Below are 51,470 nucleotides of genomic sequence, written 5' to 3'. Positions count from 1 at the left end.
TGCCATACCTCGTCGCTCAACAGCGTCCGGACCATCTTGCCTCGCTCGCGCAAAAGACAAGATGTAAACACATTTATTCAAATGTAAACAGACCCTAGGCACCCACTCCCTCCCCCGATACTCCAGGGGTCCTAGCGCGACGATCATTGGCGAGGGACACACACGCTGGGTCGGAGGCGGTACTTCAGAATCCGGCCTATCCTGCCGATATTCTGCCAAGCTCCCAACCGGCAATCGCGACCATGGCCAACATGAGCAGCGCAGAGACGTCACAGATCACCCTCCCGGCAGCTTTCCTGCGGCATGAGGAAACCCTGGCCCCGAACAAGCACGTCTTCGGCGACGGCGACGGCGCCGTCTACCGGACGCTGCTGGAATCGACCAAGGCCATCCCGTGGAAGATCGACTGGGCGACGATGGAGTTCGTCTATATCGGCCCGCAAATCGAAGCGCTGCTGGGCTGGGCGCCGTCGACCTGGAAAACGGTCAACGACTGGGCCGAGCGCATGCACCCCGACGACCGCGCCGCGGTGGTCGAATTTTGTGTGGCGCAGTCGCAGAGCGGCACCGACCATGAGGCCGACTACCGAGCGCTGACCCGTGACGGCAACTATGTCTGGTTGCGCGACGTGGTGCATGTGGTGCGCAACCACCGCGGTGAAGTCGATTCGCTGATCGGCTTCATGTTCGACATCAGTGAACGCAAGCGCACCGAGGAGGAACTCGCGCGCCTGCAGAAGGAGCTGGAAGATCTGTCATTCCGCGACAGCCTGACCGGCGTGGGCAATCGCCGCATGTTCGACCGCGTGCTGGAGCGCGAGTGGCTGGCGGGCCAGGCCTCGGGCAAGCCGCTGTCGCTGATAATGGCCGATATCGACTTCTTCAAGTCCTACAACGACTACTACGGCCACCTGCAGGGCGACGCATGCCTGAAGCACATCGCCAGCCTGCTGCAGGAAGGCGCCGGGCCGCAGGCATTCGTGGCCCGCTTTGGCGGCGAGGAGTTCGTCTTGGTGCTACCGGATACCGACGCTGATACCGCCGTGCATACTGCGGAGCGCTGCCGCGCGCTGATCGCCGCGCAGTCCATCGCGCACGTGCGTTCGCCGTACAACCAGTGCGTGACGGCGAGCTTTGGCGTTGGCACCATGGTGCCGACAGATCGTGAGGAGGTGTCGGCGTTTGTCAACCTGACCGACGCGCAGCTCTACCACGCCAAGGACAATGGCCGTAACCGCATCGCCGCGGTAGATCGGGCGGGCTTGCGGGGCGAGGCGTTCAAGGTGCATTCGCGCTGAGGGCGCGCTGTGGGGGGTGAGGGCGGTCTGTGAGGGCAGGCACTACCATGGTTCGAAGCGGACATGGTGCCGGTGCAGAGGCAACGGCTGACGTTGGCGCTGGCGGACTGACCCGACCAGCGCCAATGGCCACCCCTAGATCGCCGCTTCCTTGGTCCGTGCCCGCGAAATAACGAGAGGGCTAGAATTATGCTGGCATTGCATTCAGTGCTAGCAGGAGAGCTATCATGGCCGCGCTGGCCATTCGAAACATTGACCAGGAGCTGAAAGCACGGCTGCGCATCGAAGCCGCTCAGCACGGCTGCTCCATGGAGGAGGAGGTGCGCGAGATTCTGCGGCGCGCGCTCAGCAAGCGACCGGGCCCGGGCGGCCTGGGAAGCCGGCTACATCAGCGATTTGCCACGCTCGTTGATCCGGGATTGGATCTGCCCTTGCGCGTGGAGCGACCGCGGTCGGCGGATTTGCCTGAATGATCGTCCTGGACAACAAAAAACGCTGCGCGCCTGCATGAATCCCTTGGCGACACGCATCCATTGCTTGCATGTACCGCTCGGCGGATCTGCCTACGAGTTGCCGGCAGCGTATCACTCAATCGCCGGGTCGATAAGGGCCCCCGGAAGCCAAAGCAGTGGCGCGGCGTTTGCCGCGGACGCAAAGCATAGGTCCGCTAAGACATAGTCAACAAAATCATGCCGTCAACTAAGGCCCGGTGCAGCGTTTAACGCTGCGTCCAGGATTGTCTCTGGTAGCAGCGGCTGACTCGGGAAGCGGAACCTCTTCCGAAGCGCGCCGGCTGCGTAGTCGACGCCATAGCAATCGATGCCGAGTACGCGAACCCCGGCTGGCACAACGCGCGAGACCTCGCGGACAAGAGTGGTCTCAGTCTCTCCGGACAATTGGCCCACGGCATCGAGGTCAGCTTTATCCAGCCATCCCATCTGTCCGAGGCCTTCGATGAATCTGATTTTCCTCGTGCCCAATCGGAAGAACATGAAGTCCAGCGCCAACAGCTGCTCCGCCCCCGGTTCATAGCGCAGGTAACGAGCAAGAAACGCAGGACTTGGTTCGAACCGCTCGGCTTCGCCGACAACCGTCAGCCGGTGTGCCGTCTGAATGTCGGTGGCTTCGGGTTGCAGCACTGACAAGCTCACTCTCGAATCTGCAAGTAAATTCTTAGTGTGCTCGGCCAAGGCACTGAGACAGACCACTGGACGCTGGGTTTCGTCGGGGACATATGGCACCACCGTCGCGTACGGGTAACCAGGCAGGATAGCTGAGTGGGTAGCAAGCGTGCCGTAAGCGGCTTCGTGCAGGAGATGGATAGCGTGCTCGACAAACATTTTCACTCAGTTCGCTGGTCAACCAACCTAGGGTAGCGCATTCGTGTCCGTGCGTGCGTGCGTGCGTGCGTCGCAAGCGGCAGCGCATTGCCATGCCTCACAAAGTAGGCAAGCACGCGAAGCTGTGGAAGCGTGCAAACGGTGGTTGTACATCTGTGACCTGAATTCGCTTCACGAGGGCTGCCGGCATGCCGTCGCTTAGCCGAGCACACAGTTCGACAAGTTGCGCCGGCGAGCCTTGAAGGCCGCAATTCACCAACCCTCGTTGCGAAGCCAAGCGCGGATTGTCATGAAAGTTTCGTGCGCTGGGGACTTGGCAAATTCAAGGCGTCTTTCGCTTGGGGTCGGGCGTGCTCGCCATGCTTTGCAAACCAATCATGGCACCGGACTCATCAGTGACCCGCGCGAGTTCGCGATAAGCATTTGCCTGAACGCGTTCCGGCAGGGGGACGAACTTCGCCCGTCGGGCCAAGTCGTCTCCGTGCAAGTATCCCCATGTGACAAAGCGAAGCGCAGCTAGCGTTTGCTTTGCGGATTTACTGATTTCCGGCACGGCGATGAACGTGCCCATCGTAATGGGCCATGTGTCTCGGCCCGGGCGATTGACGAGGCTACCGGAAAAATCGCCCTTTCTATTCCAGTCGCTATTCAGCACGGCTTCGCGAAAGCTGCTGACCTGAGCGGTAACGAAACTCCCTGCAGCGTTGCGTAACTGAACGGGGCTTAGCCCGGCGTCGAGCACGTAGTTGTAGTCGATGTAAGCGATGGTTCCTGGGGTGCTTCGGACCACTCGGACAACCTCGCTGCTTCCTTTTGCAGGCAGAAAACCGGCCGGCCAGGAGAGGGAAGCCTTCGTGCCGAAGGTAGTCTTCCAATCGTCGCTGACATTGCTCAGATAATCCGTGAAGTGAAAGGTCGTCCCTGAACCGTCAGCGCGTACGACTGGTCGAATCCTTAGCTTTGGAAGCAAGATGCCAGGATTGAGCGCTTGAATTTCAGCTGCATCCCACGCGTCAAGTTTTCCAAGGAATATCTTGGCCAGCACATCGCCGGTAAGCCGCAATTGGCCTTGGGCAACAGAAGGAAGATTGACCACGGGGACGGCTGCGGTAACCGCGGTTGGCACCAGCACCAGATGGACACGCTTAGCTTCCGGCGCAGACAGTGGCACATCCGACGCCCCAAAATCGATGCCTCCCTCGCGTAGGCGCGTCATGCCCTCACTCGAGCCCACGGCTTCGTACGCGATATTTATGCCTGTGGACGCTTTGTAGGAGTCGGCCCAAATCTGGTAGACAGGGGCTGCGGCGGTTGAACCTGCCCCACGAACCTGCGCGTTCGCAAACGGGGATGTAAACGGTATCAGTGCGGCAAGAGCTAGTGCGGCTTTATAAGGCATGGGGCGGCAGGCGGCGATTTTCGCCCGATTGTACTTGTTTGCGTACGAAGCATGACCGCGATTCCCTTGACACGTAGAAAGCCTCACCGTCACCGATACACCAGCACAGGGGTCGTGCAGTGCGTCAATACCTTCTGTGTCTCGCTCCCCACCAGCAGGCCCGCAAGGCCGCGGCGCCCGTGGGAAGCCATGAAAATCACATCGCAGCCGTTACGGTTGGCGGCGTCGATGATCTCCTTGTATGGGGTTGGAGTCGTCGCCGTATCCGTACCGCAGGCAATTCCGGCCGCCTGTGCGGCCGTCAAGACCCGGTTCAGCCGTGCCCTGGCCTCGATCGCGGCGTGCTCCTCAAACGCCTTGCGGGTCTGGTGACCTGCGTCGGCGGATGTCAGGAAGGGATACTCATCCATGCAAGTAAACGCCGTGACCTTTGCCCCAACCGCCTTGGCAAACTCAATGGCAGCGGCAGCGGCCTTCCCGGAAAGCTCCGAACCGTCGGTGGGCAGCAGTATGTGCTTGAACATGGCCTGACTCCTATCGAAACAGCACTTTGCGATTCCTTCCAGATTAGGCATTTATCGCCGTTTTGGGAGTGGAAAATAGCATAGGACCGGTCCATTCGCCGGCCTGCCGATTCCCAACGTACGCGGCCGAGTGGAAGCGGGCTGCCCGTACGGCACAGCCAGTGCCCAGAGGCGGTGGCCGGGCCTGGGCCTGAGCGTCCCACTCGAAGCCATGCGCGCGTACGCGCTCGGCGGCCATGCCGAACACCTTCTGGATGACGAGGCGCAGTGCACCGCGCGACAGGGGCTTTCCGCGGTCAATGACAAAACGCCAAACAATGAAACGCTGACCGTAAATGGCCTCAGTTGGCGGGCGCCCACTTTGATCTGTTTATCGCCGCGTACCTTTCCAGCGTCTCTTTCCGCACAACGTGGTGCTGCACGATCGGAAGTGGATAGTTCTCCCCAAGCTTCACCCCCGCTGAAGCGAGCACATCCAACGGCGCCGTCCATGGCGCATGGATGTACTTGTCCGGCACCTGCGCCAGCACCGGCAAGTACTTGCGGATAAATCGCCCCTGCGGATCAAATTTCTCCGACTGCGTGACCGGATTGAAGATGCGGAAGTACGGCTGTGCATCGCAGCCCGTTGACGCAGCCCACTGCCACCCGCCGTTGTTGGCCGAGAAATCGAAATCATTGAGCAGGTCGGCGAAATATTGCTCGCCGCGTCGCCAGTCGACGCCGAGGTCCTTGACGAGAAAGCTCGCAGTCACCATCCGTAGCCGGTTATGCATGTAGCCGCTCTGGCGAATCTGCAGCATCGCGGCATCGACCAGCGGATAGCCGGTCTGCGCGTCACACCATGCCTGAAAGTACCTGTCGCCCGTGGCAGGATCGATCCAGCGCAGCGCATCATACTCGGGGCGGAAAGACTTGCCGTCGGCCAGACGGGGATGGTGGTGGAGGATCATGAAATAGAAGTCGCGCCAGATCAGTTCGGACAGCCAGACCGCCGCGCCGGCGCTCTTGCTGGCGCCGCGCCGCGCTGCGTCATGCGCGGCCCGCGCCAGCGTGCGGATCGAGATCGTGCCGAAGCGCAGGTGCACCGACAGGTAGCTCGGGCCGCGCAGCGAGGGGAAATCGCGCCGATGGCCATAGTCGCCGATGCGGCCGATGAACTCTTCGAACAGGGCATGAGCGCCATCACTGCCCGTGGGCATCGCAATCTCGGCAAGATTGCTGGTAGCGAAGCCGAGATCAGTCAGCATTGGCGGAGTCCTTTGATATTGGCGGGGCACCGGCGCCAGCGCGCCCAGGTACTTGTCGACTGGATACGGTTGCAGGTCGAATGGCTGCAACTCGTGTAACCACGCATTCTTGTATGGCGTGAAGACGCTGAACGGCTGGCCCAGGCCGGTCAGGAGCTCGTCAGCCTCGAAGATGACCTGGTCCTTGAATGTGAACAGCACCCGGGAGTCGGAAGCCAGCGCCTGACGTACGGCAGTATCGCGCCGCTTGGCCGCTGGTTCGTAGTCATGGTTCGTGAAGACGGCTTCGACATCGAGTTCGGCCGCCAGCCTGGGAATGGCGTCGCGCGCGGTATCGTCAAGCACGATCAGGCCGCCGCCCGCATCGGTCAGCGCCCTGCGCAACGGCTCCAACGACCTCAGGATGAACTCCACACGTCGGTGGGCCTTGAGCCCGCGCGCAATCAGAGGATCAAGGATTTCGCGATCGAACACGAACACGCACCACACCTGGCAGCAGTGCTTGAGGGCATAGTGCAGCGCTGCGTGGTCGTCGGCGCGCAGGTCGCGCCGGAACCAGACTAGGCCACGCGCGAACTCGCGGTCGATCCGGTAGGGCAGGCGTGTGGTGCCGGCGGACGTTTCAGAAGCAGGAGAACGTAATCTCGGCATCGCCTTAATTTGGTCCCGTGGAGCGTTGTGCAACGGCCTCATTTGCGGGCTATCGCCTGCACCGCATTTTTGCACCTTTTGACCCGGTGCGCGGCAAGCCCCGTCCTTCAGGGTCCTTCAGGGCGGGGAAGGATAGCGCGGACGCCGTAGGCGTCCTTGACAAGCTTCAATGGCTGATACGAGTTTCGCCGGGTCGTGTCGTTTCGTGTTCAACCAGGCGCTGGCGCTGCAGAATGAACGCGACGAGCAAGGCGACAGATCAGTTTTGCGGAAGCAGAAAGCCACGGCAAGAAGCGGGTAACGTGCCGCCATCGCTTGCTGACGGATATGGAAAGAAGCAGGCCCGTTTCTCCCTTATTGTGAAAAGCCAAAGCTAAAGCCATTGGCCGCGTCAAACGAAGACCTCATTGATCAGCGATTCCTCAGCTCCGCGCGTGTCGTGTTCCGAATCACAAGGTCATCTGACATTGCAATCTCCTTTGCTGCGTTGGGGCTGCCGTCGCCGCAGCAGTCGCAGTCATGGTCATCAACCGCATGCCGCCACGACGTCGCGCATGTCCGCGCTGTCCAGCCCCTCGGTAAACGCGCTGCGGATCTGGTCCAGCAGTTGCCTGGCCGGCTCGGGCCTGCCCTGGTGTTGCCAGAGCCGCGCAAGGCTCAGTGAGGCCCGCAACTCCAGCGACCTGGCATTCTGCTTGTGGGCTACCGCGATCGCCTTGTGAAAACACGCTTGCGCGTCATCTTCAGACAGAAGGCCATCAGAACGGCAGCCTTGAAGGATCACCTCGCCCTTGGTCCGATGCCACTCAGCTTCGCAAAAATGCTCACCCGTCCTTTGCACCGCATCTCCCGCCTCGGCCAACGCGGCCAGGGCTGAATCGACCTGGCCCATGCGTCCGTAGATCTGCGCCAACAGTTCCTGGAAGTGCGAATGCCCCAGCGCCGCGCCCGTGGCGTGGTACGCCGCCAGCCCCTGGCGCATCTGCGCGATGCCTTCCTCATGCTGCCCTTGCTCGGCCAGCGCCCAACCGCGCAGGACGGTCGACCAGGCAAGCCACACGGGGAAGCCCTGCTCGCTTGAGAGCGCGATGGCCGCGTCGGCGCACTCCTGCGTGAACCCTGGGTCGCAGCGGAACTGGTGCAGCTCGGCCGCCAGGCATAAGGCATGCGCGAGACTGAAGGGATGGGACAGCTGCCGGGCCAGCGTGAGCGAATTCTGTGCTCGCTTGCAGGCCTGGTCCGGATAGCCGAGATTCCACAGGACCAATGCCGAAAAGGATAGCGCCCGTGACTCTGGATCGACGCCATGCATATTCACGTGGACGTGATCCGGTTCGGCGTCGTAGAGGGCGAGCGCATCTCGCAGGTGGCCATCGGAGGCCCTGAACTTTCCGCAGTAATACAAGGTCGTGGCGAGCGAGACATGGGCCTCGCCCAATAGCTCCGGGTCCTGCGTCTTCTTGGCCTGGGCAAGCAGTCGCTTGCCCAGCCTGTAAGCCTTGCGATGCTCGGCGCGCAGGGAGAAATACGTGCGCAAGCCGACTAGCGTGGGAAAGAGCTGTGGGGTCTCCCCGACTTCGCCGCACAGCGCCAGGGCACGGCTGTAACTGGCTTCGACCTCGGACGAGGCAAAGCCCCTGGCGGCGATGAGCGCCGGCCCGATGGCAAGGCGCAGCGTGAGTTCATGGCGTGCGCGTTCGGGCGAATCGGGCTGGCGCTGGAGCAATTCCAGCGCGGCATTCAGGTGGCGGATCGCTTCATAGTACGCGGAGCGCTGTACCGCCTGCTGGCCGGTGCACTGCAGGTACTCGATGGCCTTCGGTTCATTGCCGCTCAGGCTGTAGTGCCGGGCCAGCTCGCTGTAGTGATCCTTCAGCTGATGCTGGAACAGGGCTTCGATCGCCTGCGCCGTGCGTTGGTGCAGCGCGGTGCGCTCTTCGGTCAGCAGCGAGTTGCCGGCGACTTCCTGGGTCAGCGCATGCTTGAACATGTATTCCGTATCCGGGAATGCGGGCCGCTCGTAGATGAATTCGCCGGCCTCCAGCCTGGCCAGCAGCGGCTGCAAGTGCTCCTCCGGCTGGGAGATCACGCGCTGGATCAGGCTCAGGGAAAATTCCTTGCCAATCACGGCAAGGCTCTGCAGCAAGTCTTTCTCGGCGCGGGGCAGCCGGTCGATGCGGGCGGCCAGCACGCCTTGGACCGTGGTGGGAATATGCAGCGCGATAGGGGTCTGCTCGATGCGGTAGTGGCCAGGTTCGCCGAGCAGGGCCTTCTCCTCGGACAAGGTCTGCACCACTTCCTCTATGAAGAAAGGATTCCCCTCGGTCTTGTCCAGGATGAGCCGCTTGAGCGGCATCAGCGCGGGATCGTCGCCAAGCAGCGCGGCGAGCAGTTCCTGGGCCTCGGCCTGGCCCAACGGATCGAGCCGGAGCTCGGTGTAGGCGTCCTGCTGGTGCCGGCCATGCAGGTACTCGGGCCGATAGTTGAGCAGCAGCAGGATCCTGGCACCTGGCAGGTGGCTGGCGAGGACATCTAGGAACGCCTCGGTCTCGCTGTCCAGCCATTGCAGGTCCTCGAAGATCAACTCGAGCGGCTGGTTGTGGCTCTCGCGAACCAGAAGGCGCGTGATCGCGTCGAACGTGCGCTGGCGCCGGATGCGAGGATCCATGTTCGGCAATGCCGAACCCGGCTCGCTGATGCCCAGCAGGAAGAGCAGATAAGGCAGCAACTCTTCCAGCGTGCGGTCCAGCATCAGCATCCTGCCAGCGACCTTCTCCCGGCACCTGCGCTCATTATCGAGCGGCTCGATCTGGAAATAATTCTTCACCAGGTCGATCAGCGGCAGGTACGCGAACGACTTGCCGTGCGACACCGAGAAGGTCTCCAGCACCATGCAGCCTCGCTGCGACAACATCTTGAACTCATGGAACAGCCGTGACTTGCCGACCCCGGCCTCGCCGACCACGCCCACGATCTGCCCGTGTCCCGCCTTGGCCCGCTCCAGCGCGTCACGCAATTGCGCCAGTTCGCCCTCGCGGCCTACAAACCGCGCCAGGCCGCGGTGTTGCGCCACCTGCAGGCGCGTGCGCAACACGCCCAGGCGCAGCACCTCATACACGGCAAGTGGCTCCCGAATGCCCTTCACCTGGGTCGCGCCCAGGGCCTTGAAGTCGAAATACCCCTCCGTCAGCTTGCAGGTCGCCTCGCTGACCAGAATGGAAGACGGCGTGGCGATGCTTTCCATCCGCGAGGCGATGTTGATCGTGTGTCCTACCGGATCGTAGTCGGTATGCAGGTCGTCCCGGCGGATGGACCGCACCACCACCTCACCGGTGTGGATGCCCACCCGGATCTGGAGCGGTATGCCTTGCTCCAGGCGGATGCGGTCGCTGTGGCGGCGCATCGCTTCCTGCATCCGCAGCGCCGCATACAGCGCGCGCTGCGGGTGATCTTCATGCGCGATGGGCGCACCGAACAGGGCCAGTATGCCGTCGCCCAGTGACTTGGCGACATAGCCTTCGTAGTGATGCACGGCCTCCATCATCAGGGCGATCACGGGATCGATCAGGCGGCGCGCTTCTTCCGGGTCCAGGTCGTGGATCAGCGCCGTGGAGCCTGCCATGTCGGCGAACAGCGCCGTAATGGTCTTGCGCTCGCCGCCGGTCCCGCCCCTGGCTTCCATCGCCGCCTGCTGCGCCAGGATGCGTTCGACCAGGTGGCGTGGGGTGTAGTCGATGGGAGCGGGCGCCGCCGTTGGCAGATTTCCATCGGAAGGGTCGACAGCCGGTAAGATCAGCGATGCGCCGCATGCGATACAAAATCTGTCGGCGGAACCCGATTCATGGCCACAATGCGGGCAGCGGCGTCCCAGTCGTGCTCCGCAATCCTTGCAGAACCTTGCGTCAGTGGGGTTCTCGGAACCGCAATTTGTGCAATGCATATAGACCTCGTCACGTCAGGTCTCTGTCTCTGGATGATTAGACGCTTTCTCCACTTTGGTATCAATGGAGACTGCTCCGCGCGCGCGGGGCCGTAGCACCCCTCCCACCAGGCCTTTTGGATTCGCACAGATCACTGAGGTCAGATCCGTCAGTGAACCATTGAGCGTGACGGTTGCGGCATCGCCCCGAGCAAAGGCCTTCACCGATGGGCAACGGCCTTACTGGAATCAGTTCAGCCTCCCAACCAGCCTATGGCGAGATAGGTGAGCACATGCGCGTACTGGTCGAGGCCAATTGCCCACCAGAATTGCCGGCTAGCATCCGACTCGGCTGCCACAGGAAGTCGGAGGTAGCAGTTGCCCGGTCGTCCACTCGGGCTGCAATAAAATGCAATTAATCGCCATGACCACAAGCCAACACCCTGTGGCGTTAGCAATGGCGCGGCAGCCAGTGGACTGCTCGCCGGTGCACGCCCGTCCTGCCTGCGGGCGACCATCACCAAACCTGATATAGTTTCACGAAAATGAATTTACATGGCGAGCAGCAGCCGAGCGGCTGTTCCCGCCATCCTTTCCCCATGCCGCGACCCCTACCTGATCCGACGCCTCCTTCGCGCGCGACGATTCGCACCATTCCCCAACTCGGCGACCGCATTCGCGCTACCCGGGCCGATGACGGGCTGCCGATTGACCAGGCGGCAAGGCATTGCGGGGTCTCCATCGGCATGTTGTCCAAGCTGGAGAATGGCAAGGGCGTCAATCTCGAGCACGCCCTGCGGGTGCTGGACGGACTGGGCTTGACCATGTTGGTCGTTCCCAAGGCGCATGCGCCCTGGCTCGAGCAGGCAGCGGCCCATGCGGTTGAGGTTGGCAAGGACGCGGTGTGGGAACCGCATGCCTAGTCGTAGCGCAGAATAAATTTGTCACGCTGGCAGGCTGCGACAGAGTTATCACTGTGGCACATGCGACATCAGAGCTTGGAAAGCTGCGCCGCAGGCCAGGTGGGCGTTCTGCCGAGGCGGGAGGCGACCATTCCATCTACACTTCACTGGCCCCCGCCAGCTGCAAATGCCTCACGCAGCGTCCGGCGCCCCCACCATCGCCATCAGCGGCACCATGCATGGGCTGGCCGCTGCCAGCGCGCGCTGTTCGTCGAGGATGTCCTGCAGGATGGCATGCGTCGTATCCGGGTTGGCCAGCACCACGCGGAAAACGGCAATCGGGCGGCCACCCCACTGTGTCGACATCAACTGCGTGCGCGATACGAACGAGCGGCCGGCATCGCGCTGCATTTCCTGAATGCTGATGGTCAGCGCATCCAGCGCGTCCAGGATCTTCTCGCGCCTGTCGGCCGAAGCCGTTGCCAGCGCGGCACGCACGGTCTCGGGCACATGGCGATAGGTCAGGATGCAAAGCTGCGGGTGGCTGTCGAGCTCGAAATCCGGCTGCTGCGCAATCAGGGACGCAAAGTAGCGGGCGTTATCGATGCTACGTTCGATCAACTGCGCCAATCCCTTGCGACCGAGCAGATGAAGGTTCGCATAGAGCATGACTGCCGCCGCGCCGCGCGATCCTTCGAGCGTATGGCGTCCCAGGTCCACTGAGCCCTTGCGCACGATGTAGTTCGCATGCTGGATGATTTCCTGTGTCCACGCCGGACTTCGGAACAGCACCATGCCGGCCCCCATCGGCACGTAGAACTGCTTGTGCGCATCGATGACGACGGAATCGGCACGCTCGATGCCCGCGAAGCGCCAGCGCTCGCGCTCCGACAGCAGTGTTGCGCCGCCCCATGCGGCATCCACGTGGAAATGGCAGCCGGCCTCCTGAGCAACATCCGCAATCGCGTCGAGCGGATCGACCGCGCCCGTCTCCGTCGTCCCCGCTATGCCGACGATCGCCATCGGCCGGATGTTGCGCTGCTGCAGGTCACGCAGGGTGTCGCGCAGCAGGTCGATGCGCATGCGACCGTCTGCATCGACCCCGACCGGCACGAGATTGTCGCGCCCGATGCCAAGGACATCGGCTGCCTTTCGCAACGAGTAGTGCCCGCGCTCCGAGACGACGATCGCAAGCCCGTCATGGCCGTAATGACGCAGCGCAGCCACCAGTCCGGCGCGATGGATGCCGGCGAAGCCATCACGCGCGCCCAGCAACTTGTTGCGGCTCGCCCATAGCGCGGTGAGGTTGGCGACCGTGCCGCCAGAACAGATCGCGCCGAGCGCGTGGTCGGCATCGTGCAGCCATCTCGCATAGAACGCGCTGTCCTCCCCAAACACCAGCTTGTGCAGCATGCCGATGACCTGGCGCTCGAGCCCTGTCAGCGCGCCTGACGTCTCGAGCTTCACGACGTTCTGGTTCAGCGCTGCTACCACCTTGGCCAGCGAGGGCATGAACGACGGCAGCGACGACGTCATGTGTCCGACGAAAGTAGGCGATGCCACGGGCATCACGTGCCGAAACACGTCGTTGAGCAAATGATCGGCATGCGCTTGCGGCGATGTCGGAGTCTCGGGCACTTCAACCGACGCGAATACAGCCTCGCGTGTGGCGCACGCGCCAACCGGATCAAAACGCTCGCCCGCAAAGAAATCCGCCGGATGCTCGGCGATCCATCGCTCGAGCGCTTCGAAGGCACCCCGATCCGCGTCGAACCAGCGCAAGGGGCAGTCGTCGCCCCCGTCCGTGCTTTGTGAGGTCTCTTCGCGAGAGATGTCCGGCTTCATTTGCATTACCCAGTTCAATCCCGTAGCGCCATGGTGCGCTGGGCATTATGCCGGATCGGACGGATGCGGATGGCCGAGGGCCCCGACCGGCACGTTTGACGACGTCGCTGCTGCCCGTTGACGACCATCAATCGCCTTCTCTAGTGGGCGCCCTGCGGAGCGCTCAGCACCAGCACCAAATAACAGAGGGTCTCTGGAAATGATCGCACGCCTGAAGGGGGTGAGTATCCATTGATGGATACGGGGCGCGTCTCGCTGTCACTTCAATTGCTCCAGCAGCGGGACAGTGGCGCCAAGCGCGCGCTCGAGCAACTGACGTCGCGCGCATAAAAGCCACGTTCTTTATTACTTCTGGGAATATGTGCTATTGCAAGGTTCTCCCGGCACGTCCCCCGTGTCGGGTGCCTGAAAGTCCTGGTTCCTGAAAAGTAAAATCCCCACACTCTGGGGAAGTGTGGGGTTCGGGAGCGCTGAACTAGGTTTGGGGGAAGTGTCCCCCGACCGGGATTTGCAGCCTTTAGAGGGAGGCGCGGTCGGACGCAATGTAGTACCTGGCGCCGTCCGTATAAGTGTCGAATTTGCCGCTTTTTGCGCCGTCAGTATAAACATCGTACTTCCCCGACCGCGCGCCGTCAGTGTAAGTATCGAATTTGCCACTCTTGGCAAACACCGGAGCAGCCGCCAGGGTGGCAGCGAGTGCAGCGACAGCGACTAGGGCACGGCGATTGGTATGCATGGCTCAACCTCTTTCTTCAGACTGGTGGGATGCCATGCTTTTGGTCCGGCTTGTTGCACTGCGGCATCCGATGGCCGAATACTAGGGATTTCCAGCATAGCGGTAAACCCTTATGCCCACAATGATCGGTTTCAATACCCACAATAATCTGACCAGAACCGGAAATATTCTGGCAAAAGCCGGTGGACTACGTCAGGAATCGCCTGGGAATCGATGCGCATTCTGAGTTGTAGGCCCCAGTACCTTTGCTCGTGCAGTGCAGCAACTGGCGTTGTTGTAGATCGATCAACGGATTGGCGGGCTCGTGCCGTTGCGTGTCCTCTCTAGTTGTCCATTGAGCCGATGAAGCGGGCGCTGTGCCGGTAGGCGGAGGTGGTCGCGACCGAAATCAAAGCTACCCACGCCAGGCATGCAACTCACTTCCTCACTCACAGGAAGGTTTCAGCGACATCGATCGATGAGTGTCGCCCGAGTGCTTCAAAATTCGCTATCAGCCACGTATCGGCTCGCTCGCGCCCAAGCGCGAAGATTTCCCGCAGGAAGTCCCAGTCGGCGTTGAATTTGCTCGACGCCCCCAGTCGCCCCATTTCGGTTTCGGCATCAATGCTGTGGATCAGGATGCGGCGGTAGCGCGCCGGGTCGAGCGCGCCATCGTCGATCAGTCGGGTGATGAAGTCGATCGCGCGCATCTCGCGCATCAAAGACGAGTTGAAGCTTAACGTGTTGATGCGGTCAAGAATTTCGCGTGCCGTGGTCGGCACCCGGGGGATGTGGATCGGGTTGATGCGGATGATCAGAACATCGCGGCTGTCGGTCTCATAGATCAGCGGATAGATCGGCGGATTGCCCATGAAGCCGCCGTCCCAGTAATACTCGCCGTCGATCTCCACTGCCTGGAACAGCGACGGCAGGCAGGCCGAGGCCAGGACTGCCTGGATGCCGATCTCGGCAGTGCTGAACACGCGAATGCGTCCGCGCAGCACATTGGTGGCGCACAGGAACAGCTTGACGCTCCGGCTGTGCTGCAACACGTCGAAATCAATTATTTCGGCGAGTATGTCGTGCAGCGGGTTCAGGTTACACGGGTTGAACTGGTAGGGCGAAAGGAAGCGAGTGAGATGGTCGAACATCAGCCACGCTGGCGACAGTTCCATATGGCCGCTGCCCATCATTCTGTCCAGCCAGCTCGGTTGCATGGGGCTTAAACGCGCCCATTCGGATACCTTGCGCCAGAGCGTTTCGAGCGCCCGCCGCGCCCCTTCGGCGCCGTCGCTCGCAAGGCCGTAGGCGAGCACGGCGGCATTTATCGCGCCGGCGCTGGTGCCACTGATGCCGTCGATCTCAATGCGCCTGTCTTCCAGCAGTCGGTCGAGCACCCCCCAAGTGAAGGCCCCGTGGGTACCGCCCCCTTGCAGCGCGATATTGATGCGGCGAATCGCGGGTGGTTGCTTCGCATTCATGGTGGCCTCGTGGGCAGTGCTTCTTGTATTGTCGAGCCGCCCCCGAGCCCCTGCCCGCTAAGCTGGCCGTTGCTCGTGTCGCGAGAGGAGTGGCTTCCAATTTCCTTGACTCAGTTCCCATCATAGAAGTGCGGTGCTGGCTGGGCGAGCCGCCACGACCGGTTGCTGCGGGCGCGGGCTTCGCAGCGGGCCTGAAATAGATCCGTTTGGTAGATACAGGGGCGGTCCAGCAGGGCACGCAGGAAGGCCCCGTCCGAACCAGTAGTGGTCCTCAACAGCGGCCGGATGACGCATACACTAAACAACTACGTTTGGAGATTCCCCCCATGAACGCACTCATCCAAGCTTTGGCAGGCCACAGCAACACGCTGGGGGCGGAACTCGAAACCGTCTACAAGGACCTGCACCAGCACCCGGAACTTTCAATGCAAGAGGTCCAAACCGCCAAGGTCGCGGCGGACTATATCGAAGGACTCGGTTACCAAGTGACGCGCGGCGTGGGCATCACAGGCGTCGTCGGAGTGTTGCGCAACGGGGAAGGCCCGACCGTGATGCTTCGCGCGGACATGGATGCGCTGCCCATGGCCGAAAATACGGGCTTGCCTTATGCGAGTACCGTCAAGGCCCAGGATGACGAGGGGGTGGAAGTCGACGTGGCCCACTCCTGTGGGCACGACATGCACGTGACGTGGCTGATGGGCGCATCCCGCATCCTTGCCGAACACCAGGATGCCTGGAAGGGCACGGTCATGGTGGTATTTCAGCCGGGGGAGGAGGTAGCCGCCGGCGCCAACAGCATGGTTAATGACTGGGATGAAGCAAGCCTCCCCAAGCCGGACATCATTTTGGGTCAGCATGTCATGGTGGGGGCGAGCGGCACGGTGAGTTACCGCCCCGGGATTATCCTGTCGGCGGGCGATAGCCTGAGAATCAGGCTATTTGGTCGCGGCTCTCACGGTTCTCAGCCTCATACTGCCATCGACCCGGTCATCATGGCCGCCTCCACGACGCTGCGCCTGCAAACCATCGTCTCGCGTGAGATTTCGCCAATGGACAATGCGGTCCTGACCATTGGCGCGCTACAAGCGGGAACCAAAGAAAACATCATTCCCGACGAAGCCACGATAAAGCTCAATATGCGCACGTTCGATGAAGACGTGCGCGAGTACATGCTGGCGTCTATCAAGCGGATTTGCTGCGCCGAGTGCGACGCATCGAACGCCGAGCGGCCACCCGAGTTCACCACTCTCAACTCGTATCCGCTCACGGAAAACGATGCTGCTGCCACGCGTCGAGTGGCTGACGTCTTCAAAGCCCAGTTTGGCGACAACGCGCACGAAGCAGCGCCGGCATCGGCCAGTGAAGACTTCAGCGTCTTTGGGCGCACCTGGAATGTCCCATACGTCTTCTGGTTTGTCGGTGGCACCGACCCTGACGTTTATGCACAAGCCAAGGCGGCTAAACAAGTCAACAAGATACCGAGCAATCATTCCCCAAAATTTGCACCGGTTATTCATCCGACGCTGGAAACGGGCCTTCAGGCGATGCTCACGGCCGCCTCTGCCTGGCTTTGCTCTTCCCAAGAGGCATGATGGAACACAACCTTTTTGTTTTGGTTGACCTGTTCGGCACCTTCGCTTTTGCAGTCAGCGGCGCAATCGCAGCCGAGCAGAGGCGTCTTGACCTGTTTGGTGTTGTAGCCATCAGTTACCTGACGGCTTGTGGCGGTGGAGTCGTTCGAGACCTGTGCCTTGGCTCTCTACCGCCGGTCGGCATCTCCGATTGGCGTTACCTTGCCATGTCGGGGATGGCCTCAGCCATGGCAATCTGGGCGCGTCCCATTATTGATCACCTTAAGCATCCAATCGTTTTTTTTGACTCGCTGGGCCTGGGCTTCTTCGCTGTCATTGGCGCACACAAGGCACTGCTGTTAGGCCACAACATCGAGGTTGCCATCATTCTCGGCATGGTGACTGCTGTGGGCGGCGGGTTAGCGAGAGATGTGGTGCTTAATCGCGTGCCGATTATCCTGCATAAGGAAATCTACGCACTTGCTGCACTGATTGGGGCAGCCATACAGGTTCTCGGACAACTCATGGAGTGGAGGGCGGCAGTCACCCCTTGGTTCGCTGTGTCGATATGCCTTGCAATCCGCCTCCTCGCACTGCGCTATTCCTGGAGTCTTCCTATTGTCCGTAGAGGTGACGTTGCGCAATGAGTGCAGTGCGGCATCCGGCCGCGATCCGTCGCAGTCGAACTCAGCGCAAGTGCAATTGCGGCGAATGGGTTCGGCAGAGCCATGCCAAGAAACACTCAGTCACGCTGGGCAATTAGCATTCACCGCGGCGAAGTCGGCGCCCGTGCCCATCACGGAGATGCCTCCATCGACCGCCGCGCCTATAGGAAAGATGACGGCGATGGCCTTGATATCGGTTAGCTCGCTTCTTGCATTGCCGTCTGCCAGCTTCGTACGAGCGGCATCAGGAACCAGCTTGTTGCCTGGGCATGCAGCAGATGATGATGAATCACATGATGTTGCATCAGTACATGATGCTACCGCCGGCACGGTAGCCAAGACTCGGACAGCAGCGAGGGCCTGTCTTTTCTGCTGGCTCAATCCGCTCCGGATTGAGCCAGACCTCATCGTCCAAACCCCAGTTCCGAGTTGGCCCGGGCCAACGCTCGGGCGTTCTGGCCTTAACCTCAGCATAGACCGCTTCACGGTGCGCCAGGACCGCCGCGGCCACGCCACCGTGGCGCTGCACAGGTGTCACGAATCTCAGTCCACTATGCTTGTGCTCGTGGCGAGCGCGCTTCACAGGTCCTTCAACGCGACCTGTACGTGTTGCTGAAATTGCTGTGGATTTCCCAGTGCGTTGGCGTTGAGCAGCGCCAGCTTGACCAGAAACAACTCAGTCTTGTCCGCGCCCGTCTGATCGATGGCACTCGCCAGGGCGTCGTAGACCGACTCAAGGCCGGCAATGGTGAGGCTTTTGTGGTGGGCAGTCATAGAGGCTCTCCTGAGAGATTGTTACTGAGGCAAGGCCGTGTGCAGGGCCGCTTGTAGGCGCGTCGCATCCAGCGTCAGCCAGCGGGCACATATGTGCTGGTCGGGACGCAGCAGGTAGGCGGCGCCGCTGGCCGGCACGCCATAGCGCTGGCGGAAGTGGCCATTGACGTCTTCAAGAGTCAGGTCAGCGCCGGCCACCGGTTGTGTCGCTCCGACGGCGATGACCCGCAGTGGCACGCCGCGGGAGCGGCTCGCTCGGACGACGTCTTGAAGCGGGTCAGGCAGCGCTGGCGCCTCGGTGAAATACAACAGATCGAAGCCGCCACCCAGATGATCGAGCAGGAAATCGTCGGCTGACAGGCGAATGTTTTGCGGCGGGGCGCCATGCGCAGGACCCTTCGCGAATAGCGCGTTGTCGTCCCCCCGACTGTTGAGCGCCGAATCGGTATACTCGTGCGGCCGCGAAGTGCGCCAGTGATAAAGCGGTCGCACAAACGCCTCACTGAGCGACAGCGACAGCACCGCGTCGCGCAGCAGGCGGAAGCCTTCGCTGGGCGGCGTCATGAAGCGTGTGCTCTTGCCCGCCTCCTCGATGATCTCGCGGGCTGCGCCGACGCGCTCGGTGCTGTAGTTGGCCAGCAGCTTGGGGCCGGCCAGGCCCTTGATGACGAAGGCGAGATGCCAGCCCAGCGCTTGCGCGTCCTGGAATGCAGTATTTGCACCGCGCACGCCGAAGATTGGCAGCAGGTGGGCCGCGTCGCCGGTGAAGATCACACGGCCGTGTACATAATCGGGCAGCGTCAGGGTGCGTGCCGAGTAGACAGAACACCAGTCCATCTCCCAAGGGGTACCGGCGTACCCAATCATCGCGAGTTGAGCATCGATGCGGGCCTTGAGCGACTCGGGCCTGAGCGCCTCCTCGGGCGTTTCAGCCGCAGGCAGCTGGTAGTCCACCCGCCAGATTCCGTGTGGCTCGCGGTGCATCAGAATCGTATTCCCGGGATTCCAATCGGGGTCGAAGAACGCCAGCCGCTCCGTCGGCAGGGGAAGATCAATCCTGATGTCGGCGATCACGAAGAGGCCCTCATAAGAGGCACCTTCCATCTTCAGGTCCATCGCGGCGCGAATCCCGGAGCGACCGCCGTCGGCCGCGATGAGCCAATCTGTCTCCAGCGTGTAGGGGCCTTCGGGGGTGTCGATCTCAACGCGAGCAACGTCAGCCTCCTGCTCGACTGAGACTACCTTGTTGCCCCAGCGGAAGTCGATCAACGGGTTGGCCGCGCAGGCGTCGAGCAGGTATTCCTCCATGTACTGCTGCTGGATATTGAGCATGGGGAAGAAACGTTCGTCCGGATCGTGCGGGGCCTCCATCCGAAAGACATGTTGGCCGCGGTAGTACGAATTGCCAAAGCGCCAGGGCAAGCCGTTCTCCGTCATGAGCCCGGCCACACCGACCTGCTGCAGAATTTCCATGGACCGGCGCGTGAACACGATCGCCCGGCTGCCCTGGGACACCTGCAGTTCCGCGGTGACAATTACGCTGGGCACGCCATGGCGGGCCAGTTCGAGCGCCGTGACCATGCCGGCCGGGCCGGAGCCGGCAATGACTACCTTCTTGCGCTCCTGCGTGGGATGGGACGAAGGCAGCCAGGGGGTGAACACCTGGTAGTCATAGTAGATCGACGGGCGAGCTTCGGTAGTGGGCTGATGCATAAGCTTGATTCCTGTTCAGGAATTGGAAAGTGGGCGTGCCGGATCGAGAGCGACGATTTCGGCGTGCGAACGGAACAATGGCGCTTCCCGTCAGGCTGCGGGCTTCGGTGCTCGAGGAATCGGAAGCACCAGGAAAACCGCGCAGCCCACTACCAGTAGCGCTGCCGCGTAGAGCAGGCCGGTGGTGAAGCTGTGCGTCATATCCTTGAGCCATCCCACTACCAGCGGGTTGAGGGCAGATCCAATGTTGCCGGTGGCATTGATTACGGCGATGCCAAGGGCTCGTGCTGCGAAACTCAACGCATGATCTGGCGTCGTCCAGAAAATCGACATCGCGGTGTAAGCGCCGGTGGAGGCCAGGCACACGCCCAGCAGTTGAATTGCCGGCTGCGGTGACCAGGCCGTCAGCAGCCAGCCTGCGGCCGCGCACAACATCGGCAGCACGGTGTGCCAGCGGCGTTCCTGGGCGCGATCCGAGCGCCGACCCCACCAGATCATGCCAATGATCGTGCACACCTGCGGGATGGCGGCCAACAAGCCGATGGTGGTATTGCTGGCGCCGCCGGCAAAGCTCTTTACGATGAGAGGCGTCCACACGGCCACCATCGCCAGGCTGTTGACCAGACAGAAGTAGGCCAGCGAGAACTTGAGCACGGTGGTCGAGGTCAGTTCCGACCACAGGCTGCGGGGCTTCTCGGCAGACGCCCGTGGCACCGGGTCGGGTCTGTGCTCGGCCGCCAACAACCGGGCAAGCGTGTTTCTCTCATCCGGCGTGAGCCAGCGCGCCTGTGCCGGCGCGTCATTGAGGTAGAAGTACACAATCAGGCCGAGCACGGCGGCTGGCAGCCCTTCCAGCAGGAACAGCCACTGCCAGCCCTTGAGCCCGTACACCCCGTCCAGACCCAGGATCACGCCCGAGATCGCTGAGCCAAAGGCGGCCGTGACCGGCATCGCGATCATGAACAGCGCGTTGGCCCGTGCGCGATAGGCCGCCGGGAACCAGAACGTCAGGTACAGCAGCATGCCAGGCAGGAAGCCGGCCTCGGTGACACCCACGAGCATGCGCAACCAATACAGTGTCCTCGCATCGGTAGCGAACATGGTAGCGGTGGAAGCGAGCCCCCAGGCGATCATGAGGGCGCCAATCCAGCGCCGCGCGCCGATCCGTGCCAGCACAATGTTGCTCGGCACGCCGCAGGCGATGTAAGCCAGGTAGAACAAGGTCGTTGCCAGGCCAAACTGGGTACTGGAGAGGCCCAAGTCTTTCATCATGGTGAGGGCCGCGAAACCGATATTGATGCGGTCGAGAAACGAGACCACAAACAACAGGAACAGGAACCACAGCAGATGACGCGACACCTTGGCGACTATCTGCCGGCTTTCGCTGCTGTGGCTTGGCTGCGCAGCCGGCGCATCATTTGCGGTCTGGACGAATCCAAGGCGTGATCTCATGGGGGCTTCTCCTGCGGCGCCGTATGCCGGCAAATGGATAGAACGAACGCGCTGCCTTTGCGGCGTTGCCGTCTGCGCTGGCTGGCCTCGACGTCCTGGGATCGCTCGGGCCGCGACGGCCGCTTATGGTTGTGTGCGCAACTAGTATGATTCAGGTAGAGGATCGCCAATATCGGGGTTTATACTGGTTGCGCACGCAACCATGTGGGCGGGATCGTTAGTAGATGGAGGGCCGCAGTAAGCACTTCCTGTTGGCATATTGGTTGTACCTGCAACAAATCGGCCGTATAGTTGCCGATTCCGATCTAGTTTGAATTGGTTGCCACTTGTGACATCGAAATCCATTCCCGTTGCCCTTGATCGCACCTTGACGCACCGCCTACACACGCTCTCGAAGCTCACGGATCGCGTCACCCAGCTGGCTTACGAGGCTGAAGTGGGCATTCCAATGCACGAAGGACGCTGCCTGGCTGCGATCGGTTCGTTCAGTCCGATGTCGGTCAACGATCTTGCGCATAGTGCAAATTTGAACAAAGGGCAGGCAAGCCGCGCGGCGCAGTCACTGGTCGATCAGGGGCTGGTACGCAAGGCGGTTAGCGCAACCGACGGCCGCGGTGTGGTGTTGACACTCACAGCCAAGGGGGAGCGGATCTGGCGGCGGGCGATGGCGCTGATCGAGCGCCGCAATGTCGAAATTCTCGCTTGCCTGGATTCCCTCGAGCAGGAGCAGTTCGATCGCATGCTCGATCGCCTGGTTTCGCACGCGCGAGAGAGAATCAATGAGGCGGGGTGATAAAGCAGACGGCAGGACGTGAACGGGCGATGGTGGAAGGATGCCGCTGAAGCGGGTAGCCGAGCTGCAAGCCGCCTCGCGCCTGCAGGCGGTGCTGGACATAATTGAACATCACAAGGAGAAGTGATCGCTGCCGGCTGACGTGCGCTTGGTGGTTAGCTACGAGGCAGGCCAGGACGCCTTCTGGATTCAGCGCGCCCTGCAAGTGCGAGGCATCGAGTGTTATGTCGTCGATCCGGCCAGTATTCCGGTCGAGCGCCACAAGTGGCGGGGGAAGACCGACCGGCTCGATGCCATCAAACTGGTGATCAACCTGCGTGCGTGACTGGGCGGCGAACGCGACCGCAGCATGTGGTTCACGTGCCATCGCCGCAGGTTGACGCGCGATCGGGGCCAACTGCGGAAAGAGGCGATGCAGCTGTGCCTTGGGGCCGGCGGCCAGATAGGCGAACACCGTCACCATGTCGGCAGCGATGTCGCCGTCCACATTCCACAGGTTTGTCAGGCCGACGCCGCCGCACGCAACAGCGTTCCACCAGACCAGCAGGAAGTCGGCCACGCGGCGGCTCTGGCCCGTATCGCGCTGCGCATGCGCAATCAGGCGCATACCCAGCTCCTTCTTCAGTCCCCAGGGGGCGTTGTCTTGTTGCTCGGGACTCGTACTGATGCTCCGCGCTGGGCGGGCGCCCTCCGCCATCCCTAGCCTACGGCCGCTGGCTTCCTGCACCGGGCTCGAATGGGTTCAACAAGTCGACTTCGAAGTGCGCGAAACTGCTGACATTGCGTGTCACGACGGTGAGGCTATGCACCTTGGCCGTCGCCGCGATAAAGCACCTCCGGTGAAGGTAGACTCGCCCTATCACAACGAAACATCCCATCCGGGAGGAGGCGGCAGCCATGAAGACACGATTCCTTGCGCACGTGGGATGGATGGTCCTTGTCGGAAGTCTGTTGGGCGCCTGCAATACGAAGCCGAAGAACCATCTGTTGCCCCCTGCCCCGCCCCCGCCGCGCATGCCGGTGCCAGCAACCGACTCCTATGAGCCGGCCCGGCCCGCAGCGCCGGAGACCGCACCGGTGCGTCAACAGCTGTAGCCGGCTGCTGGTGGTCGAGCGAGTGCTTTTGCCATCCGCGGCGAGTGGTCCTGCCCGGCAACGCATGCACAGGGTACGACGGCGTGCCTCTGCTCCAGCCCATCGCTGGCCTTAACGCACCGATGGAACGGGCGCCGTTCAGCGTCCCGGATGGCGCGCATCGATGGGGGCAATCGCGGCTTGTCATCGCGACGGAAAGAGGACGCTCGTAGCACTGCATAGGCGTTGATGCAGTCGCGTGAGGCCGTGGTGTCGGTCTGACCACGCTGCGCATGACCATCAATGCGGCGCAAACCGGTAGTTCCGCACGGCGGGTTCTGCGAGGGTTGCGCCTTGCAAGCGCATGGAATTCAGTCGCCTGAGATGGCGACCGCGGCAAAGCTTAGCCAGCAGCCGCGTACTGAGTCTTGCGTGGTGTCCGGTAACGTGAAGTGTAGTAAAGATGGGTCTTCCGCACTTTGTGTGACGGCCGCGTCGAGGGCTTGATCTCGGGCCGATCTGGCCCCACGTTGATCGTTGCCATGAGCCAAGTTCTCGGTGGGATCGATCGTATTCTCGCCCGTGTGGGTAAGCGCGTCGTCTCCAGCGACGCGCGATGGGAGACCATCACTGTCGAAGCCCGCAGTACGGTTCGCGCGGCACCTTGTCCTGCCTGCCGTCGTTGGAGTAACCGACTCCACGGCAGCTATGGCGGAAGACCCAGGCTTACTACACTCCACCGAAGCCGAACCCCAAGGTTCTTAACACTCCCTATCGCCTGGCTAGCGCCAACTTGACAGTGTCGGCCGATTCGACGATTGCCGGAGCCGAGCAAGTCGGCCGGCAAGTCAAGCGACACGGATTGGATTCGCTAGTGGCGCCTCGGGGCGGTCGTTCGACGCGATCACATTGGAACTATGCCGCGACATGACGCGGCCCAAGCGTTGCCACGCTTGCGTCAGCTTGCCCGGATACTTCCACAGAAAATATCGAAATTGCCATCCGCTGGGCTAGTCCGCACCACGACCGTATATCCGCCTCCCCTGAGCTCACTCAATATGGCTGGGGCTCTTCTCGATAGTGTTAACACGCCACCATTACCAGGCAGGTTGTCTGGCAGCACAGTGCGATTCAGATCGTACGCGGGTTTCGTGTCGTGGCTCGCGCAGGTGCCGCGGTAGATAAACGCGTACAGATGGGGAGGGGCATTCACCTCGTCGGGCACGCCGCCAACAAGAAGGGTGATTGCCGTCTGGTCGCCCTGCGCTGCCAGCGTGGCCTGCGCGGTATGTCCGGCATTGCGCGTCGTGGCAGTGAGGGGGACGACAGTCACGGAGTTGTTCTGGGCGATGGCGTCTGTTGCCGCGAGTCCCGCGGGGAAAGCCGAAAGCGCCACTATTACTGACCAAAGGGTATTTTTCATCACGTTTCTCCAACATTGGTCCCCGGTCCTATTCCGACCCAATATAGGCCACCCTGCGGCGCTTGCATCTTGCGGCGCAAAAGGCGCTAGCGACTGACCGCTTCCGCCCGATTGCGTTGAAAAATTCGGTTAACACGGTTCTTGGGAGATTTCAGGGGTACCCAAACCTCCAACCGAGTAACGATCGTCCGATACCGGCTGATCTGAGAAGTCAGTTTTCCGAAATCTCGGCCCGTTCAGTGGGGCGATGGGGTTTTCAACACACTGGGCGATTGCAGGGCCCACGTTGTTCGCTGCCCAATTTATCGTCACTTCCGACGATGTTGCGTGATCGCGGACGTCTCTAGACTTTCCTGCAAGCCGCGCTGTCCGCCCGTCCCCGGCCTTCCCCGCGCCACGACGTATCCGCCCCGCACCGGGCTGCCGTCCACGAGCGGCCGGACCGCGCCGGTAACTTTCCCAAACCACCAAGCAGGGACCCGACACATGAGACTCGACTCAAAAGTATCCGCTGTCATCACCGGCGGCGCCTCCGGCCTGGGCGCGGCGACCGCGCGCCGCCTGGCTGCCCGGGGCGTGAAGGTAGCGCTGTTCGACCTGAACGAAGCGCAGGGGGAAGCGCTCGCCAAGGAACTCGGCGGCGTCTTCTGCCGGGTGGACGTGACCTCCGAAGATGACGTGGTCGCAGGCTTCGCCAAGGCGCGGGCTGCCATCGGACAGGAGCGCATTCTTGTGAACTGCGCCGGCACCGGCAACGCCATCAAGACCGCGAGCCGCGAGAAGGAGACGGGTGAACCCAAACACTTCCCGTTGCACGCCTTCGACCGGATCATCCAGATCAACCTCGTCGGCAGCTTCCGCTGCCTCGCCTTGTCGGCGGCCGGCATGCTGTCGCTCGATCCGCTGGACGACGTCGAGCGCGGAATCATCATCAACACGTCGTCGGTCGCGGCGCAGGATGGCCAGATCGGCCAGGCCGCCTATTCGGCTTCCAAGGCCGGCGTCGTGGGCATGACGCTGCCGATTGCGCGCGACCTGATGGGCGAAGGCATCCGCGTCAACACTATCATGCCGGGCATCTTCGAGACCCCGCTCATGGCCGGCGCGCCGGAGCATGTCCGCGCAGCGCTGGCGGCGTCCGTGCCGTTCCCGAAGCGCCTCGGTAATCCCGACGAGTTTGCCGCCGTGGCCGAAATGATGGTGACGACCACCTACTTCAACGGCGAAAGCATCCGCCTGGACGGCGCGATCCGCATGGCGCCGCGCTGATGGCCTACGGCCTCAGGTAGTGCGGGGCATGGCACATCTTTCGTGCCATGCCCTCCAAAGAACGCAGGTCTCCTCAAGGAAACATCGACATGGCAGAAGCATTTATCGTCGCCGCCGCACGTACCGCCGGCGGGCGCAGGAATGGACGACTGTCGGGCTGGCATCCCGTCGACCTGGCAGGCCAGGTCCTCAACGCACTGCTGGATCGCGCCGACGCCGATCCGATGCTGGTCGAGGACGTGATCCTCGGCTGCGTCGGCCAGGCCGGCGAGCAGAGCAACAATATCGCGCGCAACGCGGTGCTGGCCTCGCGCCTGCCGGAATCGGTGCCCGCGACGTCGGTGGATCGCCAGTGCGGTTCGTCGCAGCAGGCCATCCACTTTGCGGCGCAGGCCGTGATGTCGGGCACGATGGACGTGGTCATCGCGGCAGGCGTAGAAAGCATGTCGAGAGTTCCAATGGGGTTGCCTAGCTCGCTCCCGTTCAAGCACGGCTTCGGCACCTATGTCAGCCCCGCCGTGCAGGCCCGCTATCCGGGCGTGGAATTCAGCCAGTTCACCGGCGCGGAGATGATCGCGCGCAAGTACGGCCTGTCCCGCGAGATGCTTGACGCCTACGCCTTCGAAAGCCATCAGCGCGCGATTGCCGCAACGAAGGCAGGGCTGTTCGACAGCGAGATCGTGCCCGTCGACGTGCGCACGGCCGAGGGTGGCGCCAACGGCGAGATGCACCGCGTGGACGAAGGCATCCGCTTCGACGCCACGCTCGAAGGCATCGCCAGCGTCAACCCGATCCAGGAAGGCGGTTGCGTGACCGCCGCATCCGCCAGCCAGATCTGCGACGGCGCGACCGGCATTCTGGTCGTGAACGAGCGTGGCCTGAAGACGCTCGGCGTCAAGCCGCTGGCCCGCATCCACCATCTGTCGGTGATCGGCCACGATCCGGTCATCATGCTCGAAGCGCCCATCCCCGCCACGCAGCACGCGCTGAAGAAGGCAGGGCTGTCGATCGACGACATTGACCTCTTTGAAGTGAACGAGGCCTTCGCGCCGGTGCCGCTGGCCTGGCTCAGGGAGACCGGCGCGGACCCGGCGCGCCTCAACGTCAACGGCGGCGCCATTGCGCTGGGGCACCCGCTGGGCGCCTCGGGCACCAAGCTGATGACCACCCTCGTGCACGCCCTGCACCAGCGCGGCAAGCGCTACGGGCTGCAGACCATGTGCGAAGGCGGTGGCATGGCAAACGTCACCATCGTCGAACGCCTCTGACCCTCGTCGCGATCGCCGCAGCGGGCACGCGGCGATGGCGACGGACGGCTGACATCAATTTTCCTGGAGGGCTGGAATGAAAGGATTGGGAGCGGACGCCGAGTACTGGAACGCGCTCGCGGAAGGCAGTCTGAAAATGCAGCAATGCAGCGGCTGCGGCGCGTGGCACTGGCCGGCGGTCTGGCGTTGCGGCGAGTGTGGGTCATGGGAGCAGGGCTGGCACGAAGTGGCGCCACGCGGCCGCATCTTCACGTGGACCCGCACCTGGCACGACTTCGGCTGGCAGGCGAAGGGCTTGCCGTATGTGAGCGTGATCGTCGAACTCGACGGTGCGGGAGGCAAACGATTGAATGGCGTGATGGCAGATGCCGGCGAGCCGGTCCGGATCGGGCAGCGCGTAACGGCCGAGCCCTGGCAGTTCGAATGGGAGGGTGAGGCCGTGCATGGTCTGAAGTGGACGCCCGTGGGCGACGAATCGGAACGGGAGGCGCGATGAATCCGAATGAATTCTGTGGGTCCGTCTCGGTGGCCGGGCTGGGCCTGCGGCAGTACAAGCGCGGAAGCGCACCGATGCCGGAGCAGGCCGTCCTGGTCAGGGCGATTGTCGACGCTTGCGAGGATGCCGGCTTCGATCCGGCGGACGTGGATGGGTTTGTCGCGTATGGCGACGACAACAACGAGCCTGTGCGGCTGATGTCGGACCTGGGCACGAGGGAGCTATGCTTCAACTCCCAGGTCTGGGGCGGCGGCGGCGGCGGCATCGCGGCGGCGTTCGGCATCGCGGCGGCGGCCATTGCGACGGGGCAGGCCTCGGCGGTGGTGGTGTTCCGCGCGCTGGTGCAGGACAACAGTGGACGCCTGTCGGCTGCGGTGATGCGTCACCACCTCAACGCGCATTGCATCAGCGCCGGGCTGATGGCGCCCGCGCAGCTTTGCGCGCTGCGGGCACAGCGGATGTTCGAGCACCACAAGGTGCCGAAGTCGGTGGCCGAGGAACTGGTCCGTGCCTCCTACTACCACGGCTCCCGCAATCCGGAGGCGATGGCCAGCGGCAAGGATCTCGACCTGGATGTGTATCGCCACGGCCGCTGGATTGCCGAGCCGTTCCGGCTGTTCGACTGCTCGCGCGAGAACGACGGCGCGGGTGCGTTGTTGCTTGTCTCGACCGAGCGCGCTCGGGATCTCCGCAAGAAGCCGGTGCGGCTGCTGGGCGTGGCCAATGGCACGGCGAAAGGGTGGGGCGACCTGCTCGACAATGACGACGACTACGCCTCCGCAGGCTTCAAGCCGGTTGCACGCAGGCTGTGGCAGCAGACGGGCTTGACGCCGGCGGACGTGGACGTGATCCAGCTCTACGAGAACTTCAGCGCGCAGGGTGTCATGTCGCTGATCGACCACGGCTTCTGCACGTACGAGAACGTCGCCGAAGTGATCCGGTTCGAGAACCTGATCGCGCCGACCGGGAAACTGCCGGTCAATACCTCGGGCGGGAACTTTGCCCACGGCTTCGTGCATGGCATCGGCACGGCCATCGAATCGGTGCGGGTACTGCGCGGCGAGTCGGCCAATCCGGTGCCGGATGCGAAGATCTGTCTGATGACAGGCGGGCCTGGGGCGCCGACAGTCAGTTCGGCGGTGTTCGGGGCTGACAATCTGTGATGCAAAAAGGGGGCGCCACGGCGCCCCCTCCTCTTTTCCGGCTACATCAAGCCGCTTCGCGCTCGAATCCCGCAAAACGCCGGACATGGTAGTCCGCGCTGCCCAGCGTATTGCCAAGAACCGTGGCCCGCTTGAAGTAATGCGTGACGGGAAGCTCGTCGCTCATGCCCATGCCGCCGTGAAGCTGGATGGCGTTCTGGCCGACGAAGCGGCAGGCCTGATCGGTCGTGACCTTCGCGGCTGACGCCGCCCTTGCACGTTCGGCCGGTTCCGCATCCAGCTTCAACGTCGCGCCGTAGACCGACGACCGGGCCAGTTCAACCTGGATCATCATGTCCGCCATGCGGTGCTGCAGGACCTGGAAGGACGAGATCGGCTGGCCGAACTGCTCGCGCTGGCGGGTATAGGCGACGGTGTCCTCCAGCATCCTTTCCATCAGGCCGACCGCCTCCGCGCATTGCGCCGCCACGGCCTCGTCGGCGATGCGTTCGATGAGGTCAAAAGCCTGTCCCTCAGCGCCCAGCAGCGCATCGGCGGGAAGCATCACGCCGTCGAGAACCACGTCCGCCGCGCGCCGGCCGTCGATGGTGTGGTACTCGCGCAGCGTCACGCCAGGACGTTCGCGCTCGACGAGGAAGAGGGAAATGCCATAACGGTCTGACGCGGCGCCGCCGCTGCGGGCTGTGACGATCAGGCTGGACCCCCACTGCGCGCCGATGACGGCCACTTTGTGACCTTCGAGACACCATCCGTCGCCCTGCTTCCGTGCCTGCGTGCCGACCGTTGCAAGTCCGAAGCGTGCGCCAGGCTCGTTCCATCCCACCGCAACGGTGTCGTCTCCGGCGAGCACGGCGGCGAGCAGGTCGCGTGCGCGCTGGCCCCCGGCGCGGCGCAGCAACCCGCCGGCCATCACCACCGATTCCGCGAACGGCTCCAGCGCGAGGGCCCGGCCCAGTTCCTCCATGACGATCATGTTCTCGACCGGGCCGCCGCCGCTGCCGCCCACGTCTTCCGGAAGGGCCGCGCCCAGGATGCCAAGCTCCTTCCCGAGCGCGCGCCAGATGTCGGGGCGCCAGCCCTTGTCCGATTGGCTGGCGTCCTTGCGCGAGGGGAAGGGATAGCGGTCGCGCAGGAACGCCCGCAGGCTGTTGCGCAGCAGTGTCTGTTCGTTGTTCAGCGAGAAGTGCATGGGTGTCTCGGATCTCGGTTGCGTGCGATGCCGGGCGTCATCAGAGGCCCAGCCCTGCCTTGGCGATGATGTTCCGCTGGATCTCGTTGGAGCCGGCGTAGATCGTCCCGGCCCGGTCGTTCAGGTAGTGCAGCGGGGCAATGGCGGCAAAGGCCGGGCCCACATGCGGCCCGGCGCCGAACGGCAATACCACCGGGCCGCCGGGCCGGGTGGCCTGGGGTTGATAGGCGATGCCGTAGTCGCCCGCGGCTTCGAGCGCCAGCTCGGTCACGTGCTGGCTCAGTTCGGTGCCGACGACTTTCATCACCGATGCCGCGAGGCCGGGCGAACCGCCGTTCGCCGCCTCCGACATGGCGCGGAATTCATACAACTCCAGCGCGTTCACGCGGATGCGCGCGGCGGCGAGCTTGTGGGCGAAGGCCGGGTCGTCGATGAGAGCGGAGGTGTCGTGGCCCGGGACCGTCGCGGCGAAGGCGGCGATCCGGTCCAGCCTGACCTGGAGATCGGGCGCGTAGGCGGTGCCGCCCCGCTCATGCTCCAGCAAGTATTTCGCAACGGCCCACCCATCGCCGATCTTCCCCACGGCATTGGCCTTGGGCACGCGCACGTTGTCGAAGAACACCTGGTTCTGGATGTGCTCGCCCGATGGCGCGACGATGGGCCGCACGGTGATGCCCGGGCTCGCCATGTCGATCAGCAGGAACGTGATGCCGCGCTGCGGACGCTCGCACTTCTCAGTGCGGACGAGGCAGAACATCCAGTTCGCCACGTTGGCGTGGGTCGTCCAGATCTTGGAGCCGTTGCAGAGGAAGTCATCGCCGTCGTCCTCGGCGCGCATCTGGAGCGAGGCGAGGTCGGAGCCGGAGTTGGGCTCGGAGTAGCCCTGGCACCAGTAGTGCTCGCCGGTGAGCATCTTCGGCAGGAAAAACGCCTTCTGTGCGTCGGTGCCGTAGCGGATCAGCGCCGGGCCGCACATGTGGATGCCTAGCGGGGCCGGCGGTGCACCGGCTGTTAGGCGCTCGCGGGTGTAGTGGTAGCGCTGCGCGACGCTCCAGTCGCACCCGCCGTGCTCCACGGGCCAGGAAGGGGCGCCCCAGCCCTTTTCAAACAGCTTGCGCTGCCAGGTGATCGAGGCGTGATGGTCAACATAGACGCTCGTCATGTGGCGGCCCGCGTCGCGCAGCTCGTCGGTCAGGTTTGCCTGGATGAAGGCTCGGACTTCATCGCGAAAGGCAAGTTCGGCGTCGCTCCACCGAAGTTCCATGGTCAATCTCCTGTGAAGGCCGCTACAACCATAGCGGTCGTGAAATTTGCCGGGAACGGAACGACCGCTCCCGATGACTCAGTCCATGCGCATGCCGCCGTCGACGTTCATGGCCTGGCCGGTGATGTAGGACGCATCCGGGCTCAGCAGGAACGCGATCGCCGCTGCCTGCTCGTCGGGCATTCCCTGGCGCCGCATAGGGACGCCCCGCACGCTGCCGCTCTTGATCGTGTCGAATGCCTTGCCGGAGCGGGCAGCGGAGCGGCCGAAGGTGCCGTCCAGCATGTCGGTGTCGGTCAACCCGGGGCAGATGCAATTGACGCGGATGTCGTGCCGCGCCAGTTCCTGCGCCATCTGCTGCGTCAGGCCGATCACGCCGAACTTGGTGGTGCTGTAGGCGCCGTAGTTCGCCATGCCGATCCGTCCGGCCACGGAAGACAGGTTGACGATCGCGCCGCCCTCGCCCTGGCGGATCAGCACGCGCGCGACGGCCTGCGATACCAGGAACACACCGTCGAGATTGACGGCCATCGTGCGCTTCCACTCGGCCTCATCGAGGTCAACGATCGGCATGTCGCCCGCCCCGCTGGGGACGCCGGCGTTGTTGACCACACCGTCGATGCGGCCCATGCCTTCCACGGCCGCGCGGATCATGGATTCAACGTCGGCGCCGCGCGTCACGTCACATTCGATCGCCATGCTGCGGCGGCCCAGCCCTCTGATCTCCTCGGCGAGCGATTCGATCCCGCGCCATTGCGCCGCGCGCTCGTGTTCGGGAAAGCTCGCGGGATCGCGGCGCTGGGCAGTTACCACAACGTCCGCGCCGTCGCGCGCAAGACGCAGGGCGGTGGCGCGGCCGATGCCGCGCATGCGGCCGGCGCCGGTAATCACAAAGACTTTTCCAGCGAGTGTGTTCATCTCGGGTCGGGATTGGGGGGGGGGTGGAATGTGCCGACACGGTCGGCACACAGGCAAACAGGCGCGCAACGCTCACCGCCGCGCGCGGAGGTCGATGAAATCCTTCAGCACTTCATGTTCCCGCGTGAAGAAGATCGGCGAGGCCGGCAGGTCGATGAAGCGGTGCTCGTCATCTAGCAGGATCTGGCTGGCGCGCCGACGTTCTTCGATGAAGGATGACGGAGCTTCGGAGAACCAGAGTTCGGCCACGCCATCGAACGGCGGATGGCCGCCACGGCTGCGCGAGAAGCTGGCGAAGGTGGCGTCGTCGAGGGTGTGGCACTGGACGTAGCGCTCGATGCCGAGTGTCGGCGCATGTTCCGCGACGAGCGGCGCATGCATGTCACGCCAGTAGGCCTGGAATTCCGCCCGGCTCAGGGACGGGAGCCGCCGGAGGCAGAAGACGATCTTGATCAAGGTCGGGCCCTCTCGTCCGGCTCCTGCGTGATGCCGAGCAGCAGCTTGCCGTCATTCTTGCCGGAGAACAGCATCTGCATCGCTTCCAGCGCGTTTTCAATGCCCGGCACGACGTGATCCCGCCATTGGATCTGACCGCCGGCCACCCAGGGCTCCAGCTCGGTCAACGCCTCTTTCGCCTTCGGGATGTGATCCACGACGACGAATCCCTCGATGCGCAGCCGCCGCATCAGGATGCGCGAGAAGTCGGCCGGTCCCGGCACCGGGCCATCCTTTTCGTAGCTGGAAATCATGCCGCACAGGACCATGCGGCCAAAGGTGTTCATGCGCGTGTAGACGGCTTCCATGATCGCGCCGCCCACGTTCTCGAAGTCGAGGTCGATGCCGTCGGGGCAAAGGCGGTCGAGCGCTGCCCCGACATCTTCGCGCTTGTAGTCGATGGCGCCATCGAAGCCGAGTTCGCCGGTCAGCCAGTCGCATTTCTGCTTGCCGCCCGCGATGCCGATCACGCGTGCACCGCGCAGTTTCGCGATTTGGCCGGCAACGGAGCCGACCGCCCCGGCGGCGGCCGAGACCACGACCATGTCGCCGGCCTTGACCTGTCCCACGCGTGTCATGCCGAACCAGGCGGTGAGGCCGGTGGCGCCCAGCACGCTCAGCGTGGCGGTCAGCGGCACACCCGGCAGCGTGAGGACGGGCCGCGCCATGCGCGCATCGGTGACGCTGCGTGTTTCCCAGCCGGCTAGCCCCAACTGCACGAGATCGCCGGCCTTGAAGCGCCCGGAGCGGGAGTCCGTGACCACGCCAACCGTCGTGCCGCGCATCGCGCTGCCCACTTCGATGGGCGGCAGATACTGCTCCCGGTCGCTCATCCAGATCCGCTGCGTGGGGTCGAGTGAGAGGTAGATGTTGCGGACCTCGATCTGCTCATTGGCCAACGGTGCCGGCCGGTACGCGACGAGTTCCAGGTCTTCCGGTTCGATGGCGCCCTTCGGACGGCGCTTCAGTTGCCAGCGCAGCGCGGGCTCTTGCACACTCATTGCTTCTCCTTGGCCGGCTGCCGGGCAGCCGGCGTCGATCCTTGCGGCACACTCCCTCAGGCCTGTGCCTTGGGAATGAAAATGGACTTGATCTGGGTGAACGACTTCAGCCCCTCCATGCCGTTTTCCACGCCAATGCCGGACTCCTTCTGCCCCGCGAACGGGATGTGCGGCGCGTTCTGCAAGTTCTGGTTGATCCAGACCGTGCCGGTTTCGAGGCGCTTCGCAATCGCTACCGCGTTGTCGACGTTCTTCGACCAGATGGCGCCGGCCAGGCCGTAGTTGCTGTCGTTCGCGCGGCGGATCACGTCTTCCACGTCCGTGAACCGGAGCAGCGGCAGGACCGGGCCGAATGCCTCCTCGGCCACGACGCGCGCATGCTCGGGCGGGTTGTCCACCAGCGTAAGCGGGACGAAGTAGCCGCCGTTGTCGGGCGTCTCGCGGCCGGTGAGCAGCGTCAGGCCCTCGGCGCGGGCTTCGTCGATCAGGCCCAGGAGGCGGCGATGGAGCGGTTCGTTCTGGACGGGGCCGTAGTGGGTGCCCGGCTTCATGCCGTCGTCGACTCTCGCTTCCAGTGCCAGTGCGTGCAGCCGGTCGCGCAGGGCGTCGTAGATATCGTCGTGGATGTACAGGCGCTTGGTGGCCACGCACACCTGCGCGCTGTTGTAGAAGGCGCCGTGGAAGATTTCCCGGGCGACCTGGTCGATGTCGACGTCCGGCATGATGATCGCCACGTCGTTGCCGCCCAGTTCCAGCGTGATGCTCTTCAGGTCGCGCGCGGCGGCTTCCATCACCCGCTTGCCGGTGGCCGTCGAACCCGTGAACGAGATCTTCGCGAAGCCCGGATGGGCGGTCATCAGTGGGCCGAGTTCGTCGTCGCCGGAGAGGACGTTGAAGACGCCGGGCGGGAGGATTTCACGCCACAGCTCGGCGAGCTTGAGCGCTAGCAGCGGCGTGAAGGGCGACGGCTTCATCACCATCGTGTTGCCGGCGAGCAAGGCCGGGCCGATCTTCCACGTGGCCAGCAGGAAGGGGAAATTCCACGGCACGATCGCGCAGACTACGCCGAGCGGTTCGTGGTGGATTTCTACGCGCCGCGCAGGCGTGTCCTCGACCACTTCGACCGGCAGGTCTAGCTTCGCCACGGCCTTCAGCCAGAACGAGCCGAACAGGATTTCCTGACGGGCGGCCTCCAGCGGGCGGCCCTGTTCCAGCGTGAAGAGGCGCGCCAGATCGTCGGCGTGCGCCTTGATCGCGTTGGCCGCCGCGTTGATGACGTTCCGGCGTTCCGCGATCGGCAACGCCTTCCAGGCCGGTAGCGCAGCCTGTGCGGCGGCGACGGCGTCGTCGAGATCCTGTGCCGAGGCGGCCGGCGCGGCCGCGAACGGCTGACCGGTCGCGGGGTTCTTCACGTCAAGGCTGCGCGCCGTCGCGCGTGCCTTGCCGCCAATGGTGAGGGTGTAATCGGAAAAGAAGTCCATGCTTGCGTCTCCATCGAGTCGGGCTGATCGGTTCAGAGGGGCGGCCTTACCGGCCGGTAAATGCCGGCGTTCGCTTCTCGGCGAAGGCGCGGGACGCTTCGTGGAAGTCTTCGGTCATCAGGGCCAGCACCTGGGCGTGGTTCTCCACTTCCAGCGCCGCATCGAGGCTGCCGGCTTCCAGGTTGGCCCACATGAGCTGCTTGGTGTGATGGGTCGAATAAGGGCTGTTGCGCAGCACGAGGGCGGCGGTCTCCAGGGCTTGCTCCAGCAGTTGGTCGTCATCGACCGCGGCGGTTACCAGGCCAATGCGCACCGCCTCGCTCGCCTGCACGGGGCGACCAGACAGCATGATCTCGAACGCGCGCGAAGCGCCGATGAGGCGGGGCAGGTGATAGCTGATGCCGCATTCCCCGGCGGTGAGCCCGATCCGCACCGCGCCGACATGGAACGCGGCGGATCGGGACGCCAGCCGGATGTCGGCCGCCAGCGTCAGCGCGAAGCCCGCACCCACGGCGGCGCCGTTGATCGCGGCGAGGATGACCTTGGGGCTTGCGCGCAGGCGGCGGACCATGCCGGCGAACAGTTGCTGCCCGCGGTAGTAGTCGGTTACTGAGGCCGGCGCCTCGATCGGCTCGCCGGAACTGTCGGTCAGAGGGCTGGAGAGATCCCATCCGGCACAGAAGCCACGGCCCGCGCCGGTAAGCAGGATTGCCCTGACCTTCTCGTCGCGGGACAGTTCGTCGAGTGCGTTGGAAAGCCGGCGGACTGTCTGCTGGCTGAGTGCGTTCAGGCGTTCGGGGCGGTTCAGCGTCAGCACCGCGACGCCCGGTCGGCTCTTGTCTATCAGGATCTCGTTCTGATCCATACAATCCTCGCTTCTGGAAGATCAATGTCAATGTGGTGCGCCAGGCGGCGCGGGCCCCCTCGGGGAAAGGCGACGCGGGATGCGCTTCACGGGCAGCGGCCGGCGGCACTCCACTTGCGTTGTGGAGGCATCTTAGGTTTGTGCATTCGGCACTGGCAATCGTCGCTTTCGACGATCGGGCCGGCGGCGGCGCCGTGCTCTAATTCCGTCGAACTTCCCCGCAAATCCGCCAGAAAGAAGGAGTCACGAACTTGATCACCCTGTACCACTGCAACGACGCGCGATCGTTCCGCTGCCTCTGGCTGCTGGAGGAAATGAAGCTGCCCTACGAGGCGAAGATCATGGATTTCCCGCCCCGGATCCACGCGCCGGAGTACCTGCGGGTGAATGCGACTGGGTCCGTTCCCTGCCTGCAGGATGGCGCGACGACGCTGAACGAATCGGCGGCGATCCTGGAGTACCTGGCGACCCGCTATCCGTCGGGTGGCCTGGCAGTGGCGCGCGACGATGCAGACTATGGCCAGTGGCTGAACTGGCTGCACTTCGGCGAGGCGTCGCTCACCACGCCGCTGGCGACGCTGATGCGCTACGCATACTTCGAGCCGCCGGAGAGGCGCCAGCCGGCTGTCGTGGCGGATTATCGGGAGTTCTTCTTCAACCGCCTCGCCCTCGTGGAATCGGCGTTGCAGCAGCATGACTATCTGGTGGCCGACCGCTTCACCGCGGCAGACATCAGCGTTGGCTACGCGCTGCTGTTGAGCCGGCTGGTCGGCCTGCAACCGCACCTGCCGCCGCCGGTGCTGTCATACTGGGCGCGCCTGCAGGAGCGTCCCGCCTTCAAGGCCGCGAAGCAGGTGCAGAAGGCATGGTCGAGCCGGCAGGCCGAGGCGGCATCCGCCTGATCCTGCGCTGGAATTGAATAGAAAGCACCTGGTGAACCGGGGCCTGAGAGGAGATTTATGAACGGTACGCTGATCGATGCCATCAAATGGTGGGCGACGGAACGCCGGGACGAACTGGCGATTGTCACCAGCCACGACCGCGTGACGTATGGTGAACTCGGCACCTGGGCGGACGCTACGTGTGACTGGCTGGTCGGGCTCGGACTGCAGGCCGGCGATCGGGTCAGCATCTATGCCACCAACAGTCTCGAATGGTGCGTGATGTCGCAGGCGGTAATGCGCGCGGGCGGCCTGTTGGCGCCGGTAAACCCGCGCTTTACGCTTAGCGAGGCGAGCCATGTCGTCGGCCGCTATGAGCCCCGCTTCATCTTCCACGACCAGGATCGGACGGAACATGCGGTCGCCATTGGCGAGACGGCGCCAGGCATCGGCATCCTGCCGCTGGACGAGATCAGCCGCTTTCGTCACGCGACGCCATCGGGCCGGCCACGCGACCCGGCGATCGGTCCCGACACGCCGGTCGTCATCATTGGCACGAGCGGTTCCACGGGATACCCGAAGGGCGTGGTTTATAGCCACCGCACCATGCTCGGCGGCTTCGCGGACCTCGCGCTTGCAGCCGCGCGGGCGGTCGAGCACCCGCGCGTGATGGTGTTCGGTCCGCTGTGTACCTCGGCGGGCTACTACGTGCTGACCGAAATGCTGGTGTATGGCGGCACTGCCTACTTTGAGGACAGCTTTGACCCGGCCAAGGCGCTCCGGCGCATCGAGACTGACCGGATCACGATCCTGATGGGCGTGCCGGTGTTCTTCGAGCGCATGGTTGCGTGCGAGTCCTTCGCTTCGACCGACCTGTCGTCGATTCGCATGTTGCAATCGGGCGGCGCCCGGGTCTCCCGCCAACTGCTGGAAGCGTGGATGCAGCGGGGGCTGGTCTTCCAGCAGATGTACGGCCAGACCGAAGCCGGCGGCTGCGCCACCATCAATCCCGTTGCCGATGCAGTCAAGTTCCCGGAGAAATGCGGGCGTGGCATGCCGCTGACGCGCATCGCCACGATCGACGCCGACGGCAATTTCTGTCCACCTGGCGTGCCGGGCGAGATCGTCATCAAGGGACCGGCGGTCATGGTCGGCTACTGGTGCGATCCGGAGGCCACCGCGCAGGTGCTGGTCGATGGCTGGCTGCGCACGGGCGACCTGGGCGTGCTGGACGAGAACGGCTTGCTGACCATGCTCGACCGCATCAAGGACATCATCATTTCCGGCGGCATGAACATCTCCGCGGCGGAGGTGGAGCGGGTGATCTCGGAATTCCCAGGGGTCGACGAGGTGGCGGTGATCGCGGCGAAGGACGAGCGCTTCGGCGAGACGCCGATGGCCGCGATCTACGCGCCGGGCGGCATCGAGATACCGGCGCTGATCGCCCACTGCTGCAAGCATCTTAGCGACTATAAGGTGGTGCGCTACGTCGCGGTCCGCGACGAGCCGCTGCCCCGCCTCGCCGCGGGGAAGATCTCCAAGCCGGAATTGCGCAAGCAGTACGCCGATGCGCACCTTACATTGCCGAAAGTGCGCTGACGGCGCGACTCCAAACCACCCGTCCCCCTGACAGAGAACAAGATGTCCGCTGAGCACGTTGACGAACTGGCCTGGAATGACAACCTGCTCCTTGGCTACGAGCCGATGGACGCGGTGCATCGCGAATTCGTGGCGCAAATCGCGTCCTTGTCGCAATGCGCCGAGGAAGACCTCGCGGGCGGCCTGGCGCGCCTCCACGAGCACCTGAAGGAGCACTTCGATGCCGAGGACGCGCTCATGGTCCAGCACGACTTCCCGCCGCGCGATTGCCATATCGACGAGCATGCGGCCGTCCTGAAGTCGGCGCGGGACGTGCTGGCGCTGGTGCAGGAGGGGGACGTCGCCATCGGCCGGGACTTTGTCGCGCACCTTGCCGACTGGTTCCCCGGCCACACCACTCATCTCGATTCGGCCCTGGCGCACTGGATGGTTAAGCGTCTGCATGGCGGGAAGCCGGTTGTCCTGCGCCGCCACATGAGCTTCGATCACGGCGCGGCCGAGCTGTCTGCATAGCCCTTATGCCCTCTGTGCCCCTCATGCCGGACGTTCCCGGAACCAAGATGATCACTGACGCAAGCCTGCGAACCATGCCGCAACGGGCGGAGTACGGAAACGGTGTCTACGTGCGGTCCCTGCAGATCAGCACCCCGTCACCGGGACAGGTCTGCCTGGCGATGGAGGACATTGGCCACGCCTTCCAGATATCGCTGACGCACCAGGATGGCGTGGTGACCAGCGTCGGCAGCGCGTGGCACCGGCAGCCGCTCACCAGTTGCGCGGGCGCGGGTAACGCGCTGGAGGTCATGGTGGGCAGCCGGCTGTCGGACAGCCTGTTCGACATTGCCCGCCAGACGGACGCCAGCCAGCAATGCACGCACATGTTCGACATGTTCTGCCTGGCCGCGACGCATGCCTGGCATGGCAGGGAAGATCGGCGCTACGACGTGGTCGTGCCAGACAGCCAGGGCGACGAAATGGTCGTTGCCACGCTGGGCGTGAACGGCGTGCCGACGTTGAGCTTCACGATGGAGAACTACGAGCGAATCGTGGCGCCGGAGGCATGCCGGGGGCTGAGCGTGTTCAGGGGATTCATGTCGTGGGTGCGCACCAATGTCCCCGCTGACCGGCATGAGCACTACTTCGTCATGCAGAAGGCGCTGTTCGTGGCACGCGGACAGAAGATCGACATGGAAGCCACGGTTGGCATGAAGGCGGCATTGTCCGGACCGCCGGAGGGGACATGCTATGGCTCGCAGGCGGCGCGCTATGGGGAGGCGGTCCGGCTTGCCACGATGCGCCGCTTCGACAAGGATTCGGTCACCGACGTGCTGACGTTCTTCCGGCCAGGCCAGACGCTGTAGCCGGCGGCGCGACAAGCGCGCCCGTGCGAATGCCAGGGGCGCGCCACGGCACTCAGTTGCGCCGCTTACTCAGGAATGTATCGAACGTCTCCCGGCCGCCGAGCGGGCGCATGACAGTGGCCAGCGCCAGTTGCTCGGCGTGGAACTGGTCATCCAGGCTGCGGCCGATGCCCTCGTCGATCAGGCGCTTGACCCATTGCGTGCCGAGTGGCGGCATTGCCGCGATCTGCCGCGCCTTCTCCACGGCGGTCTGCAACAACGCTTCGCGCGGCACGACTTCGTGGTACAGCCCGATCGCCAGTGCCTCCTCGGCACCAACCACTCGCCCGGTCAGCAGGATTTCTTTGGCGCGCGCCGCCCCCACGATATGCGGAAGCTGCCAGGCGCCCTCGGCCGCGCCATGCAGCGCGGCGGCGACGCGGAAGCTGACTTCGTGGCACGCGATACGGATATCGGCCGCCATCGCATAGAGCGCGCCCACGCCGTGCGCCAACCCGTTCATTGCAGCGATCACCGGCTTCGGGTGCCGGGCAATGGCCCGTATGACGGGGCAGCGATGGATGGTGGCCAGCAGCATGGCGTCGGCGTCCATGCCTGACATTTCCTTGATGTCGTAGCCCGAGCTGAAGGCGCGCTCTCCCGCGCCGGTCAGCACGATGGCGCGCACCGTTGCGTCGGAGGCAGCGTCGCGCAGCGCGTCTGCCAGCGCATCCGCCAGTTCGACTGTCACGGCATTCATCGCGAATGGCCGGTTGATCGTCAGTTGGACCACGCCGTCGAATGGCCGATGGTTGATCAGCGATGGCTCGTTCATCGTTCTGTCTCCAATGGTGGAAATTGTGCTTCACGGCAATGCGGAAATCCCGACCTGCCGCGCATTCCGAATCCTATGTCGGATTGAATACCCCGTATCGAGAATTCCCATGTCACCGCGAGAAATCGTCGAAAACGACGAGTGTTACGACCGCCAGACACCTTGACGGAAGCGAAGTAATTCGCCACGTCGCCGACCGTTCATCCCCACCCTGTAGCACGCGCGGGAAATCGTCGAAAGGGACGATCGTTTGACGCGCCATCCCTCAGTAACCTACTTCCAGCATTACCCGCGATCTCGCATCGATAGCCATTGCACTATCGCGGAAATAGTCCGGAAAGAGACAAGAAGTGAATTCAGAAATGTGCGGTCTGCACAGGAATCGAATTTAAAAGGGTGGGAGACAAAGTGATGGGAGACATGGTGAACAGAAAGGAAGGTGATGGGTGCCGGCGAATGGGCGGCAGTCGCCGTCTCAATGCCGGCCTGCGGATTGTGCTTTCAGGCGCCCTGGTGATGGTCGCGGTGCCGGCCCTGTCGATGGAGTTCGACACCGGCGAATCGGACGTCAAGGTGCGCTGGGACAACACACTGCGCTACAGCCTCGGCAACCGCCTGCAGAATGCAAGCAACAGCATCAACAATGCCGCCGGCTTCCCGTTCGATCAGAGCAACTCGCTCTTCAAGAAGGGTGACTTCTTCACCAACCGGCTCGACTGGCTGAGCGAACTGGACGTGCGGTACAAGGAGTTCGGCGCGCGCGTCAGTACTGCCGCCTGGTACGACGCCTCCTACGGCAGCAACGCCGCGCATACGAACAATCCGTCCGCATACGTGAACGACCGCTTTACGTCGCCGGTCACTCGGTACTACCGCGGCCCGTCGGGCGAAGTCCTCGACGCCTTCGTCTTCGGCCGCGCGGACGTCGGCACGGTCCCGGTCGATGTGCGCCTCGGCAAGCATGCAGTGATCTGGGGCGAGGGCTTGTTCGGGAGCACCAACTCGGTGGCTTACTCGCAAGCACCGTCTGATTCGAACAAGGCCGTGGCCAATCCGGGCGCCTCGGCCAAGGAAACCGCGCTGCCCGTCTGGCAGATGTCGGCGATCGCGCAACTCACGGACGAGGTCAGCGTTGCCGGGCAGTACACCTTTAGCTGGGCCACGAACCGGCTGCCGGAAGGCGGCACCTACTTCGGCGCCGCCGACACCATCCTGCTCGGGCCGAACGTGGGGCGCGAAGGCGCCGTCAACGGGAAGGGCGGCGACATCGGCCTGTCGGCGCGGTGGCGGCCGGACTGGCTCGACCAGGGCACCATCGGCATGTACTACCGCAACTTCGACGAAAAGAACCCCTGGGCATCGCAGCTCGATACGACGACCGGCCTGCGCCGCGCCGTCTATGCACGCGACGTCAACCTGTACGGCCTGAGCCTGGCGAAGATGGTGGGCGGCGTTTCGCTTGGCAGCGAGGTCTCGTACCGCACCAACATGCCGCTGAACAGCCGGGGCCAGGCGGGGCCCGACTCCTACGGTGCCCGCGGCGAAACATTCCATGCGCTGCTGAATGGCGTCAAGACGTTCGGCCAGTCGCCGGTGTTCTCGTCGGCAGCGCTGGCGACCGAACTCGCCATGACGAGTCTGGTCAAGGTAACGGATAACGCGGCGGCTTATCGCGGCAACGGCAATGCGGCGGCCGGGTGCACCACCACCGACATCGTCGCGGGCTGCTCGACGCGGACGTTCTGGACGTTCGGCGTGTCCTTTACGCCGACGTGGACCCAAGTGTTCCCGGGCGTCGACCTCTCGATGCCGTTGTTCTACTCCATCAATTTCAAGGGATCGGCGCCGACGAACAGCGGCGGCTTCGAAGGCGCGCAGACCGTGAAGGTCGGTCTGTCCGCCGCGGTGTACCAGCGTCACTTCATCGACCTGTCGTTCAACTACTACCACGGCAAGACGGACCCCGCGCGCGGTCTGGTGCTGGGGGCGCCGTACAACGACAAGGCCAACCTGATGCTGACTTATCAAACGTCGTTCTGACGTGCAGAGAGAAGGAGACAACATGAAACTACGATCGAAGATCGCCGCCATCGCGTCGCTGGCGCTGATTGCCGGCACGGCGCATGCCGCCGTTAGCGCCGACCAGGCAAAGCAACTGGGCTCGACGCTGACTGCCGTCGGCGCCGAGAAGGCCGCCAACAAGGACGGGACCATTCCTGTCTACGATGGCGGTCTGCCGACCAACCTCGATCCTTCCGGCTTCAAGAAGGACTCGGGCAAGTGGGTGAATCCGTTCGCCAGCGAGAAGCCGCTGTTCACGATCACCGCTGCGAACATGGACAAGTACGGCGACAAGCTCTCGGAGGCCAGCAAGGCCCTCTTCAAGCGCTTCCCCGACTACCGGATGGACGTTTACAAGACGCACCGCACGGCGAACTGGCCGCAGTTCTTCCTCGACAAGACCCTGCACAACGCCACCACGGCCAAGCTCGGGAAGGATGGCATGGCGGTCGAAGGCGCCGACGGCGGCATTCCGTTCCCGATCCCGAAGAGCGGCCTGGAGGTCATGTACAACCAGCAACTGCGCTACGTCGGTACGGCGGCCAAGGGCTGGGTGCGCAACATCTACGTGGACAGCACGGGCAAGATCGTCCAGTCCGGTGAAGTGCAGTACGACCAGGACTATCCGTACAACTGGCCGGCCGACTGGCCGAAAAACGTCGACCGCCAGTCCTTCCTGCGCATGGCGCTGAACTTCACCGGCCCGACCCGCGCCGTGGGCGACGCCAACGTGTGGCAGGACAACACCGACTTCGAGGACAAGCCGCGCCGCGCTTACGCGTACTCGGCCAGCACGCGCCGCGTCCGCCTCGCGCCGGACATCTCCTATGACACGCCGATTGCCTCGGCCGGTGGTGTGATGGTCTATGACGACGCCTACATGCTGTCGGGCAAGATGGATCGCTGGGACATGAAGCTGGTCGGCAAGAAGGAAATGTACATCCCGTACAGCTCCTACGATGTCCACTTCAACGTCAAGAGCGACCAACTGCTCGGACCGAAGTTCATGAACCCGGATTTCGTGCGCTGGGAGCTGCATCGGGTGTGGGTGGTGGAAGCCACGCTCAAGCCGGGCGCCCGTCACGTCTACAGCAAGCGCGTGTTCTATATCGACGAAGACTGGTCCGGCGCCGGCGTGGCCGACATGTACGACCATGCGGGCAAGATCTACAAGGGCACCTTCATGGGCATGACCCAGCTTTACGACAAGCAGGTGCCGTGGTCGTGGCCGTACTGGACGTATGACCTGTCGACGGGCGCCTATGCCATCGCCTCCGCGGCGGGGGACGGCCCCAACCTCGGCTGGTTCATCCTCGACAAGCCGCACGCCAACTCCAAGTTCGTGCCGGACGCCATGCAGGCGCGCAGCGGACGCTGACCTGCCGGCAATCCACGCAGCAGCGGTCCGGTGCAACCCGGTTGACCGGACCGCTCCCCGAATCTCCCGCATCGCTTCGCTCCACAATCGTCTCGAGGTCTTTCATGTATCCAGCGATAAGGATAGGTCTTGCCGCGGCCACGCTCCTCGGCGCTCAACTGGCAAGCGCCGCGCCAAACGTCTTCCTGGACCCGCTGGACCAGCCGGCGCGGATGAGCGTCAATGCCGAGCGTGCCATGCTGGTGGGTGCCACGCGCACCCCGGACGGCCGGCTGGTCGTGGTCGGCAGGCGGGGTGTCGTGCTGACCTCCGATGACAACGGCGCCCACTGGAAGCAGGCGAAGGTGCCTGTGTCGACGGACCTCCTGGCCGTGAATTTCCCGACGGCCACGCAGGGTTGGGCGGTCGGGCATGCCGGTGTGGTGCTTCACACGCACGACGGCGGCCTGACCTGGGAGCGGCAACTCGACGGCCGCACCCTGCCGGACCTGCTCATCAAGCACAGCAAGCCGGCGGCGGACGCCGGCGACGAACGCGCGCGCCGCGACCTGCAGGAAGCGGAGCTCTTCAAGGCCGACGGCCCGGGCCGTCCGCTGTTCGACGTGCGCTTCACCGACGCCACGCACGGTATCGCCATCGGCGCCTACAACCTGGCATTGCGCACCGACGACGGCGGCCGCAACTGGCACCCGATCGGCGAACAGATCGACAACCCGCAGAACATGCATCTCTACGGCCTCGCCAGCGCCGCCGGCACGCTCTGGATGGCCGGCGAGCAGGGACTGGTGCTGAAGCAGGACCCGGCCACCGGGCGCTTCGGGCGCGTGGCCACGCCCTATCCGGGCTCCTTCTTCGGCATTGCGGGCAACGGCGACGACGTTGCCGTGTTCGGTCTCCGGGGCAACGCCCTGCGCAGCCGCGATGCCGGCAAAAGCTGGGAGCGCCTGGACACTGGCACGCAAAGCAACCTGACCGGCGGGATTTTCCTGGCCGACGGCCGCCTGATCCTGACCAGCGCGGCCGGCGAACTGCTGGAAGCGGGCGCCGCCACAAACAAGATGAACCGTCTTGCACAAGGCAGCCCGGTGCCAGTCTTCGGCGTGAGCAAGACCCGCGACGGGCAACTGCTGCTGACCGGCGCGCACGGCGTGCGCGTGGTCGCGCCGGGTGCGGCCGGCCAGCCGGTCGCCACGGTGGCGGGCGCGATGTCCGCAGGCAACAGCATCAAATCGGAATGAGGTCGCCCATGCATGTACAGCAGAATGGAAAGGATGCACCGATGACGGAAGCGACTTCCGCATTCGATCCCAAATCCGGCAACGTCCTGGAACGCCTGGTCTTCAATCACCGCCCCTGGGTCCTGGCATTGGCGGTGCTGATCACGGTCGTCCTCGGCTTCCTGGCCGCGAAACTGGAAGTCAACGCGAGCTTCGACAAGCTCCTCCCGCAGACCCATACCTACATCCGCAACTACCTGGAGAACCGCGGCGAGTTGCGCGGGCTGGGCAACAACCTGCGGGTGGTGGTCGAGAACACCGAAGGCGACATCTACGACCGCGAGTACCTCGAAGCGATGCGCGCGGTCAACGACACGCTGTTCCTCCTGCCGGGCGTCAATCGCCCCTTCATGAAGTCGATCTGGACATCGGGCGTGCGCTGGGTCGAGGTCACCGAGGAAGGCTATCGGGGCGGCGCGGTCCTGCCGGCGAACTACAACGGCTCGCCGCAATCCATTGCCGACCTGCGGACCAACGTCGGCCGCGCCAACCTGGTCGGCACCCTGGTTGCGAACGACCTGCGCTCCAGCATGATCGTAGTGCCGCTGCTGGATCGCTACGCGGATACCGGTGAACGCATCGACTACGGCCGGCTCGGCCGCGATATCGAGAGCCAACTGCGCGCCAAGTCGGCCAGCCTCGTCCCCGGCAAGCCCGGCAAGATCAAGATCCACGTGGTCGGCTTCGGCAAGCTGGCTGGCGACCTGATCGAGGGCCTGCGCGAGGTGATGCTGTACTTCGCCTTCACGGCGGCGATCGCAGCCGGACTGATCTACGCCTATACCCGCTGCGTCCGCAGCACGGTGCTTGTGCTGTCGTGCTCCGTCGTGGCGGTGGTGTGGCAACTCGGGCTGGTGCGGCTGTTCGGCTACGAGCTGGACCCGTATTCGATGCTGGTGCCCTTCCTCGTGTTCGCCATCGGTGTCTCGCACGGCGCGCAGAAGATGAACGGCATCATGCAGGACGTGGGCCGCGGCATGGACAAGTACGTGGCCGCCCGCTACACGTTCCGCCGCCTCTTCCTCGCCGGCTTCACCGCGCTGATGGCCGACGTGGTGGGCTTCGCTGTGCTGGCAGTGATCGACATCCCGGTCATCCGCGACCTTGCCGTCACCGCCAGCCTGGGCGTGGCCATGCTTGTGTTCACCAACCTGATCCTAGTGCCGACGCTACTGTCGTACGTGGGCGTGAGCGGCCGGGCGGCGCAGCACAGCCTGCGCAGCGACGAGGCGACGGATTCCGGGCGCGGCCTCGGCAAGCTGTGGGACCTGCTCGACCGCTTCACCGAACGCCGCTGGGCTCTGCCGACGGTGCTGGTTGCGGCAGCGCTGGCCCTGGGCGGCTTCGTCGCCAGCCTGCACCTGCAGATCGGCGATCTGGATCCGGGCGCGCCGGAACTGCGTGCGAACTCGCGCTACAACCTCGACAACGCCTACATCACTTCGCACTACGGGCTGTCGTCCGACCAGTTCGCGGTGATCGTCAAGTCCGAGCGGGACGGCTGCCTGAAGCCGCAGGTGCTGATGGACATCGACCGCCTGGACGCCACCCTGCGCGACGTGAAAGGCGTGCAGACGACCACGTCGCTGGCCGACGCCGTCGCCATCGTCTCGGCCGGGCTGAACGAGGCGGCGCCGAAGTGGATTTCGGTCAGCCATAACCAGAACCTCGTCAACACGGCGGTGCTGCGCGCGCAGGACGCCAATCCTGATGTGGTCAATTCAAGCTGCTCGGTGACTCCGGTAGTGGCCTACCTGACGGATCACCGCGCTGACACCCTCGGCCGCGTGCTGGAAGCCACCGAGCAGTTTGCCGCCACCCACGACCGCGCCGACGTGCGCTTCCTGCCGGCGGCCGGTTCGGCGGGCATCGAGGCGATCACGAACATCGTCGTGAAGCAGGCCAATCGGACCATGATCGTCCTCGTCTACCTGTCGGTGATCGTGCTTTGCATGATTACCTTCCGTAGCTGGCGCGCCACGGTCGTGACGATCCTGCCGCTGATCCTGACCTCCATCCTGTGCGAGGCCTTGATGGTCAAGCTCGGCATGGGCGTGAAGGTGGCCACGCTGCCGGTGATCGCGCTGGGCGTGGGCATCGGCATGGACTACGCCCTCTACCTCGTCAGCGCGCAACTGACGCTGATGCGTCAGGGCGCGGACCTGGCGGAAGCCTATCGTGGCGCCGTGCGCTTCACGGGCAAGGTCGTCGCGCTGGTCGGCATCACGCTGGCCGCGGGCGTGGGTGCGTGGGCGTTCTCTCCCATCAAGTTCCAGGCCGACATGGGCATCCTGCTGACCTTCATGTTCCTGTGGAACATGGTCGGCGCCCTGGTCCTGATCCCGAGCCTTTCGCACTTCCTGCTGAAGAAAGTTCCGGCCAGGGCGCAGGCAGGCGCTGCGCTCAAGCCCCTAGAAGCCAATTGACCGCCAAATGACCGCTGGTGGGCACCGGCGTGCCCGCCCGTATCCGCAACAGAGAGCCATAAAGTGCAAAACGCTACAGTACCCCGCCCCCAAACCAAAGCCTCGCTCGAACGGCTGTTCAACCCGCGCTCGATCGCGCTGGTCGGCGCGACTGAACGGTCCATCTGGTCGACGGCCGCATACGACAACCTGATGCGCTTCGGCTTTTCAGGCAAGCTTCATTTCATCAACCCAAAGGGTGGCACCTTCTTCGGTGCGCCGGCAGCGACAAGCTGCGCCGCCACCGGCGAGGAAATCGACGCCGCGCTGCTGATGGTGCCGGAATCGAAGATGGCCGAGGTCTTCGACGATCTCGAGCAGGCCGGCGTGTGTGGCTCGGTCATCCTGTCGGCCGGCTTTGCTGAGGTGGGCGAATCCGGCGCCGACCGGCAGCGCAGGATGGCGGACGCCGCACGTGCGGCAGGCATCCGCATCCTTGGGCCCAACTGCCTCGGTTTCGCCAATTTCGTGGCGAGCACGCCGATCTGGACCACGCCGCTGCGCCGGCCAATGGCGAATCCCAATGTCGCGCTCGTCTCGCAAAGCGGGTCGGTGGCGAGCCAACTGGAGCAGTTCGCTTACCAGCAGCGCGTTGGCCTGACGCACATGATTTCCACCGGCAACGAGGCGGATATCGACGTGGCCGACGCCATCGAATACCTGGCGCGGCTGCCGGAACCGAAGGCGATCGCGCTGTTCCTGGAATCGGTGCGCAATCCGGCGCGCTTCATCGATGCCGTGAAGGCCGCCGGCGCCGCCGGCAAGCAGGTTGTGGTGCTGAAGGTCGGCAGCAGCGAGGCCGCCGCCCGCGCCGCGCAGGCGCATACCGGCTCGCTGGTGGGCGACGACCGCGTCTTCGACGCGATGTGCCGCCAGGTCGGCATCTCGCGCGTGCATTCGATGGAGGAACTGGTCGTGACGGCGGACCTGTTCGCACGGCTCGGTCCGGTGCGGGGCAAGGGATTGGCGGTGTCGGCGATGTCGGGCGGCCTGTGCGAAATCGTGACGGACCAGGCGGAAGCCGGCGGCATCCCGATTCCCCAACTCGCGGAGCAAACCACCGGTGCGCTGCGCGAGACGCTGCCCGCGCTCGCGACACCCGCGAACCCGCTCGACCTGACGGGCGCCGCCATGCTCCAGCCCGAACTGATTTCGCGCACGCTGGCGACGCTGGCCGGTGACGCGTCGGTCGGCATCCTGGGCTTCATGTTCGAGGCGCCGCTCAAGGAGGACAAGCGCGGTGCAGCGCGGATGTTCATCAAGCATGTCGGCGAGGGCTTCAAGACCACCGGCAAGCCGTGCCTGATGATGAGCAGCACGTTCTCGGCGGTGAATGCCGATGCGCGGGCGCTGACCGAGGAGTGCGGCGTCGTGTATTCGGGCGGAGGCGTGCGCCACTGCCTGAGCGCGATCGGGCACCTGCTGCGCCGGGGGGAATGGGAAGCGCGCCAGACCAAGGCGGCCGTCGTCGCGGCGTCGGCGCAGGTTGCCGGCGGCCGTCCCGCCACCGAGCGGCAGGTGCTGGATTATCTGGCCGCCCAGGGGGTGCCGGTCGTGCCGGCGAGCATCGTCGATTCCGCTGACGAGGCCGTGCGCGTGGCTGCCGCCCTCGGCGAGCCGGTCGCGCTCAAGATCCTGTCGCCCGACATCGCGCACAAGACCGAAGTCGGCGGCGTGGTGCTCAACGTGCGCGGCAACGATGCCGTGCGCACGGCATACGACCGGATCATGGCCTCCGTCAGCGCGGCTCGTCCGGAGGCGCGTATCAGCGGCGTGATCGTCTCGCCCATGCGGACCACGGGCGTGGAACTGTTCGTCGGTACGCTGCGCGACCCGCAATGGGGCCCGGCCATCGTCGTCGGTCTCGGCGGCGTCTTTGTCGAGGCGCTCAAGGACACCAGCATGCGCCTGCTGCCCATCAGCGAGCAGGATGCGCTGGCGATGTTCGACGAACTGCGCGGCCGCGCGCTGCTAGACGGCTTCCGTGGCGCCGCCGCCGTGGACCGCCAGGCGCTGGCGCGCGTCGTGGTGGACATCGGCCAGGCGGCCCTCGCCCTCGGCCCGGACCTTGTATCGCTCGAGATCAACCCCTTGCTGGCCGATGGCGTCCGGATCGAAGCGCTGGACGGCCTGACCGAATGGAGCACTGTCAATGAACAAGCCTGAGCACATTCCCGTGATCGTCGGCGTCGGCGAGTTCGTCGACCGGCCCGCCGATCCCGCGCAGTCGCAGGAGCCGCTGGCGCTGATGGCGGAAGCCTTGCGCGCCGCCGAGGCCGACAGTGGCGGCGCGCTGCTGTCCCGCGTCGAATCCATCGAAGTCGTCGGCTTCGTGAGCTGGCGCTATGCCGACCCCGTCACGCAGCTTTGCCAGCGCCTCGGCATCGACCCGGCGCGCAAGGTCAACGCCAGCATTGGCGGCGAGACGCCGACCCGCCTGGTCCACGAAGCCGCCGTGCGCATCGCGCGGGGCGAGCAGGCGGTGGCCGCCATCGTCGGGGGCGAGGCGATGCATGCCCGCGCCCGGGCCCGCAAGGACAAGGTAAAGCTGGACTGGAGCCCGCTGGTCTCGAAGGAAGAGGCGGTGGAGTTCCCCTCCAGCCGGTTCGCGATGAGTCGCGTGGCGAAGCGCCTGCGCGTGATGGACCCGGCGCAGGTCTACCCGCTGTACGAGATGGCAGTGCAGGCGGCATGGGGCCAGTCGCCGCAGCAGGCGCAGGCCGAGTCGGCCCGCCTGTGGGCGCAGTACGCCGGCGTGGCGGCCACGAATCCGTCCGCGTGGATCGGCAAGGCGCCGGACGCGCAGGCCATCGCGGAGGTCAGCGAGCAGAACCGCCTGATCAACTGGCCCTATCCGAAGCTGATGGTGGCCAATCCACAGGTCAACCAGGCGGCGGCGGTCATCGTCACGAGCCTTGCGGCGGCGCGTGCCGCCGGGGTGCCGGAAGACCGCATGGTGCATATCTGGGGCGGCGCGCATGCGTGCGAGCCGGAAGACTATTTGCTGCGCGACGGTTACGCGCACAGCACCGCGCAGGCGGCGGTGCTGCGTCGGGCGACGGAGTTCGTCGGCGGCGATGCGCGCCGCTTCGACAAGCTGGAACTGTATAGCTGCTTCCCGGTCGTGCCGAAGATGGCGCTGCGCACGCTGGGCCTCGATCCCGCCGGACATGTGCCGACGGTGACCGGCGGCCTGACCTTCTTCGGTGGCCCCCTGAACAACTACATGGGCCACGCCATCTGCGCGATGGTGCGCGCGTTGCGCGCGGCGCCGGGCGAGGTCGGCCTGCTGTACGGGCAGGGCGGCTATGTCAACAAGCATCACACGCTGGTTGTCAGCATGCAGCCGCCGGCCGCCCCGCTGGCGCTGGAGTATTCCGTGCAGGACGAGGCGGATCGCACGCGCGGCGAGGTGCCGGCGCTGGTGGAGGACTAC

The 51,470-nt window shown here is 64.1% G+C and carries 41 protein-coding genes and 5 pseudogenes (1 of these 46 only partly in view); 24 read left to right on the top strand and 22 right to left on the bottom strand.

The genetic code is table 11. The annotated features are described in order from the left end of the window. Positions 1-251: 251 nt before the first annotated feature. Positions 252-1,298, top strand: a complete 1,047-nt coding sequence (locus RM96_RS23100; protein ID WP_039013992.1) for a GGDEF domain-containing protein — start codon at positions 252-254, stop codon at positions 1,296-1,298. 227 nt (positions 1,299-1,525) lie between these two features. After that, positions 1,526-1,771 (top strand): FitA-like ribbon-helix-helix domain-containing protein, encoded by a 246-nt coding sequence (locus tag RM96_RS23095; protein ID WP_039013954.1) that lies wholly within the window; start codon positions 1,526-1,528, stop codon positions 1,769-1,771. Positions 1,772-1,993: 222 nt separating this feature from the next. Here RM96_RS23095 and RM96_RS23090 read toward each other — a convergent pair whose 3' ends face one another. From RM96_RS23090 to RM96_RS23075, 4 genes are all read right to left on the bottom strand, one after another. Next, positions 1,994-2,638: a HugZ family pyridoxamine 5'-phosphate oxidase gene (locus RM96_RS23090; RefSeq protein ID WP_039013953.1), complete on the bottom strand. Its 645-nt coding sequence runs from the start codon at positions 2,636-2,638 to the stop codon at positions 1,994-1,996. Between the two features lie 322 nt (positions 2,639-2,960). Then, positions 2,961-4,037: a phosphate ABC transporter substrate-binding protein PstS gene (gene pstS / locus RM96_RS23085; RefSeq protein ID WP_039013951.1), complete on the bottom strand. Its 1,077-nt coding sequence runs from the start codon at positions 4,035-4,037 to the stop codon at positions 2,961-2,963. An 89-nt stretch (positions 4,038-4,126) separates the two neighbouring features. Then, positions 4,127-4,561 (bottom strand): universal stress protein, encoded by a 435-nt coding sequence (locus RM96_RS23080; protein ID WP_039013950.1) that lies wholly within the window; start codon positions 4,559-4,561, stop codon positions 4,127-4,129. Positions 4,562-4,902: 341 nt separating this feature from the next. Then, the gene (locus tag RM96_RS23075) at positions 4,903-6,462 is read right to left on the bottom strand and encodes a cryptochrome/photolyase family protein (protein WP_052279689.1); all 1,560 of its coding nucleotides are present in this window, start codon (positions 6,460-6,462) and stop codon (positions 4,903-4,905) included. A gap of 169 nt (positions 6,463-6,631) precedes the next feature. Here RM96_RS23075 and RM96_RS40950 point away from each other — a divergent pair, with 169 nt between their 5' ends. Further along, entirely contained in the window at positions 6,632-6,763 is a 132-nt protein-coding gene (locus RM96_RS40950) for a helix-turn-helix domain-containing protein (RefSeq protein WP_082016676.1), read from the top strand. Next, positions 6,721-6,822, top strand: a pseudogene (locus tag RM96_RS40945) (IS5/IS1182 family transposase); the annotation flags it as partial. The gene RM96_RS40950 and the pseudogene RM96_RS40945, both read left to right, overlap by 43 nt. A 166-nt stretch (positions 6,823-6,988) precedes the next feature. Here the strand turns inward: RM96_RS40945 and RM96_RS23070 are convergent. Next, the gene (locus tag RM96_RS23070) at positions 6,989-10,402 is read right to left on the bottom strand and encodes an adenylate/guanylate cyclase domain-containing protein (protein WP_039013949.1); all 3,414 of its coding nucleotides are present in this window, start codon (positions 10,400-10,402) and stop codon (positions 6,989-6,991) included. Positions 10,403-10,980: 578 nt separating this feature from the next. Between RM96_RS23070 and RM96_RS23065 the strand changes: the two genes are divergently transcribed. Beyond that, positions 10,981-11,304, top strand: coding sequence for a helix-turn-helix domain-containing protein (locus tag RM96_RS23065; protein ID WP_039013948.1), 324 nt, complete (start codon positions 10,981-10,983; stop codon positions 11,302-11,304). 171 nt (positions 11,305-11,475) lie between these two features. On the opposite strand, the gene panP is transcribed toward RM96_RS23065, so the two are convergent. From panP to RM96_RS23050, 3 genes are all read right to left on the bottom strand, one after another. Next, positions 11,476-13,128, bottom strand: a complete 1,653-nt coding sequence (panP, locus tag RM96_RS23060) for a pyridoxal-dependent aspartate 1-decarboxylase PanP (protein ID WP_039013989.1) — start codon at positions 13,126-13,128, stop codon at positions 11,476-11,478. A gap of 517 nt (positions 13,129-13,645) precedes the next feature. Further along, the gene (locus RM96_RS23055) at positions 13,646-13,864 is read right to left on the bottom strand and encodes a hypothetical protein (protein WP_039013947.1); all 219 of its coding nucleotides are present in this window, start codon (positions 13,862-13,864) and stop codon (positions 13,646-13,648) included. 428 nt (positions 13,865-14,292) lie between these two features. Beyond that, a complete protein-coding gene (locus tag RM96_RS23050; protein ID WP_039013946.1) occupies positions 14,293-15,324 on the bottom strand; it encodes a patatin-like phospholipase family protein in 1,032 nt (343 codons plus the stop codon). Positions 15,325-15,650: 326 nt separating this feature from the next. Here RM96_RS23050 and RM96_RS23045 point away from each other — a divergent pair, with 326 nt between their 5' ends. Together RM96_RS23045 and RM96_RS23040 are read left to right on the top strand one after the other, a co-directional pair. Continuing rightward, positions 15,651-16,916, top strand: a complete 1,266-nt coding sequence (locus RM96_RS23045) for a M20 family metallopeptidase (RefSeq protein ID WP_039013945.1) — start codon at positions 15,651-15,653, stop codon at positions 16,914-16,916. Continuing rightward, positions 16,913-17,542 carry a trimeric intracellular cation channel family protein gene (locus RM96_RS23040; protein ID WP_193752509.1) on the top strand — a complete coding sequence of 210 codons (630 nt, stop codon included), beginning with the start codon at positions 16,913-16,915 and terminating at the stop codon, positions 17,540-17,542. Before RM96_RS23045 ends, RM96_RS23040 begins: the two co-directional genes overlap by 4 nt. Before the next feature lie 322 nt (positions 17,543-17,864). On the opposite strand, the pseudogene RM96_RS40590 reads toward RM96_RS23040, so the two are convergent. From RM96_RS40590 to RM96_RS23025, 4 genes and pseudogenes are all read right to left on the bottom strand, one after another. Then, positions 17,865-18,143, bottom strand: a pseudogene (locus RM96_RS40590) (hypothetical protein); the annotation flags it as partial. Beyond that, positions 18,140-18,334 (bottom strand): hypothetical protein, encoded by a 195-nt coding sequence (locus tag RM96_RS23035; RefSeq protein ID WP_039013942.1) that lies wholly within the window; start codon positions 18,332-18,334, stop codon positions 18,140-18,142. The gene RM96_RS23035 and the pseudogene RM96_RS40590, both read right to left, overlap by 4 nt. Before the next feature lie 21 nt (positions 18,335-18,355). Beyond that, positions 18,356-20,047 carry an FAD-dependent monooxygenase gene (locus RM96_RS23030; protein WP_039013941.1) on the bottom strand — a complete coding sequence of 564 codons (1,692 nt, stop codon included), beginning with the start codon at positions 20,045-20,047 and terminating at the stop codon, positions 18,356-18,358. A 90-nt stretch (positions 20,048-20,137) separates the two neighbouring features. Continuing rightward, positions 20,138-21,499 (bottom strand): MFS transporter, encoded by a 1,362-nt coding sequence (locus RM96_RS23025; RefSeq protein WP_039013940.1) that lies wholly within the window; start codon positions 21,497-21,499, stop codon positions 20,138-20,140. Positions 21,500-21,827: 328 nt separating this feature from the next. Between RM96_RS23025 and RM96_RS23020 the strand changes: the two genes are divergently transcribed. Beyond that, a complete protein-coding gene (locus RM96_RS23020; protein ID WP_238587378.1) occupies positions 21,828-22,292 on the top strand; it encodes a MarR family winged helix-turn-helix transcriptional regulator in 465 nt (154 codons plus the stop codon). Between the two features lie 55 nt (positions 22,293-22,347). Beyond that, positions 22,348-22,710: pseudogene (locus RM96_RS40940) on the top strand (IS110 family transposase); the annotation flags it as partial. A 36-nt stretch (positions 22,711-22,746) separates the two neighbouring features. Here the strand turns inward: RM96_RS40940 and RM96_RS40935 are convergent. Then, positions 22,747-22,899, bottom strand: a pseudogene (locus RM96_RS40935) (DUF7673 family protein); the annotation flags it as partial. Positions 22,900-23,908: 1,009 nt separating this feature from the next. On the opposite strand from RM96_RS40935, the pseudogene RM96_RS40930 reads away from it, so the two are divergent. Then, positions 23,909-24,076, top strand: a pseudogene (locus tag RM96_RS40930) (ISL3 family transposase); the annotation flags it as partial. A 248-nt stretch (positions 24,077-24,324) separates the two neighbouring features. On the opposite strand, the gene RM96_RS23005 reads toward RM96_RS40930, so the two are convergent. Continuing rightward, the gene (locus RM96_RS23005; RefSeq protein ID WP_039013934.1) at positions 24,325-24,789 is read right to left on the bottom strand and encodes a hypothetical protein; all 465 of its coding nucleotides are present in this window, start codon (positions 24,787-24,789) and stop codon (positions 24,325-24,327) included. A gap of 486 nt (positions 24,790-25,275) precedes the next feature. On the opposite strand from RM96_RS23005, the gene RM96_RS23000 reads away from it, so the two are divergent. The 4 genes from RM96_RS23000 (at position 25,276) to RM96_RS22985 (ending at position 28,985) form a co-directional block, all read left to right on the top strand. Beyond that, positions 25,276-26,058 carry an SDR family NAD(P)-dependent oxidoreductase gene (locus tag RM96_RS23000; protein ID WP_039013933.1) on the top strand — a complete coding sequence of 261 codons (783 nt, stop codon included), beginning with the start codon at positions 25,276-25,278 and terminating at the stop codon, positions 26,056-26,058. A gap of 89 nt (positions 26,059-26,147) precedes the next feature. Beyond that, on the top strand, positions 26,148-27,326 hold the full coding sequence (locus RM96_RS22995) for an acetyl-CoA C-acetyltransferase (RefSeq protein WP_039013932.1): 1,179 nt from the start codon (positions 26,148-26,150) through the stop codon (positions 27,324-27,326). A 76-nt stretch (positions 27,327-27,402) separates the two neighbouring features. Next, positions 27,403-27,822, top strand: coding sequence for a Zn-ribbon domain-containing OB-fold protein (locus RM96_RS22990; protein WP_052279687.1), 420 nt, complete (start codon positions 27,403-27,405; stop codon positions 27,820-27,822). Next, a complete protein-coding gene (locus tag RM96_RS22985) occupies positions 27,819-28,985 on the top strand; it encodes a thiolase C-terminal domain-containing protein (RefSeq protein ID WP_039013929.1) in 1,167 nt (388 codons plus the stop codon). The genes RM96_RS22990 and RM96_RS22985 overlap by 4 nt, the downstream gene beginning before the upstream one ends. Positions 28,986-29,031: 46 nt before the next feature. On the opposite strand, the gene RM96_RS22980 is transcribed toward RM96_RS22985, so the two are convergent. The 7 genes from RM96_RS22980 to RM96_RS22950 form a co-directional block, all read right to left on the bottom strand. Then, positions 29,032-30,174 carry an acyl-CoA dehydrogenase family protein gene (locus RM96_RS22980; RefSeq protein WP_039013928.1) on the bottom strand — a complete coding sequence of 381 codons (1,143 nt, stop codon included), beginning with the start codon at positions 30,172-30,174 and terminating at the stop codon, positions 29,032-29,034. 40 nt (positions 30,175-30,214) lie between these two features. Further along, positions 30,215-31,438, bottom strand: coding sequence for an acyl-CoA dehydrogenase family protein (locus RM96_RS22975; RefSeq protein WP_039013927.1), 1,224 nt, complete (start codon positions 31,436-31,438; stop codon positions 30,215-30,217). 78 nt (positions 31,439-31,516) lie between these two features. Beyond that, on the bottom strand, positions 31,517-32,356 hold the full coding sequence (locus tag RM96_RS22970; protein ID WP_039013926.1) for an SDR family NAD(P)-dependent oxidoreductase: 840 nt from the start codon (positions 32,354-32,356) through the stop codon (positions 31,517-31,519). Between the two features lie 72 nt (positions 32,357-32,428). Then, positions 32,429-32,812 carry an EthD domain-containing protein gene (locus RM96_RS22965; RefSeq protein WP_039013923.1) on the bottom strand — a complete coding sequence of 128 codons (384 nt, stop codon included), beginning with the start codon at positions 32,810-32,812 and terminating at the stop codon, positions 32,429-32,431. Then, complete coding sequence (locus RM96_RS22960) at positions 32,809-33,852, bottom strand: NADP-dependent oxidoreductase (RefSeq protein WP_039013922.1); 1,044 nt, start codon at positions 33,850-33,852, stop codon at positions 32,809-32,811. Before RM96_RS22960 ends, RM96_RS22965 begins: the two co-directional genes overlap by 4 nt. Positions 33,853-33,908: 56 nt before the next feature. Next, a complete protein-coding gene (locus tag RM96_RS22955; protein WP_039013921.1) occupies positions 33,909-35,333 on the bottom strand; it encodes an aldehyde dehydrogenase family protein in 1,425 nt (474 codons plus the stop codon). Between the two features lie 46 nt (positions 35,334-35,379). Continuing rightward, positions 35,380-36,198, bottom strand: coding sequence for an enoyl-CoA hydratase/isomerase family protein (locus tag RM96_RS22950; RefSeq protein WP_039013920.1), 819 nt, complete (start codon positions 36,196-36,198; stop codon positions 35,380-35,382). Between the two features lie 251 nt (positions 36,199-36,449). On the opposite strand from RM96_RS22950, the gene RM96_RS22945 reads away from it, so the two are divergent. From RM96_RS22945 to RM96_RS22930, 4 genes are read left to right on the top strand one after another with little or no spacing between them, the layout of a single operon-like run. Beyond that, positions 36,450-37,100 (top strand): glutathione S-transferase family protein, encoded by a 651-nt coding sequence (locus RM96_RS22945; protein ID WP_039013919.1) that lies wholly within the window; start codon positions 36,450-36,452, stop codon positions 37,098-37,100. Positions 37,101-37,157: 57 nt separating this feature from the next. Continuing rightward, complete coding sequence (locus tag RM96_RS22940; protein ID WP_039013918.1) at positions 37,158-38,678, top strand: class I adenylate-forming enzyme family protein; 1,521 nt, start codon at positions 37,158-37,160, stop codon at positions 38,676-38,678. Between the two features lie 42 nt (positions 38,679-38,720). Then, positions 38,721-39,191, top strand: coding sequence for a bacteriohemerythrin (locus RM96_RS22935; protein WP_039013916.1), 471 nt, complete (start codon positions 38,721-38,723; stop codon positions 39,189-39,191). Positions 39,192-39,238: 47 nt separating this feature from the next. Further along, positions 39,239-40,039 (top strand): DUF2889 domain-containing protein, encoded by an 801-nt coding sequence (locus RM96_RS22930; RefSeq protein ID WP_039013915.1) that lies wholly within the window; start codon positions 39,239-39,241, stop codon positions 40,037-40,039. A gap of 52 nt (positions 40,040-40,091) precedes the next feature. Here the strand turns inward: RM96_RS22930 and RM96_RS22925 are convergent, their stop codons facing one another. Beyond that, positions 40,092-40,853, bottom strand: coding sequence for an enoyl-CoA hydratase/isomerase family protein (locus RM96_RS22925; protein WP_052279685.1), 762 nt, complete (start codon positions 40,851-40,853; stop codon positions 40,092-40,094). Positions 40,854-41,309: 456 nt separating this feature from the next. On the opposite strand from RM96_RS22925, the gene RM96_RS22920 reads away from it, so the two are divergent. The 6 genes from RM96_RS22920 to RM96_RS22895 form a co-directional block, all read left to right on the top strand. Then, a complete protein-coding gene (locus RM96_RS22920; protein ID WP_052279684.1) occupies positions 41,310-42,893 on the top strand; it encodes a DUF1302 domain-containing protein in 1,584 nt (527 codons plus the stop codon). A gap of 22 nt (positions 42,894-42,915) precedes the next feature. Further along, entirely contained in the window at positions 42,916-44,292 is a 1,377-nt protein-coding gene (locus RM96_RS22915) for a DUF1329 domain-containing protein (protein WP_039013912.1), read from the top strand. A gap of 104 nt (positions 44,293-44,396) precedes the next feature. Next, positions 44,397-45,530 (top strand): WD40/YVTN/BNR-like repeat-containing protein, encoded by a 1,134-nt coding sequence (locus RM96_RS22910; RefSeq protein WP_082016674.1) that lies wholly within the window; start codon positions 44,397-44,399, stop codon positions 45,528-45,530. A gap of 41 nt (positions 45,531-45,571) precedes the next feature. Then, the gene (locus RM96_RS22905) at positions 45,572-47,995 is read left to right on the top strand and encodes an efflux RND transporter permease subunit (RefSeq protein ID WP_238587377.1); all 2,424 of its coding nucleotides are present in this window, start codon (positions 45,572-45,574) and stop codon (positions 47,993-47,995) included. Between the two features lie 63 nt (positions 47,996-48,058). Further along, positions 48,059-50,200 (top strand): acetate--CoA ligase family protein, encoded by a 2,142-nt coding sequence (locus RM96_RS22900; RefSeq protein ID WP_052279681.1) that lies wholly within the window; start codon positions 48,059-48,061, stop codon positions 50,198-50,200. Then, positions 50,187-51,470, top strand: the 5' portion of a protein-coding gene (locus RM96_RS22895; protein WP_039013911.1) for an enoyl-CoA hydratase-related protein. The gene runs 1,047 nt beyond the window's last position; 1,284 of the gene's 2,331 nt are visible here — the first part of the coding sequence; it begins with the start codon at positions 50,187-50,189; its stop codon lies off the right edge, out of view. The genes RM96_RS22900 and RM96_RS22895 overlap by 14 nt, the downstream gene beginning before the upstream one ends.

It is taken from the genome of Cupriavidus sp. IDO, assembly GCF_000812465.1.
GTDB lineage: Bacteria > Pseudomonadota > Gammaproteobacteria > Burkholderiales > Burkholderiaceae > Cupriavidus.
The sequence above is the reverse complement of the archived record's forward strand: the minus strand, read 5'-3'. Positions and strand labels throughout refer to the sequence as shown.

Coding starts and splice junctions, on each gene's coding strand:
- RM96_RS23100 (WP_039013992.1), top strand. CDS start 252: ATGAGCAGCGCAGAGACGTCACAGATCACCCTCCCGGCAGCTTTCCTG.
- RM96_RS23095 (WP_039013954.1), top strand. CDS start 1,526: ATGGCCGCGCTGGCCATTCGAAACATTGACCAGGAGCTGAAAGCACGG.
- RM96_RS23090 (WP_039013953.1), bottom strand. CDS start 2,638: ATGTTTGTCGAGCACGCTATCCATCTCCTGCACGAAGCCGCTTACGGC.
- pstS (WP_039013951.1), bottom strand. CDS start 4,037: ATGCCTTATAAAGCCGCACTAGCTCTTGCCGCACTGATACCGTTTACA.
- RM96_RS23080 (WP_039013950.1), bottom strand. CDS start 4,561: ATGTTCAAGCACATACTGCTGCCCACCGACGGTTCGGAGCTTTCCGGG.
- RM96_RS23075 (WP_052279689.1), bottom strand. CDS start 6,462: ATGCCGAGATTACGTTCTCCTGCTTCTGAAACGTCCGCCGGCACCACA.
- RM96_RS40950 (WP_082016676.1), top strand. CDS start 6,632: ATGGCTGATACGAGTTTCGCCGGGTCGTGTCGTTTCGTGTTCAACCAG.
- RM96_RS23070 (WP_039013949.1), bottom strand. CDS start 10,402: ATGCATTGCACAAATTGCGGTTCCGAGAACCCCACTGACGCAAGGTTC.
- RM96_RS23065 (WP_039013948.1), top strand. CDS start 10,981: ATGCCGCGACCCCTACCTGATCCGACGCCTCCTTCGCGCGCGACGATT.
- panP (WP_039013989.1), bottom strand. CDS start 13,128: ATGAAGCCGGACATCTCTCGCGAAGAGACCTCACAAAGCACGGACGGG.
- RM96_RS23055 (WP_039013947.1), bottom strand. CDS start 13,864: ATGCATACCAATCGCCGTGCCCTAGTCGCTGTCGCTGCACTCGCTGCC.
- RM96_RS23050 (WP_039013946.1), bottom strand. CDS start 15,324: ATGAATGCGAAGCAACCACCCGCGATTCGCCGCATCAATATCGCGCTG.
- RM96_RS23045 (WP_039013945.1), top strand. CDS start 15,651: ATGAACGCACTCATCCAAGCTTTGGCAGGCCACAGCAACACGCTGGGG.
- RM96_RS23040 (WP_193752509.1), top strand. CDS start 16,913: ATGATGGAACACAACCTTTTTGTTTTGGTTGACCTGTTCGGCACCTTC.
- RM96_RS23035 (WP_039013942.1), bottom strand. CDS start 18,334: ATGACTGCCCACCACAAAAGCCTCACCATTGCCGGCCTTGAGTCGGTC.
- RM96_RS23030 (WP_039013941.1), bottom strand. CDS start 20,047: ATGCATCAGCCCACTACCGAAGCTCGCCCGTCGATCTACTATGACTAC.
- RM96_RS23025 (WP_039013940.1), bottom strand. CDS start 21,499: ATGAGATCACGCCTTGGATTCGTCCAGACCGCAAATGATGCGCCGGCT.
- RM96_RS23005 (WP_039013934.1), bottom strand. CDS start 24,789: ATGAAAAATACCCTTTGGTCAGTAATAGTGGCGCTTTCGGCTTTCCCC.
- RM96_RS23000 (WP_039013933.1), top strand. CDS start 25,276: ATGAGACTCGACTCAAAAGTATCCGCTGTCATCACCGGCGGCGCCTCC.
- RM96_RS22995 (WP_039013932.1), top strand. CDS start 26,148: ATGGCAGAAGCATTTATCGTCGCCGCCGCACGTACCGCCGGCGGGCGC.
- RM96_RS22990 (WP_052279687.1), top strand. CDS start 27,403: ATGAAAGGATTGGGAGCGGACGCCGAGTACTGGAACGCGCTCGCGGAA.
- RM96_RS22985 (WP_039013929.1), top strand. CDS start 27,819: ATGAATCCGAATGAATTCTGTGGGTCCGTCTCGGTGGCCGGGCTGGGC.
- RM96_RS22980 (WP_039013928.1), bottom strand. CDS start 30,174: ATGCACTTCTCGCTGAACAACGAACAGACACTGCTGCGCAACAGCCTG.
- RM96_RS22975 (WP_039013927.1), bottom strand. CDS start 31,438: ATGGAACTTCGGTGGAGCGACGCCGAACTTGCCTTTCGCGATGAAGTC.
- RM96_RS22970 (WP_039013926.1), bottom strand. CDS start 32,356: ATGAACACACTCGCTGGAAAAGTCTTTGTGATTACCGGCGCCGGCCGC.
- RM96_RS22960 (WP_039013922.1), bottom strand. CDS start 33,852: ATGAGTGTGCAAGAGCCCGCGCTGCGCTGGCAACTGAAGCGCCGTCCG.
- RM96_RS22955 (WP_039013921.1), bottom strand. CDS start 35,333: ATGGACTTCTTTTCCGATTACACCCTCACCATTGGCGGCAAGGCACGC.
- RM96_RS22950 (WP_039013920.1), bottom strand. CDS start 36,198: ATGGATCAGAACGAGATCCTGATAGACAAGAGCCGACCGGGCGTCGCG.
- RM96_RS22940 (WP_039013918.1), top strand. CDS start 37,158: ATGAACGGTACGCTGATCGATGCCATCAAATGGTGGGCGACGGAACGC.
- RM96_RS22935 (WP_039013916.1), top strand. CDS start 38,721: ATGTCCGCTGAGCACGTTGACGAACTGGCCTGGAATGACAACCTGCTC.
- RM96_RS22930 (WP_039013915.1), top strand. CDS start 39,239: ATGATCACTGACGCAAGCCTGCGAACCATGCCGCAACGGGCGGAGTAC.
- RM96_RS22925 (WP_052279685.1), bottom strand. CDS start 40,853: ATGAACGAGCCATCGCTGATCAACCATCGGCCATTCGACGGCGTGGTC.
- RM96_RS22920 (WP_052279684.1), top strand. CDS start 41,310: ATGGGCGGCAGTCGCCGTCTCAATGCCGGCCTGCGGATTGTGCTTTCA.
- RM96_RS22915 (WP_039013912.1), top strand. CDS start 42,916: ATGAAACTACGATCGAAGATCGCCGCCATCGCGTCGCTGGCGCTGATT.
- RM96_RS22910 (WP_082016674.1), top strand. CDS start 44,397: ATGTATCCAGCGATAAGGATAGGTCTTGCCGCGGCCACGCTCCTCGGC.
- RM96_RS22905 (WP_238587377.1), top strand. CDS start 45,572: ATGACGGAAGCGACTTCCGCATTCGATCCCAAATCCGGCAACGTCCTG.